This window comes from Biostraticola tofi (genome assembly GCF_004343195.1).
GTDB classification, from domain to species: Bacteria; Pseudomonadota; Gammaproteobacteria; order Enterobacterales; family Enterobacteriaceae; genus Biostraticola; species Biostraticola tofi.
This window is the reverse complement of record NZ_SMCR01000004.1, coordinates 1-57671: the sequence shown is the minus strand read 5'-3', so window position 1 is coordinate 57671 and position 57671 is coordinate 1. Positions and strand designations below refer to the sequence as shown.

Here is a 57671-nt window from a genome sequence, read left to right as displayed (position 1 = left end):
GTTGACTAATCGTAGCAGCTAACGATAACGTCCTGGGCACCGGCGGCGGAACCCTGCCGATGACCGGTTTGAATTGAGGGATGCCCCCCAGCATTTCCCAATCCGCACGGCCATCACTCCAGACCAGGGTCTGCTGATTGATGCGACCATTTTTGATACAGTCGACGAAGGCATCCTCAGGCAAAGGTCCTCGCTTTTCACTATGTTCTACAAACCACCATGAACGCGTATTGCCCATTGCCTGACCGCTCCCTGGATAAGATGAGATAGGATATAGACGCGTCAAAAGGATAAGTTATCGGCTTGACGGCGTTAACTGCTTGATAGGCGACTTATTTTCGGAGATCTAATATAGCGCAATTCGTTGCGAACGCCTTGCGGGTTACATCGCAAAAAACGCGATCATGTTCACATATCAGCCTGATAAACTCACAACAGCTCCGAACGGGCCGCCGCGGCTACATGCCTGAGAATTTCATTCTCAGTTACCCGCAGGCTTTCAAACTGGGTAATGCCGTCGAGGCCGCACACCAGCCCTATCAACCGCCAGGCAATGTCTTCAGCGCTGTCGCCGGCGTTAAACTCGCCATTACTGCGTCCGGCTTCAATCACCCTGACCGTTGCCTGATGCCATTCCGACATGCATAGCGCAAAGGCAGACCTTATACATTCATCTCTTTCGGCCAACAATACCGCTTCATTCCACAACCGAGTTTCCCTTTTACCCTGTTCATCCTGAGGATACCCCAACACCCTCATCAGTTGATCTTCAGCCGCCAGGGCATGGTGCCGGGCGGCAAACTGCCCTAAGGACGCTTTGACCAGCGTTACAAACGCCTCGGCGCGCAACTGGCCGACCGATGCAAAATGGTGATGTACCTGCCCGGTGGCAATGCCGGCCTCGGAGGCGACACGGCGGACGGTGGTGGCGGCAATACCTTCATGCATTTCAACCCGCATGGCGGCCTGCACGATGGCGGCATGACGATCTTCCCGATTAAGGTAAGCCATGGTTTCCCTGAAAGTGCTATTTAACTGAAGATAGTCAAGTATGCGATAAGTTGGACTGATGTTCAAGTTGACGGTACAATGCGGTTATTGAACGTGTGTTCAACTTTATGTCGCGGCTTTTCAGGTTTGAGAATTATGTCGAAAAAATGGTTTATTCTGAGTGTCATTATCCTGATGTACCTGCCGGTATCGATTGATGCCACGGTATTGCACGTTGCCGCCCCCCAATTGGGGGTCGCCTTGGGCGCCACCGGCAGCGAATTATTATGGATAATCGATATTTATTCGCTGGTGATGGCCGGCATGCTGCTGCCCATGGGGGCGCTGGGAGATAAAATAGGCTTCAAGCGCCTGGCGATGCTCGGTGCGACGCTATTTGGGCTGGCCTCGCTGGCCGCCGCGCTGGCGCCTTCGGTGGCGGCGTTGATTACCGCCCGGGCAGCCTTGGCAATTGGCGCGGCGATGATCCTGCCGGCGACATTAAAGGCGCTGCGCCAGACCTTCAGCGATGAGCGTGAGCGATCTTTTGCCCTGGGAATCTGGGTGGCCGTCGGCACCGGCGGCGCCGCTATGGGACCGCTGATTGGTGGTCTGCTGCTGAAGCATTTCTATTGGGGATCGGTGTTCCTTATCAATATTCCTATCATCCTGACCGTGCTGCTGGTCACCGCTATGCTGATTCCGCGCCAGGATTACCATCGGGAACAGACCTGGACACTAAGCCAGGCCCTGGTGTTGATCTCAGGTATATTACTGCTGGTCTACGCGGCCAAAAGCGGACTGAGGGGCAGCGCCGACTGGCGCATAACCCTGCTGGCGCTACTGAGTGGCGTCGGATTGCTGTTCTGGTTTGTACGCCATCAACTGGGATCGGCCAAGCCCATGATCGATCTGCGCTTGCTGACCAGTCGGGTAATAGCGGTCGGCGCACTGATGGCCATGACCGCCATGGTCGCACTGATAGGCTTTGAATTGCTGCTAACCCAGGAATTACAATTCGTGGTAGGGAAAACGCCTCTTGAGTCGGGTATGTTCCTGTTGCCGTTAATGATAGCCAGCGGCGTTTGCGGTCCGTTTGCCGGCTGGCTGCTGTCGCGCTGGGGACTGAAGCCGGTAGCCGCCGCCGGTATGGCGCTTTGCTCGCTCAGCCTGATGGGCCTGGCATTGACCGACTTTACCACCCAATCTTATCTGGCCTGGGGCTGGATGATACTCATGGGCTTTAGCGTTCAGGCATCATTGCTGTCATCTACCACTGCCATCCTATCCAGTGCGCCGCCGGAAAAAGCCGGCGCGGCAGGATCGATTGAAGGGATGGCCTATGAACTGGGGGCCGGGTTGGGCGTGACGATATTCGGCTTGATGCTCAGCGGCAGCTATGCCGCCGCCATCGTACTGCCGTCGTCCCTGCCGGCCGCCCTGGCTGAACGGGCAGGGGCATCCATTGGTGAAGCAGTCCAGGTGGCAGGCATGCTGGGTCAGGATCAGGCAGAAGTCCTGATGGCGGCAGCCAGACAGGCGTTTACGGCGGCGCATAGCCTGGTGCTGGCCAGCGCCAGCGTGATGTTGCTGGTACTGGCGGCCGTGGTCTGGTACATCATCCCCAAACGGACTGTCCCGCTGATGGTGCACTGACAGTCCCGGGCAACCCATGGACAGCCGCGCTGACGGCGCCGATAAAAGACCGGGTTATCGGCCTGTCGGTAATAGAAAGGGTTCCACAGGGGTATCCGCCTGTCAGTAACAGAAAAGGTTCCACAGGGGTATCCGCCTGCCGGTTAAGCCAGTGGGGCCGGCCGGCACCCTGTTAACGAGGAAATCAGTTGTGAACTATGTCTGTGATTGCGATCGCTGCTTTTTATCAGGTTTAGGCTATTCTGAAATCACTTAGTATCCAGAGGGTTTTGGTAAAGCGGCTGTCAGAGGTCCGGCAAGATGCCGTTTGCCACGCCGTTGATGGTCGCCCTTTAGCTTTTGCAGGTCACTTTCCCGGATAGTCTTTTCGCGGTCAGGATAGAAGTATCCGATGATAAACAGGCAGGAAGGAGATCCTATGTCTGACATCAAAAGCACATCGCTCAGGCCTCGTCTGTATCTGATCCCTAACCCACGCCTGTGTGCGCCGCCCCATTTGTCTCCCGGCGAACGGGTGCTGCTGTTTGACGGGCAATGTGTCCTGTGCCGCCGAATTGTGCAATGGCTTATCCGTGCCGATAAAGACAAACGCATCCATCTTGCTACCGTGCAATCCCCCGCTGGACAGGATTTGCTGCGCTGGGCGGGATTACCCACCGATAACTTCAGTACCATCGCCTATATCGCCGAGGGCGACGTTTCCATCCGTTCCGAAGCCTTTTTCAATGCGCTGACCCAACTGGTCTGGCCCTGGCGGCTATTGCTGATGCTGCGGTGTTTGCCGCTGGCGCTGCGCGATAAAGTGTATAATGGTATAGCCCGTAATCGCTATCGCTGGTTTGGCACCCTGCCTGACGGCACTATGCCGCCGGATGATTGCCATGGCCGCCGCTACCTGGATAAAGGTCTCGTCGCCCTGCCCAGCCAGGCGCCCGACTGCGGCCAAAAATAAAAATAACCCCACATCGGTAGCCCGGCGGGGTTATTTTAACAACGCTGAGCGGGCAAACCTCAGCTCATCTGACGATCGTCTATATACTGGCGTTTATCCGGCGGTGGCGGAAAATACTGATAGAGCCAGGTTTCAGACAACGCCTTCTGGCCGGTACGCAGATACATCCGCATCTCGATCGGGTCTACCGCATCACTGTCCGGCATCCAGTCAAACAAAATCCGATAGCCCTTCATCGGTTCGACATACAGAATTTCAATATTGCTGATTTTACCGGCTGATACGTTAATCACCGGCTCGATGCCTTTGCTGGCAGACTCAATCAGCTCTTCGCCGACATAATCAATGGCAAAGCGACGGGCCCAGGTTTTAGGGAAGAACTCACCCGGAGCCCAACCCTCAGGAAAGCCGCCCATGCCGGTGCGGGTCGCCCTGACGCGCGCCAACGGACTGCTGACCGGCGGCTCGCCGCTCCAGTAAAGACGATAGCTGAAGCTGTATTCGCCTCCGGCCTTGATAGGCTCAGCCGGCTGCCAGAAGCAGACGATATTATCCAGCGTCTCGCCGGTGGTGGGGATTTCCAGCAGATTAATATGGCCCTTGCCCCATTTGCCGATCGGTTCGACCCACAGCCCGGGACGCTTGTTATACCAGCCAATGACATCCTGGTAGTCATCAAAGTTGTGGTTAAGCTGCAGCAGGCCGAAACCCCGCGGGTTCTCATCCACATAAGCATTAAACTGCAGCTTTTGCGGGTTGTTCAGCGGTCGACAGACCCACTCGCCATTGCCGCGCCACATCGCTAACCGGTCGGAATCATGAATCTGCGGATGAATAGTGTCGCACATGCGACGTTCATTAGTGCCACAGCTGAACATGCTGGTCATCGGCGACACGCCTAACTGCTTGATGTCGGCACGGGCATGGATGTGTTTCTCGATATCCATGACGACGCGCTCAGGCTCGCAATGGATGACAAAACGGTACGCACCGGTGGCGCTGGGGCCGTCCAGCAGCGCATAAACGGTAAAGGTGGTATCCGATGCCTTGGGGGTATCAAACCAGAACGCCACGAAGTCAGGAAATTCTTCCAGCTTGTCGGTAAAGGTATCAATCGCCAGTCCGCGGGCTGAAAGGCCATACTGGTAGGTATCATCCACTGCCCGAAAATAACTGGCGCCCAGGAACGACACCACGTCTCGACGGGTCAGTTCCGGTGCTTTATTGACCTTGAAGCCGGCAAAACCCAGGTTATCCCGGCCTTCGAGCTGGGTGGTATCCACGCCGGCGTTATGATAGTTGAACAGCTCAGGGCGGAAATGCACTTCACGCGCCTGCCCGACCTTGGCATCTACCGAATACATCCGAACCTGACGTTTGAATCCCATGCCGACATGGAACAGATGGACGTCAAGCTGGCGGCCTTCAATATCGTTCCACAGTGAATGTTGGGCATCATATTGAATATCGTTGTAGGCCTGGGGGGTCAGTTCTGCCAGGGTTTTTGGCAGATCGGCAGGCGGACCGCCAAAAGGTTTGCGAGAAAGGTCTGCCGCCATGGTTTTGAGAATGGAAAAATTGAAAGGAACAGCGTTACCATCAGCAATCTCATCAGCGGCCAGGGCCGAACGGGTAAACATTGTTGCCATGGTGGGCGCGCCCAAATAGGCAGCCAACGCCATTGAAGCTTTCAGAAATGTTCTTCGTTCCATGCGGTAAAGGGTTCCTGTACTGGGCAAAAAATTGTCCGCGTGGACCCGTTTGTATGAGCGCCAGACTCTGGACTCCGGGTGTCATATCCACCGGGTTTCGAGGTTTTCGACAACGGTTGAAAAAGAAAATTCACCCTGCCGGGTCGTTTCAGCTTATTGAGTTTACCGTAAAAACCCGCCGCTGCAATGTTGCTGACCAGGAATATAAGTTACCTTACAAACCGTATCCCAGCCGCAAAGCGGTTGACTGTTCAGCTCGCCGGTATATACCCGCTTATGCCGATAAGCGGCAAAGCCCGTTGGTAATCAAATGGCAGTAGAGTGATATCGGCCCCATGCTCTAACAACAACATGACCAAGCGAATCGACCGGCAGTCAATCGCGTTTGCCAGCATCGTTTTGCCGGCCCGTTTCTGCCTGAATTGATAGTTTGGATCGATAAGTTTACGCTCAAGTAAAGTCGTTAATACAAAGAGATCATAGCCAGGGGAGCGAGTCAGCGCATAGGGAATTTCACTGCCGTACAGGTGCAGTCGGGGGTCGTCCAATATCGGATTATCAGGCAGGAAGTCATCCGCTGTGAAATCATATTTATCCAGCAAGTGCAGGACAGTCTTAGTGTTGTGGGCATGAATTGCCACAATGATCAATCTTAAGGCATCTGCTTTATCTCGAATATGTTCATCCACCAGCATCGGATGGGGAAACCGCGCGATCTCTTCTAAAGCCGGCAAGCGAAAACGGTATTTCTGATAACGGTCAGTCGACACCATACGTGGTATATGGAATTCAGACTGAAATAAGAAATTAAGTATCCTATCCAGTTCAATACTGTTGGCGAGGGCGGCATAGGCGAAGTTTTTGAAGGCAGTATCGGCTGAACGACGTAAAAAAAGAACGGTTGAAAGCGATAGCGCTTGCTTCATATCGGCCGGGGTATAAATGGCGACCTCCTGTTCGTCCACTTCACACATTGCACGGTCCCGTTCCAATGCACAGATCGGAAAACAATACACCATTTCCTGATGTTCATGGTATCTCGAAAGGGGTAAGGCGCTGTCCAAATGATCGGTAAGGGTCATATAGCCGTAACGAGCGCCAGGATGGTGTTCATCAATCAGATAGGCGATAGCGCCAAAATCGGTACCATTATGTGTAGTGTTAGCGATTAAACGGTTGTTTCCTGGAGGTTTGCTGAATTCCATAGCGAAGGAAACAAAGTCTCGATGGTTGAAATCGTTTGCGTCTTCCTTGAGCCGGTCGCTGATAAAAGGAATTTTCAGCCGTTTCAACATGCTATGAGAGTAGAGGTTGAGCCGGCCCTGGCTATCAAGCGCATTGTTTGTCTGGTGACGATATCTGATGTGGGTATGAAGGATTGCCCGGCACAGATTCTCTTCCTGTTCGCTGAGAGGGCCGACTTCGTCCCGCAATTCAACGATATTTTCTCGTGATGTGCCTTTAAGATATTCCAATGTATTAACCGATGGCCGACAAAAATGGCAAGAATTATGGGCCATAAATTCCGGGAAAGTGCTGAACATCTCCAGGTATACCTTGCGCGCTATCACTTTCTGGAAAAATCGTTTAATGATATTCGCCGCTTTGTCGTTAACCTGATTTACCGTCATTGCCGGCCGATTGCTGACCGCCGTCAGCCTGGCGGTTGCCAAGGGTTCATCATCGCCGCCGATAACAAAATTGACCGGCAACTGCTGAGTACGCAGTCGTGTGGCCGAAGAGGTTGAAAGATCCATTTCCAGCTCCGATAATCGCCGATAGTGGCGCCACAAGCATAAAGCCTTTCCTTACAAGGAGGGACCCCGCAATTTGGCAGAGTGATATTTATCACGCCGCTGGCCGCAAAAAGGGCCCGATCACCTGCAAAGTAACCGGGCCCTGCTCAATCGGCTCGCATTGACCGCCGAAGCAACGCTATGCCGTTGGATTGTCAGGCACAGGCGCCGGCGCATTTTCCAGGATCATTTTCTGCGGCGCTGACAATGCGATACCGGCGGCGCGCAAATGTTTGAGTATCTCGAACAGCAGATCGCTTTTGGCATTACCCACCACCCGCGGACTGCTAACAAAACCGGTGACGCTCAGCACGATACCGGTCGATGAAAGCTGGCTAAAGGTGACTGATGGCGCCGGCGAATCGAGGATGGCTTCATTCTCCCGATAAACATCCAGCAACAGGGTTCTTACCTGCTCGGGATCGATATCCAGCGGGAATGTCAGCGCGATGGTGGCAACCCCCTGAGCATTGCCCATCGTCGCGTTGCGCACGTTCTGAGAGATAAGCTGGGAATTGGGGACGATTACCGTGGACCGGTCGCCCAACTGGATTTCAGTGGCCCGGACATTGATCCGACGTATATCACCTTCAATGCCGCTGATACTGATAAGATCGCCCACTTTTACCGGCCGTTCGGTCAGCAGGATCAGGCCTGAGATAAAGTTTTTGACTATTTCCTGCAGACCGAAACCGATACCTACCGACAAGGCGCTGACGATCCATGCCAGGTTATTCCAGCGAATACCAAGCGTCGTCAGGGCCAGCAGGATAATTAGCACATAACCCACGTTGCTGAACAGGGTTACCAGCGAGGATCGCAGCCCCGGCTCCATCATGGTTTTAGGCAGAAAGTCTTTATCCAGCCAGCGGCGGGCAGAGCGAAGCACATAAATGCCTACCCCGGCCAGGATCAAGGCATTCAACACGTGGGCCGGCACAATATTGAGCTTCTCCAGCCCCTTGCCGCCATAAATTTCGATCGCGTTCTGCAACAGCACCAGCGGGGTTGTGGTGCCAAAGGTACCGTTAAGCAGCGCCACCACGGCAAACAGCAGCAGCATGGTCTTGCCGATAGCCGACAGCAGCGCCGCTGCCTGGGCCAGATGCCGATCGTCTAAATTCAGCGAACGTTTGATACGCTGACCGGTAAAATTGCTGGGTGAAAATACGCTTTCACACGCATCCACCACCAGATGGATAAGGAAATAAATACAGGATAAAACGATGGCAACCCACACCAGTTCATAGGTGAGGAATCGGGCCAGCGCGATATAGCCTATCAACAGTGAAATCAATATCGCAAAAGCGGTAATGCTGATGGCCAGATGAATCAGGGCATCGACCGGCGAGCGGATCGGCAGAGCCTCGCCTTCTGCAGCCAGTTTATTACGTATCCGGTTGCTGCGTATCGGGATCATCGCGGCGGTAATCGCCACCAGCAAGGAGGCCAGTCCGTTACCCATAATGGTGGTCGGTACACTGGTCCCTACCGCGTTATTGGTCTGCTCTATGATGCCGAAGATAAAGATAAGCCCCGCCAGCAGAGGCGGAAAAGACTTCATGCCACGGGCAACCGGATCGGCAATGGTCGCCAGTCGCCATGAGGGCCGCTGATTGGACAGAAAAGCCCGGCCAAGGCCGGATATCAGCGCACTGAACACAGCCAGCTTGACCATGTTATCCACGAACGCCAGCACTGAGTCAATCAGTTCGGTGTGGCGGGTAAAAGTATAAGCCACCAGATTAGCCGCGATGCCGATGGTCAGGATACTGGCCAGCGCAGTGGCGGATGCCAGGAAGCTTCGTCTCAGACGTCCTTCCGGCAGCAGGTTGATGCCTACCCAGGCCAGGCCGCGCTCCAGCAGGTGGCGGCCATAAGTGCCGACGGCGATCGCCAGCAACAGGCAGATAATAGACCCGTAACGCCAGTCCGGTTGCCAGGCGCCTTCCCAGGCTTGAGAAATCTGCTGGCCAAAGGTCTCGAAGCGACGTGCATCTTCAGCCTGTTTATCCACCAGCGGCGACCAGAACCGGCCACCGAGTATACTGCCCGAATTCAGCGCCAACTGGGTGCGCAGGGCATTACGCCGCAGGGCCACAATCTGCGCCGAGAGATTGGCGGCATTGTCTTTGATGGCCTGAGCCTGCTTTATCTGATCATCCAGCTTCCCCTTCTGGACATTCAGCGTTGCCCGCTGACGGGTTACCTGGCTGGTTTCCGCCATGGCATTTTGATCCGGCGCCGGCGCCGGACCTAAAACCTCAAGCTGCGACTGCAACTGGGCGCGATCAGGAATCAACGCGGTGACCAGAGCATCGGCGTCAGCCGCAAGTTCCAGGGCAGCATCATTCAGGCCGCTGAGTTTATTATCGTTATTTGAACCGGAAACCTGCTGCTTGATGCTATCAAGCTGCTTTTGCAGTTTGGTCAGCTCGGCAGTGGCGTTCACTTTCACCGGGGCGGCGGCAGCGCCGTCCTGGGATTGCTGCTGCTTGCCGGGCGCATCCGCCGCCTGGCCGGCAATCGGAGACAGCGCCAGCAGGCAAAGCAGCAAATAGGAACAGAAAGAGTGCAGGGGCTTACGCATAATGTAAATTATCTCGAACACAATAATGCAATGGCTACAACGTCGGATAGCATAAACAGGCCGTAATAAATGCGTGTGTCATTATCCACTCTCACCGTCAGCAACGGAAGCATCACAATGATGCCAGAGTGACAAGATTTATATTAGACATATTATCTGAAAGCGTCAGTTCAGGTAGTTTGAAGCAGCTTATGGCGCCTGTGTCGTCGTTTTTCATATGTAGCACCGCAGGCTTTATCGCGCTCATCCGGCTGGTTTTTTAGCTATACGGGCTTTATCCGGACCCTCCGGCTGCATGACGTCAGCACTGTACTACAATCATCTCAGCTGATTTTTTTCATTTGATAAGGACAATATCATGAGTAATTTCATTTTCTCTTCACCCGGAAAATATGTTCAGGGCAGCGGTGTACTGGATGAGTTAGGAGAATACGCTAAAGCGCTGGGCGGAAAAGCATTCCTCATTGCTGACGATATTGTCTGGGGCATTACCGGCGACCGAGTTAAAGCCTCGCTTGAAAAAGCCGGCGTGGCATTCTATTACGAGCGATTTAACGGTGAAGCCTCCGGTAATGAAATCACTCGCCTGGCCAGCCAGGCACGTGATGCCGGCACTGAGCTGGTGGTCGGGCTCGGCGGCGGTAAAACCATGGACACGGCCAAAGCGGTTGCCGATGAACTCAAACAGCGGGTCGCCATTGTGCCGACCATCGCCTCAACCGATGCTCCCTGCAGCGCCCTATCGGTCATATATAGCGACGATGGCGTATTCGAGTCTTACCGCTTCTATGACCGTAACCCAGATCTGGTGCTGGTCGATACCCACATCTGCGCCCAGGCGCCGGTACGCCTGTTTGCCTCCGGTATTGCCGACGGCCTGGCGACTTATGTCGAAGCGCAGGCGGTGAAACGTAATCTTTCTCTTTCAATGGTCGGCGGCAAACCGACCATTGCCGGTATGGCCATCGCGCAAGCCTGCGAAGAGACGTTGCTGACCTATGGCCTAAGTGCTTACCAGGCGGTGGAAAACCACGTCGTTTCGCCGGCGGTTGAATCTGTGGTCGAGGCAAATACCCTGCTGTCGGGATTAGGGTTCGAGAACGGCGGTCTTGCCGGCGCTCACGCCATCCATAACGGCTTTACCGCCATCCAGGGTGATATTCACCATCTTACCCATGGTGAAAAAGTCGCTTATGGTACGCTGACCCACATGGTGCTTGAGCAGCGCCCTGATGAAGAGATTGCCCGCTATATTCGCTTCTACCGTCAAATCAAGATGCCAACCACGCTGAAAGAGCTGCATCTGGACAATGAATCTTTCGAGAATCTGGTCAAAGTCGGCGCCCTGGCCTGCAGTGAAGGTGATACCCTGCGTAATCTCAATCCAACGCTCACCGCCGAAGAAGTGGCGCAGGCGATTGTCGCGGTGGATGCCTTCAGCAAGACCGTCACTGACTGATGAAAACGCATGATCGCCAAAGAAACTGAGCTGAAGAAAGTAAAACGTCTGGCCCTGCTGCTGCTGCTTGGCGCAGCAGGGACTTTCATCGTTACCCTGTTCCTGGAGCCGGGATTCTGGGTCAATGGCCTCAAGGCAATTTCAGAAGCGGCGATGGTCGGCGCCCTGGCCGACTGGTTCGCCGTGGTGGCGTTGTTCAAGCGGGTCCCCATCCCGTTTATCGCCCGGCATACCGCTATTATCCCGCGCAACAAAAACAAAATAGCCGATAATCTGGCGCTGTTTGTACGGGAAAAATTCCTGGATACGTCATCGATTACCGGCCTTATCCGCAGGCATGATCCTGCCAAAATGATCGGGGTATGGCTGACAGAGCCGCATAATACTGATCGGATGGGCAGCTATATCCTGCAGATGATGCGCGGCTTTTTGGGAGTAACCGATGACCAGCGTATTCAGGCATTTATCAAGAAAGCGCTGCATGCGGCCATCGACCAGTTGGATCTCTCAGTCTCGGTGGGCAATATACTGGACAGCCTGACCAAGAACGGCCGCCATCAGGATTTGCTGGATGCGGCAGTCAGTCAGTTGATAGCGGTGCTGAATAAACCGACCACTCGACTGATTATCTCGTCACAGATAATCAAATGGCTGAAGCGAGAGCACCCTATCAAGGAAAAAATGCTGCCCACCGAGTGGCTGGGTGAGCACAGCGCCGAACTGGTCGCTAACGCAGTCAATTCAATACTGGATGATATTAGTCAGGACCGTGGGCATGAATTGCGCCAGCGTTTCGACCAGATCACCCAGAAGCTAATCGACAGTCTTAAACACTCGCCGGACATGGCGCGACGAGCGCAAGAGATAAAAGAGTATCTGAAGAATGATGATGTACTGAACCGCTATATTCGTGAATTATGGGACGATTTGCGCGCCTGGATCCTGGCTGACATGGACAGCGAACAGTCGGTGCTTCATGCCAATATCGCCGCCTCAGGCGCCTGGCTTGGGCAGACCCTGTCCCGTGATGCCGGCTTGCGCGCCTCACTTAACCAGCATATGGAAGCGGCCGCCGCCAAAATGGCGCCGGATTTTTCCGCCTTTCTGACCCAGCATATCAGCGATACGGTGAAAAGCTGGGACGAGCGCGATATGTCCCGTCAAATCGAGCTTAATATCGGTAAAGATCTGCAGTTCATCCGTATCAATGGCACCCTGGTAGGCGGCTGCATAGGCGTTGTGCTTTACCTGCTTTCTCAGTTGCCGCTGCTGATTGCCTTGGCAGGACGCTAGCGCCAAGGCGCCTTTCGAGCCCCGGTAACAAACCGAGCGGCTACACTTAGTGTTACCCCGCCACGCCATGAGGAACCGTTACTGATGCCTGAGATGAATCCCGCCGCCGTAAAACGCCCGATCGGCAGCCATGGCGTTATCGGGGATTTGCGCACCTGCGCACTGATTGCCGATGACGGCACCCTGGATTATTTATGCTGGCCAAACCTGGACAGCCCTTCGGTTTTCACCGCCCTGCTGGACAGTGATCAGGCAGGGCTGTTCAGTCTGGCGCCTGAATGGACAGACTGCCGCCGCCAGCAGCTGTACCTGCCGGACAGCAATATCCTGCAAACCCGCTGGCTCTCCCAGCATGGGGTGGCGGAAGTCACCGATTTTATGCCGCTGTGCGAGGCCGGTGATACCCAGCCGCGCATCATCAGACGGGTGCAGGTCATCCACGGCGAAGTGCGGTTTCATTTACGCTGTGCGCCGGTGCATGACTATAGCCGCGCCGCCACCGTCGCTTCGTTGGATCAGGATTCAGTAACGTTTGCCGCCCAGGGACAGCCAGCACTGCGACTGGTTGCCAGTGTTCCCCTTGAGGCCCAGGGTAATGCCGCGACGTGCAGTTTTGTGCTGAGCCATGGGCAGCAGGCCGAATTTATGTTTGGCGGCGCCGAGGATGAACTCTTGACCCTCGAAAACGTCAAGCTCTGCCAGCAAGAAACGTTGCAGTTCTGGCAGCGTTGGAGCGCCCAGAGCCACTATCGCGGCAGATGGCGGGAAATGGTTAATCGTTCGGCGCTGGCGCTGAAGCTGCTTACCTCCCTCAAGCACGGATCGATTGCTGCGGCAGCCACCTTTGGCCTGCCGGAACATGTGGGCGGCGAGCGCAACTGGGATTACCGGGCCACCTGGATACGCGACGCCTCCTTCAGCGTCTATGCCCTGATGCGACTGGGCTACAACGACGAAGCCAAGGCGTTCAATCAATGGGTCGGCCGCTGTATGGAAAACAGTCAGTTTGCCCCCGAACACCTGCAGGTCATGTATCGCCTGGACAGCGGTACCGATCTTGAAGAACATACACTGGATCATCTGTCAGGCTATGGCGGATCGCGGCCGGTGAGGATCGGTAATCACGCCTACTCCCAGCTGCAGCTTGATATCTATGGCGAGCTGATGGATGCAGTCTACCTGGCGAATAAATATGGTGAGGCCATTTCCCATAAGGGCTGGCAGCATATTATCCGGATGATTGATCATGTCTGTGACCACTGGAACCAGGCTGACGCCGGCATCTGGGAAATGCGTGGCGAGCCTCAGCATTTCCTTCATTCCCGCCTGATGTGCTGGGTCGCCATCGATCGCGCGCTGCGCCTTGGCATGAAGCGATCGCTGTCGATGCCTTATGATCGCTGGGATAAGGTCAGAGGTGAAATCCGCCAAGATATCTGGGCGCATTTCTGGAACGAAGATCTGGGTCATTTTACCTCGACCCGTGATGGCAAGTCTCTGGATGCGTCTATGCTGCTGATGCCGTTATTCCGTTTTGTCAGCGCCAAGGATCCCGAGTGGCTGGCCACGCTTGATGCGATAAAGACCCATCTGGTCGAGGACGGCATGGTCTATCGTTATCATACCGCCGATACGCCAGCAGATGCACTGGATGGGCAGGAAGGCGCTTTTGCCGCCTGCTCATTCTGGTACGTGGAATGCCTGGCCCGGGCTGACAGGATAGACGAAGCCCAGGTCGAGTTTGAAAAGCTGCTTCGCTATGCCAATCCCCTGGGCTTGTATGCTGAAGAACTCGATAAGCGGGGGTATGCGCTGGGCAATACCCCTCAGGCGCTGACCCATCTGGCGCTTATCAGTGCCGCCTACTATCTGGATCGCAAGTTAACCGGCGATCGATCTTTGTGGCAACCCTGAATGGCCGGCGGGCCGGCAACCCGTAACGGCTGAGTATCCGCTGATAGGTTACACTGCCGGATAAGCGGCATTATCCGTTCCAGGCCCAAGGCCATGGCTCTTGCCAAGTCCAGCCAGTTTCAAATTCCGCCATGGCTGATTCCTGATGCCGTTCGTCCTTCCCACTGGGCGGGAGGGTCAGGTCATTCAGAATAAGCGCCACCACTGCGGCATCATTGTTAAGCGCTAACGGTTCAAGCGGGTTATCTGCCCAATCCGGCGATCTATCTGCGGCAGAAGGATTACCGGCGCATAGACAACCTTGCTCTTTTTCAGCGTAATCAGCCGGGCCTTGGCAATCTCCCCTCAGTTCGGATGACTCATTCACATAATGAACATCGGTTACCTCTTCAGTTACGATTACGCTTGATTGATTATTCAAATCCTTAACCTGCTCGTTGTCATTGTGAGTTGACGCCGATTCACTGGAATCAGCATAGGGTCTATCTTCTGGCCAGAGCGGGGGCTCATCTTTTTCGTAAGATAAAGGCCAAAGCACCTCTTCATACTCTTCAGTCTCACCCATGGTCTGCATTTCAGCGCTGACCGGCATTGAATGTCCCCAGGCGCTGACTGGCATTGAATGCCCCCAGGCGGGGGCCGCGGCGACAAACATGGGGTAAACGAGGGAACGGACCAGGCTGAAGGGTCTGATTACAGAAAATAGGCTGGGGAATATTTTCAATGATAACAACATGGTGACTACCATTTCCTTGGCTGGTATTAAACGCATGCCGCATTTTAGGTAATTAGTAGTAGAAGTCACTGTGAAGTAAGTTACTGTTTAGCATCAGTTATGAAATCAACCTGAAGGGCCGGCTTTTTCAGACAATGCGGTATGCCAGTGCCATCTATCGCAGTGGTTCAACAGCTTAATGATTGAAACAGCGAAGAATTATTACTTACTACTCAATTGACTGTCACTGAAATCATGCTGGCGTTGGGGTTCATGACTACATCCCACTTCAATCGGCAATTTTTGCGGATCTGTGGGATGTCACCGACGGCCTTTCGTAAGCAGGCTCATGGTAATTCAGCGATGAGTTCAGAAATGCGCTGATCTTACCAGACAGTTCTTGGTGGATGGTCGCCGCGCCCTGAATCACGATCGAAGTCGTTAATCCTGCAGAACTTTTCAACGTTTACCCGCATTGCAGGCATGGGTCGGGCCATCACCGGTGCCCAATACGCATCCGAAATGATGCCCACTCTTATTTTCCATTTATATTATAAATCTACCGATCTATATTTAAGCCTCTGCGCTGCAGGAGATCCTGTGGTCGACTCTCACCAGAAGGAAATAATCATGCGGATATTAGTGGTTGGCGCCGGCGCTACCGGAGGCTACTTTGGCGGTCGCCTGGCGCAGGCCGGACGGGATGTCACTTTTCTGGTACGTCCCGGCCGGGCAAAGACCCTTGAACAGCAGGGACTGCAGATTTTGAGCCCGCAGGGTAATCTGACGCTGCATCCGCAATGGGTCACCGCCGATAAGCTCAACCAAACCTACGATCTTATCCTGCTGACGGTGAAAGCTTTTTACCTGGAACAGGCGATGAGCGATATCGCTCCCGCGGTTGGCAGCGATACCGTCGTCATGCCGATACTTAACGGCTTCAGGCATCTGGAAACGCTAACGGCGCGATTCGGCGCAGCGGCAGTGATAGGCGGGCTGTGTAAAATAGCGTCGACGTTGGACGAGCAAGGCCGCGTAGTCCATCTCAATGATTTGCATCTTATCGCTTACGGAGAACTGGCTGGCGGCCGCTCAGACCGAATTATCCAGATTGAGCAAACATTCCAGGGCGCCGGGTTCACGACCCATGCTTCAGACGACATTATCAGCGAAATGTGGGAAAAATGGATTTTGCTGGCAAGCCTGGGGACGATTACCTGCCTGATGCGCGGCACTATCGGCCAGACCGCCCGTGCCGATGGCGGCGAAGCCTTTGCGCTGGCGGTGATTGAGGAAATTACATCGATATTGGAGGCCCAGGGCTATCGCCGTAATCAGCCATTCCTGAACCAGACCCGCGGCATGTTGACCGACAAAAATTCCACCATGACTTCCTCCATGTATCGCGACATGATAGGCGGCAATCCGGTGGAAGCGGACCAGATACTGGGCGATTTGGCGCGTCTTGCTGACAAGGCCGGACTCAGCACCCCTTTACTGGCGGCTGCCCGCACGCATATGTCGGTCTATCAGCAGAGCAGGGCAGCTGATGACGCTTGACGACCCTGGCCATACCCGATAAGCAGGCCAGCCTGCCGCCATCAGTATCGATAGTATTGATGGCGGCCCGGCCAAGCCCGGCGCAATGATTCAGCGCCGGTTACTGACAGGCGTAGTGATTCAGCGCCGATCACTGACCGGCGATTTTCATCGAGGGCAGCAACACCGAACCACACTGAATATTGCTGCGGGTCTCTACGTCGCTGCCGATGCTCACAATATTGCGCAGCATATCTTTCAGGTTACCGGCAATAGTGATTTCACTGACTGGATACTGTATCTGTCCGTTTTCAACCCAAAAACCGGCCGCACCGCGCGAGTAGTCGCCGGTAATGGCGCTGACGCCCTGGCCCATCAGCTCGGTCACGACCAGTCCCCGATCCATTTTCTTTACCATGGCATCGAAGTCGAGCGCCTGGCCATTAATCCGCCAGTTATGAATGCCGCCGGCATGCCCGGTGGTCTGCAGCCCCAGCTTGCGGGCCGAATAGCTGCTCAGCAGCCAAGTCTGCAATATTCCGTCCTTGACGATATCCCGATCCTGAGTGCGTACCCCTTCGCTGTCGAAGGGCGATGAAGCCAACCCTTTGAGCAGATGGGGGCGCTCTTCGATATTCACCCAGTCGGGCAGGATAGCTTTGCCCAGATAATCAAGCAGGAAGGTCGACTTGCGATAGACATTACCGCCGCTAATCGCCCCGACCAGATGGCCGAACAGCCCAGTCGCCACTTCGGCGGCGAACATGACCGGCGCTTCCATCGTGGATAATTTACGTGGATTGAGATGAGCCAGGGTACGGCGAGCGCACTCCTCGCCCACCCATTCAGCGGAACGCATATCCTCGAACGCCCGGCCGATGGTGTAGGCGTAGTTGCGTTCCATATCGCCGCCGCTTTCGGCAATGACGCTGGTAGAGATTGAGTGGCGGCTGCTGCTGTAGCTCTGCAGCATACCGGCGCTATTACCGTACACCTTGGTGCTGAAGTGGCTATTGAAATTGCCGCCTTCGGTATTGGTAATCCGCTTGTCCGCCTTCAGGGCGGTCTGTTCAGCCAGGGCCGCCAGGGCGATACCGCGCTCAGCATCCAGTTCAGCCGGGTGGAACAGGTCCAGATCAGGGGCGTCAAACGCCAGCAAAGATTTATCCGCCGGACCGGCAAACGGATCTATAGAAGTGTAGCGAGCAATATCCAATGCGGCATTGACGGTGCGGGCAATGGCATCAGGGCTGAGATCGGTAGAAGAGGCGCTGCCCTTGCGTTGCTGATAATAGACGGTGATGCCTAACGCGCCATCGCTGTTGAATTCAACGTTCTCCACTTCGCCGTAACGAGTACTTATACCGATGCCGGTGCTCTTGTTAACGCCGACTTCCGCCGCATCCGAACCGGCGCTGGCCAGTTCCAGAGCCTGGGCGACTGCGTTTTCCAAAATTTTGCGCTGTTCTGCAACCTGGGTAACTAATTTCATTGATCCGCCATCATTCATAGAGTTTTCCGCCAGATGGTGATTCCGCCGGCGACCGGCGGGAATCGGGTTTTGCTGTCAGCCAGCCTGAAACCGCTGTCGCGTCATTAACATAAGTCTATCAGCCCTCGGGGCATTTGGCACTTTATGCGGGTCACTGGCTGAACGGCTATGGCGCAATTGGAGCCATAAGTTGATAATAGCCGGAGCGCGGTGGAATAATGCCGTTGATCATCCCTTGCAACCTGTTAGGATTAGCCTCTTTTTGAGGAACCATACCATGACCAAACATCCTGAAGACTGGCGCGATGAAAAGCCGGCAGACCTGCCCGATGACCAAGATGATGAAATCATCTGGGTCAGTAAAAGCGAAATCAAGCGCGATGCCGAAGCCCTGAAGGATCTTGGCAGCGAGCTGGTTAGCCTGGGAAAAAATGCGCTGGAAAAAATACCACTGGACGATGACTTGCGGGGCGCAATCGAATTGGCCCAGCGTATTAAGCGCGAAGGCCAGCGCCGTCAGATCCAGCTTATCGGTAAAATGCTGCGCGCCCGCGATCCGGCACCGATCCAGGAAGCACTGGATAAACTGAAAAATCGCCATAACCAGCAAATCACGCTGTTTCACAAACTGGAAAAACTGCGTGACAAGCTGATAGAGCAAGGGGACGAAGGTATTGCCGACGTGCTGGCGCTCTACCCTCACGCCGACCGCCAGCAACTGCGTTCGCTGGTACGGAATGCCCAGAAAGAAGCCGCTGCCAACAAGCCGCCTAAAACCGCACGGGATATCTTCAAATATCTGCGTGAACTGGCCGAAACCGAATAGCGACCGCTATAGCTGTCCGCAACCCGGACCAGGCTGCCTGAGTAACAATGCCGTTACCGGCATCCCGGACCTGGGGGTGGCAAGGCTTATGACCGGATTGGACGGTGCCGATAATGTGGCCGCAGGCCGGCGGGCCTATTAGTGAAGATTGAACCTGAGCTTGCCGTCTAGCTCTTCCTCAGCCTCTTCGAACAACAGAATCAATGCGCCAAAGCGGCGTTTCTTCGACGCATTCAGATGCAGAAACTCGATCTCTACCGGCAACGGCAACTGCTGGGTGACGGTGAGCCACAGGTCGTCAAGATTGGTTTCCTCGGTAAGTTCCAGGGAAAACTGGCGACCAAAGTCGCGGTAAAAAGCTCCAAGATTGGGTATCTGGTTAAAATCAAAGGATACTTTCCCCATCAAGCATTCTCCGCACGGTAGATTTTATCCGGCTTAACGCCGGCTGTCCTTTCAGCATGCCACAGCCCCATGACACAAGCATGGCAAAAAGGGTGATCAAAGGCCGCCTAAGTGTAACGTTTTAACCTCAAGGTAATCCTCCATGCCGAGGACGGAACCTTCACGGCCGAGCCCCGATTCCTTCACGCCGCCAAATGGCGCCAGTTCTGTGGAGACGGCACACTCATTGACCCCCACCATGCCGCTTTCCAGCGCCGCTGCAACGCGGAACACCCGTTGCAGGTTCTGGGTATAAAAATAGGCAGCCAGGCCAAATGGTGTATTGTTCGCCCGCTGAATAACGTCCTCTTCAGTATGAAAGCGGAAGCAGGCGGCTAATGGGCCAAAGGTCTCTTCGCTGGCCAGTTTCATGCTGTCGTCGGCATCGGCGATAACCGTTGGGGTAAAAAAATTGCCCCCCAGCGAATGCCGTTTGCCACCAGTAACGGCCCGGCCCCCTTTGGCCAGGGCATCGTTAACATGCTCTTCTACTTTGGCGACGCCATCGGCATTGATCAGCGGCCCGACCACGACCCCCTCTTCCGCGCCATTGCCCACTTTCAGTTGGCTGACTTCATCGGCCAGTTGGCGGACAAACTTTTCATAAACCGCGTCCTGGATAAAGAAACGGTTGACGCTAACGCATACCTGGCCTGCATTACGGAACTTGTTAGCGATAGCACCCTTGACCGCTGCGTCGATATCGGCGTCGTCAAACACAATATAGGGCGCGTTGCCGCCGAGTTCCATTGACAGCTTTTTCATGGTGTCCGCTGCATTGCGCATCAGCGTCTTGCCGACCTCTGTCGAACCGGTAAAGGTCACCTTGCGCACTTTACTGCTCGCCATAATGGCATCGCTTATCGCGTGGGTGTCGCCGGCGACGCCATTGATAACCCCCTTAGGCACGCCGGCCTGGCGGGCCAGTTCCAACAGCGCAAAGGCGGAAAGCGGCGTATTGTTGGCGGGTTTGATAAGCGCAGTACACCCCGCCGCCAGCGCTGGCCCCAGCTTGCGGGTCAGCATCGCCATCGGGAAATTCCACGGCGTGATCGCCGCAATTACGCCGACCGGTTCACGGGTCGCCAGGATACGCGAGCCGGCCTTGGCAGGAGGGATAATTTCACCATTCACCCTTTTGGCCTGCTCAGCGAACCACTGTATAAAACTGGCGGCATAGAGTACCTCGCCCTCGGCTTCTTTTACTGGCTTGCCCTGTTCGGCGGTCATCAGCTCAGCCAGGTAGTGCTTGTTATCGATAATAAGCTGGTACCAGCGATAGAGGAGGTCTGAGCGAAATTTGGCGGTCTGGGCACGCCAGGCGGGTAAAGCCGTATAGGCGGCATCGATAGCTGCATTGGTCTGGGCAATGCCTGCCTTGAGAACCTGGGCGATAACCTCACCGGTAGCGGGGTTCTGTACGTCGAAGGTTGCGCCATCGCGATGCCATTCACCATTGATAAACGCGCCGGTTTTAAAAAGGTCGTGCTGGTTTAATTGAGTCATATGTTTCCTCCTGATGGCGTAAGTATAGTCGCCCGATAGCGGAGCGTTTACCCCTGTGCCTATTCAGCGGTGCAACCGGGTAATTTTCAGCCCATCGATGCAGGCTGAGGAAATAGCTTAGTTAATCAGCGCATTGCGATAACGAGATAAGGTGTCCGTCAGCCGCCACACCGGTTCGGTCACCGATCTCGGGGCTTGATACTGTGCCAGCTTTTGTTGGTAGACGTCGAGTTCCTCGAGTAACTGATTAAAGAAGCGACGCCTGCGGACCTCATTATGCGAGACCAGTACCTGATCAGCAGTCGCTCGGATCTGGCGATGCCAGGTTGAGAGATCGGCATTCGCCGGAATATCCGCGCTGCGCAACCGCTGATGAGCGACAATCAGCAGCAGCGCCAGGCGGAATTTCGCCACATCATTCGGAAACAGGCTTAACAGATGAAACAGCTGCTGATAGAGCGCCGGCAAATGATTAACCCTGCGCCGAGCCTGGTTGGTGGACAGTGCCGCAACCGCTTCATAGACCAAATGGTTGAGTAGCACCCGGCCGACACGCGCCTTGGAACTGTCTCTGATAAGCAGGATCACCAGCATGGCAAAGATACAGCCAATCAATTGGCCTAAAGCGCTGTCGATAAATGTGCTGACTGAAAAAGACATCGGGTTCTCCAGCACCAGGATATTGATAGTGCCGGCCAGGGTGCCGAGGCTCCCCAATCGCCGTTTCTGGACTTCGATGCCGATGACAAACGCCAACGCCCCAAGAGCGATACACAGCAACAGCATGCTCTGCTGGGTCGAGGGCAGAATAAACATATAATAAAGAGCGCCAATTGGCAGCGCCATTGCCATTCCATATACGAAATCCTTGGCCACCATCAGCGGATTAGGCAGACGCATCGCCAGCGAGGTGACCACTGCCAGCATTACCATGCATGCGCTGCCAGCGCTCCAGCCGGTCCAAAGCCAGAACAGACAGCCTAGCGCGGTAGAAATGCCGGTACGCCAGCCATTAATCATCGCATGGTGCCGCTCGGCGGAGGGGGCAGATACTACCGACTGGCTGTCGAGTACCTGCTCTTCAACGCCGCTGATGCGGCTGTTGCTTTTTATCCCCTTAAGCAGCAGTAGATAGCGGGTGGCGGTCCCGACCCAGGTATAGACCGTCGGTGCCGTGGTGCGCGTTGGCGTTGAGGTAATGACCTGACGCAGCAGTTTCATCCGTTTATGAACATCGGCAACGCTGGTCACCGGCTCATCAAGCAGCAGCCGCAGATGGGCTTTGATATATGCCGGATGGTTGAGCAGAATCAGGTAGGTTTCACAGGCCTGGGTTATCAACGTCAGCGACAGGGTATTCAGCGCAATAAGCCGCCGGTTGCAGTTCTGCCAGTGCGCCGACTCCATCATCAGGTTGCTGCGCATCCCTGACAGAGCGGTAGTCAGCTTGACCAGATCGCTCCACGCGTTGTCCAGTTGCTCTTTGGGCGCATTGTTCAGGCAAAGCTGCATCAGCCGATATTGATCCAGCAGCAGTTTATCCACCGTGCGATCGATATCCTGCTTGATGGATCGGGGCGAGAACAGGATGTCAGCCATGATGGCGCACATGATGCCGATAACGATTTCGCTGCAGCGTTCAACGGCAAACTGCGGTGTGACTTGAGGATGCCCCTGGATACTGATGATAATGATAAGCGCCGTATAGCCCGCCAGTCCCATGGCATAGGAGTTCTGCACCTTTACCAGCGATGAAATCCACATGCAGACGCCGGCCCAGATACAGCTCAGCATCAGCATCACCACCGGGGCGCGAATGCTCAGCGTAACGATGGCCAGTGCGCCTATACAGCCGATAAAAGTGCCGATAATGCGCAACATGCCGCGATAACGTATAGCACCGGCAAACGGCTCGCCACCGGCGGCGAAAGCCGGTCCGGCAGCGACAATGGCGGCGGTCAGCACCGACCAGCGCGGGGTTTCCAGGTCAAAGTGAAAACCGACGAACAGCGCCAGCACAATGGCGAAACTGAGCTTGAAAGCAAAGCGGCAGCGGATAAACAGCGATTGTTGCATTATTTCATCATCCGCTTAGCCAAACTCACGCAGTCGATGCAGCAATTGGGTCAGGGGCGACATTTGCGAGCGGTCGCGATTTCCGGCCCCGGTCACCACAATGGTGGCCGTAGTGCCCGCCGGATAGAGGCTGCCCTGCTGGCTGTCCAGGCGAATCTTCACCGGTACCCTTTGTGCCAGGCGTACCCACTCCAGGTTGGAGTCCACCGTCGCCATCCCTTTACTGTCCACCGCGCTGCTGCTGTTGTTCACCCCGGCAGAGACACTGTCAACCGTGCCAAAGAAAGTGCGGTTACTGCCGAGCGGCGTAATTTCAACCCGGTAACCGGGACGCACCCCTTCAAGCTTGGTTTCTTCCATATAAGCCAGCAGGTAAAACGAATTATGCTTGACCAGCGCTACCGACACCGAGCCACGAGTGATGAACTCACCGGCATGAACATTCAGGTTGGTTATCCAGCCCTGTGCCGGCGCCCGCACCAAGGTCCGATCCAGATCCAGTTTAGCCAGATCGCGTACCGCCATGGCTTTGGCCAGTTGATGGGAGACCGTCGCCAGGCCGCTGCTCGATTGATCGATTTCTTCCTGGGACATGGCATTGGTCCCAAGATGCATACGGCGTCCCGCTTCACGCTTTTTCTCCGCCACCAGTGCCTGGTAATAGCTGACATCAGCCTGGGCTTCGGCCAGTGCCTGCTGATAACGAGGCTGGTCGATAACAAACAGCACATCACCCTGCTGTACCAGTTGGTTGTCTCTGACTTTCACCTCGGTCAGCAAACCGCTGACATCGGGAGAAATGGCCACCACATCGGCGGTAAATTTCGCGTCACGGGTCCAGGGAGACTCGGTGTAAAAGGCCCAGGTGCGGAAGATGGCAATAGCCGCGACCAGGACCAGTAACAGAGTTATCGCGATTCTGATTATTTTTGTTGGAACAGTTTTCACAGCGACCTCAAACCAAAAGACAGGATGTCAGGTAGAACAAGCAGCCATACAGGGCAGTATTAAACAGGGCCGGATGCCAGACAAAATCATAAATCCCGGTCGGCTGCAGCATTCTGCGCACCAGGAAGAACAGCGGCAGCGACACCAGTAATTGAAAAAATATCGGCGGAAAAGACAAGCCGAATATCACCAGAACCGGGAACAGACTCATTACTTCTTTCCTTTACATTAAGAGAAACGGCTCACTGCACACCCGCTGCCCCACGGCTCTGGCCGCCGACAGCGATAAGCATGCAGGGTAATACGTGCGCTGAACCTGTAGGCTGCCGAAGAGAGCATCTGGCGAAAAGGCGGATAAGGGCTTGAATGACAAGGGCAGGTCACCGTGTTACTGTTTAGTCAGGACTGATAAAGTTAGACTTTATTTTCAACAGCGACGGCCGTTACTGCGAACCGATAAGGCCATTTTAGCCTTTATATTCGTACACTTTCAACATAATGTGATCTAAATCACTTTTTAACCAGAGTGAATAATGGAAAGATTAAAACGCATGCTGATGTTCGCCAAGGTGGTCGAAGGCGGATCGTTCACCGCCGCCGCCCGGCAATTGCAAATGAGCGTTTCATCAATCAGCCAGACGGTTTCCCGTCTGGAGAATGAGCTGCAGGTGAAGCTGCTCAACCGCAGTACCCGCAGTATCGGCCTGACGGAAGCGGGTAAAATATACTATCAGGGCTGCCGACGGATGCTGCAGGAGTTCAATGAAGTCCATGAACAGCTGTACGCCTTTAACAATACGCCTATCGGCACTCTGCGCATCGGCAGTTCGTCCACCATGGCCCATAACGTGCTGGCGTCAATGACTGCCGATATGCTGCGGGAATATCCCGGCCTGTCGGTTAACCTGGTGACCGGTATCCCCGCCCCGGATCTCATCGCCGATGGGCTCGATTTGGTTATCAGAGTGGGTAATCTGCAGGATTCAGGTCTGTTTTCACGCCGTCTGGGTTCAATGCCGATGGTGGTGTGCGCCGCCAAAAGCTATCTGCAGCAGCAGGGAACGCCTGAAAAACCGGGCGATATCGTCAACTTTTCATGGCTGGAATATGATGTCAGGCCGGACAGTGAATTCGACCTGGTTGCGCCGGAAGGGATAACGTTGCATCTTGCGCCGCAGGGCCGGTTTGCCACCAATGACTCCCAGACGCTGATTCGCTGGTTAATCGCCGGTGCGGGCATCGCCCATGTACCGATTATGTGGGTGCTGGACGAGATAAAACAGGGCAATGTCGAGATCCTGTTCAATCGCTACCATTCGGAGCCGCGGCCGGTGCATGCGGTTTATACCCAGAAAGATAAGATGCCGCTTAAGGTTCAGGTCTGTATCAACTATCTGACTGAATACTTTAAGCGGGTATCGGCGGTTTATCAGGCATTCCGCCAGGAAACAATTAGCTGAAGAACAGAATGGCCGGCCTGACGATAGCTGGCGAAGAACTTTACCTGTTGCAGCCAGAAAACGTGGCTGCAACAGGGTGGGTCGGTTGCTAGCAGGCCTGCCGGCTCCGAACAGTCACCGGCAGCAGTTAAGCACCCTGCCGACAATGCGGCTGATTGACAGTATCAGGCGGTGCCGCCGACGGTGATTTTATCGAGCTTCAACGTAGGCTGGCCTACACCAACCGGCAGGCTCTGGCCTTCTTTGCCGCACACACCCACGCCTTTATCCAGCGCCAGATCGTTGCCGACCATGGAAATCTGCTGCATCGCTTCGATGCCCGAGCCTATCAATGTCGCCCCTTTCACCGGCCGGGTGATCTTACCCTTTTCTATCAGATAGGCCTCGGAGGTAGAGAACACGAACTTGCCGGAAGTTATATCCACCTGCCCGCCGCCAAAATTAGGCGCATACAGGCCAAACTCGACGCTTTCAATAATATCCGCCGGGGTAGAGTCGCCAGCCAGCATATAGGTGTTGGTCATCCGCGGCATCGGCAGATGCGCATAGGACTCCCGTCGGCCATTACCGGTAGGGGCAACCCCCATCAGCCGTGCATTCAGTTTATCCTGCATATAACCTTTCAGAATGCCGTTTTCAATCAGCAGATTATATTGTCCCGGCACCCCTTCATCATCAACGGCCAATGAACCGCGCAGTCCCGGCAGCGTACCATCATCCACGACAGTACAGAGTGGGGAGGCCACTAATTTGCCCATCTGGCCACTGAATACCGAACTGCCGCGGCGGTTGAAATCACCTTCCAGACCGTGTCCGACCGCTTCATGCAACAGCACGCCCGGCCAGCCGGCACCCAGCACCACCGGCATCGCGCCTGCGGGGGCCGCCACGGCCGACAGGTTGACCAGCGCCATTCTCACCGCCTCCCGCGCCCAGGCATCAGCCCGGACATCACCCTCGGCGGTCTGCAGGAAAAAGTCATAGCCTACCCGGCCGCCGCCGCCGCTGGAACCGCGTTCACGCTTGCCATCCTGCTCAACCTGAACACTGATGGACAGACGCACCAACGGACGAACGTCGGCCGCCAGGGTGCCGTCAGTCGCCGCGACCAGTACTTGCTCATATACGCCCGACAGGCTGGCAGTCACTTCCTGCACCCGGCTGTCGGTAGCCCGCGCCACGTTATCGACCCGATGCAAAAGGGCGATTTTCTCTTCGCGCGGCAGACTGGTCAAGGGATCCAGCACCGGGTATAGGGGTGCGTAATTGACCCGTCCCAAAGCGTGTACCTGACCGTTACCCTGCTCGCTGACGATGCTGCGGGCCGCCTGGGCGCTGAGCTCCAGCGCATTCAGCGTCAACTGGTCCGCATAGGCAAAGCCGGTTTTTTCACCGCTGACCGCCCGGACCCCGACCCCCTGATCGATATTATAAGAACCGTCCTTGATAATGCCGTCTTCAATGACCCAGGACTCATGGAAGGTCGACTGAAAATAAAGATCGGCATAGTCCAGACGGCGAGTGCTCATCTGTTCCAGCAGTGAAAACAGGTCGTCATACTTGAGATTATTTGCCGTAAGTAACTGCTCACTTACAAAAGTCAGACTCATAGGTTTCCACTCTAGTAATGATAAATTGACCAGCCCGGCGCTGGCATAAACCATGATTAATATTATTTATAGACTGAGGCAATTAACCGCCCACGTCAAATAGGCGGATTATTTATCGCCGTCGCCAGGCTGCCTGGGCTGGCGTAATTCTTCCTCAATGACCGGCTGATCCAGCGGGCCAGTGATGCGATAACGAATCAGCGAAATCTTGCTCCACAGCGGCGCCAGCACTTTGCTGGCGGCAAACACCGCCGCCCCGACCACCGGATTGATGGCAAACGCCGTGGCTACCCCGACGGTCGCCGAAACTTCAGGGGTAATGACCGCTTTCATGTCGATCTGCTGGCGAGTAAAGTCCACATCACCCGACATGGCAATATCCGCCTCCAGACCGTCCACCAGCAGATCGCTGGTATGCAGGGTGCCGCCTTTAAGCCAGGCGCTGCCTTTAATGGAATCAAAATAGAACCCCTGACCAAATGCATCCCGGAAATCAAACTGCAGTTTACGCAGCAGTGCATCGAAGCTTATCAGGCGCAGCAGCCTGCCAGCCTGCCCGCTGCTGATATTATCGATTTTCCCTTTGCCGAGCGAGCTGTGCAGTACGCCGTTAAGGCTGGACAACTGCGGTGACCAGGGAACATCCTGCCAGTGCAGGTCCAGGTCGATATCAAAAGGGGAATCTCGCAGTGGCGAATCAATGCCCAGGTAATCAGTGGCCACGCTGATGCTCTTTCCGCTCAATTTACCTTTCAGCGAGGTACGGCTTTGCGCGCCGTTCAGGGTCCAGCTCCCTTCGACCACCAGCCGGGCTTTACCGGTATCGACCAGGCCGTCGGTCAACGTCAGGGTATTACGCTGCGGCGTAAGGTCGGCATCGACCCGGCCGAAGTTCTGGCCTTTTACCCAGCACGCCTTGCAGCGCCACTGAACCGCAGGCCAACCGCTGAAATCCTTCAGCCGTTCCGCGTCAGGTAACGGGTCCGTCTGGCCGCCGCCGGCGGAAGCCTTATCTTCAGGCCACTCAGGATTATAATAAAGATAATCCAGGGCCGCTCGCCAGATACCGTTATCTAACATGCTCAGCGTACCGGCAATTTCCTGTCCTTTGGCATCCACCCTGGTGCCGCCGGCGATATTACGGCGGGTCAGGGTAAGATCATGCCAGCGCTGACCGCCCAGAGTGAGAGCCGGGGTCGACAGCGCCAGGGCGTCGGGAAAACGAAAACGGCTGGCGGCGGATTTTCCAGCCGATTGTGACAGCGGCATCATCAGCGCCAGCCATTTCTCGCCGTTCAGCGCCGGCAGGGATAAGCTCAGGCTGCGATCTTCAGGCAGAGAGGGGATCCGGGTGCTGTTACTGTTCCAGGCGCCCCGCGCCAGCGTCAACTGCCGGGCCAGCAGGAATTCGCTGTTGAATGCGTTACTCTGTCCGGCATGGCCACTTAGTCGGAAGGCGTTCAGGTCACCCCGAACGTTAACCGTTACCGGAAAAGCCTGACCTTGAGCTTTGTCCAGGGGTTCGGGTAAGTGACTGCTCACATTTTTTAAATCGCTTTTCACTTCAACCTGATAGGTGGTATTCCCGGCCAAGGGCAGCGCAATGGCAATGTCACTCTGCCATGATGCCCGTCCGCCTAGAGCGCTCGCCAGGGATGGCGGAATAGTTGACAGGCGATTTAGCGCCCAGTCGCCGCGCAGTCCGACATCAATATCAAAACCCTTGTCATGTTCGGTGGAGGTAAAATCAATAGCCACCGGTTGCCCGAACCAGTTGCCTTTCAGGGTATCGCTTTCCAGATTGCCGTTGCTGTAGCGGAACTGACCGCTCAAGTCCTTGAAGCCGGTGCCTAATGCGGTGACGAACAGCGAATTGCCAGCCAGGTTTACCTTACCGGACGCTACCGGCTGCTGACCGGTCAGCGGGATATCCAGATGAAGGGTGCCATTGACATTACCGCCGACTTTCAGCTGATCCAGGGTTTTGCCCAGGGAGTTCTTCAGCGGTGTCTGATAAAAATAATCGCGAATAGCGCTTCCCTGGCCGCTAATATCCGCATCGACCAGCAACTTCTGTCTGGAATAGTCAGGAATGGTGGCGACGATGTTTTTTCCTGTCGCCTCACCCAATCGGGTCTGGGGGGCATCCATGAATAAACCGTCGTTGAGGAAGTCCAGATCGATAGCCAGATTGGTCAGTGCTGGCCAGCCGGGTTCAAATTCATACGTTGCCTGTCGCAACGGCACCCAGACTTCAAACTGGCCGTCATTGTGTTTGAAGGGGAATTGGCTGGGGTTGCCGGCAAACACCAGGGTAGCGTTATCGACGGTTCCCCCTTGCAGCGCACCGGTGAGATAATCCACCAGATGGGTACCCATTAATGGCTCAGGGAAATAGCGCCATGCCTGGGCGGCATCAGTTAACCGCATGCCGGAAAGAATATCTAGCCAGGGTTGGCCCGCTGCCGGCTTGTGGAAGCGAAAATCGCCGGTGGCCCACAAAGCGCGAGCCTGAATATCGAGATCTTTCCCCGCCAGCATCAATCCACTGGCGTCATTGGTCCACTCCAGGTTGACCCTGGCGCTGCTGACGTCAAGCGGGGCGCGAAACATTTCCTTATAAGGCAGGGTGCTGTCAGTCAGCGCCAGCGAGATCTGGCCTGCCGCCGCCGTGCCGGCGGCCATTCCCGAGACTTTATCGGCGCCGGGCAGCAGTTGCCACTGTTGCCACGCCACATCCCGCCAACGGGCGGCAAAGCGGGTCTTACCTGAATCATTAAGCGGTATATCCATCGCCAGCATGGCGAGATGCCCTTTGGGCGCCAAGTCGTTCCACCGGTCGCGCAGATGAGGCGTCAGGGAAGAAAACAGCGGCAGGAAGGCGGAAAATCGCTCGAGTTCCAGATTACTGGCACGCAGGCGGATCTCGCCGGCTTTATCCGGGGCAAATAAATGGTTTTTTTCCGGCTGCCAGAATAGGGAGAGCTTCCCATCGGCCCACGAATCACCATCAGTGGCAATATTTAGCCGCGGTACCGCCATATGCCAGCCTTCATTCTGGCGGGTAAGATGCAGCGCCAGTTTATCGACGTCCACACGGTGATCTTGCCCCTGCTCCTGCCATAACGCACGGCCCTGATTCAGGAAAACGTCGGCCTCGTCAACGTCGCCATCCTTGATCGAAAGCCAGGCGGCCAGACTGAAATCCGCCTGGGTCAGGCCGGTGTTGCTCTGCAGCCACTGACTGAACCACGGTTTGAGATCGATGCCGTCAGCCTGAAGATATACCCGGCCCTTGTCCAGCAGCCCTTTCTCGTCATGCAAGTCCATGCGTACATCAATCGCGCCTTGCTGCACATTAACGCTGGACAGGCTGACCTGGCCCTCGGCCCGATGGCGGTCGCGGCCATTAAGCCAGGTAAGCTGGGGTATCGAAAGAGTGGAACGCTCACCGGAAGGCGTCAGGAATGACAGCTGGCTGTCACGCAGAATAAAGTGATCAAACTGATGCAGGAAAAGATCCGACATCCGGTCGGCCTTGATGGGGCTACCCTGATTATCACGCCCAAGCAACGTGCTGTTAAGATTGAGATTCAAACGGTAGAAGGTCACATCCCTGAACTGCAGACGCCAGTGCAGCAACGATTGCCAGACATCCAGCGCTACCGTCACGCGCTGAATGGTGAATTGTTCATTGGGCGCTGCAGCATCGATACCGCCGATATCAAGCGTTGGTCCGAACGATTGCCAGCTGCCGTGCATCTCCCGGATATGGATATCCATAGCGTAATGACGGTTCAGGGTTTCAATAATCTTTGGACGAAAGGTGTCCAGATGAGGTAATGCCAGGCGGAGCCCACTTACCACCAGTGCAACCACAACAATCAGGGTAGCAAAGAGGGCCATTATAATGCCCGGTAATCGCCTCACATGCCTCTCCTTGCTTCCGATCGCTCGCCGCTGGTGATGAGCAGGCTGTCATTATCGTTTTTGTGCTTTTTTTTCATCAATCGCGGCAGGCCTACATCATGACTACATCAAATTGTTCCTGACTGTACAAGGGCTCGATTTGTACTTTAACCTGTTTGCCGACAAAAATTTCCACCTCCGCCAGCGCATGGGACTCATCGCTTTTAAGCGCTTCCCCCACCACCGCCGAGGCATAAACCAGAAATCGGTCCGAATCATAAGCGTGATGAACGCGAACGATCTCGCGCATGATTTCATAGCAGACCGTTTCAACGCTTTTGACGGTGCCTCGGCCATGACAGGTTGGACACTCGCTGCAGAGCACATGTTCAATACTTTCACGCGTCCGCTTGCGGGTCATTTCGACCAGACCCAGTTGGGAAAATCCGTTGATACCGGTTTTAACGCGATCCTTGCTCATCGCCTGCTCAAGAGAGTGCAGTACCCGGCGTCGGTGTTCTTCATTATTCATATCGATAAAATCGATGATGATGATACCGCCCAGATTGCGCAACCGAAGCTGGCGTGCAATAGCCTGTGTTGCTTCGATATTGGTATTGAAAATGGTTTCGTCCAGATTACGGTGCCCGACAAACGCCCCGGTATTGATGTCGATGGTGGTCATTGCCTCAGTCTGATCGATAATCAGGTAACCACCGGATTTAAGCTCGACTTTTCGCTCCAGGGAGCGCTGAATTTCGTTCTCCACGTCATAGAGGTCGAAAATCGGCTGCTTGCCGCTGTAGTGCTCAAGCTTATCGGTCATTTCGGGAATATATTCAGCGGTAAATTCCACCAGCAAATCATAGGTCAAGCGGGAGTCTACCCGGATACGATCCAGCGCAGCACCGGCAAAGTCACGCAATATACGCTGCGCCAATGCGAGTTCCCCGTATAGCATGTACTTACTCTGGTTACGGCGCTTACGCTCCATTACCTTGGTCCACAGACGACGCAGGAAGGCAGCGTCCTGGGACAGTTCGTCCTCACCAATGCTTTCGGCGGCGGTGCGGATAATAAATCCGCCCTGCTCATCGCAATAGGCGGATACGGTCTTTTTAAGTCGGTCTCGCTCAGCCTCGCTGTCGATGCGCTGGGATACACCGACATGGGCAGCGCCAGGCATGAACACCAGGTAGCGTGAGGGCAGCGTGATATCGGTTGTCAGACGCGCACCTTTGGTGCCGAGCGGATCTTTTACCACCTGGACCATGATGTCCTGCCCCTGCCTCACCAGCTCGGCAATGTCCCGGACATGGAAGTTCTTTTGCTCCTCGCCCGCCACGCATTCGGTATGCGGCATGATATCGGAGGCATGCAAAAAAGCCGCTTTGTCCAAACCGATATCGACAAACGCCGCCTGCATGCCTGGCAACACCCGACTTACCCGGCCTTTATAAATATTACCGACAATACCGCGCCGCGCTTCGCGCTCGATATGGATTTCTTGCAGGATGCCGCCATCGATATAGGCGACCCGCGTCTCTGAAGGCGTGATATTGACCAGCAATTCAGCAGCCATGTTGTCCTCGTTCACCCCGTAATGCATTGAATTGATCAAGCAATTCTTTGGTTTCTACCAGCGGCAGGCCCACGACCGCATGATAGCTGCCGTTAATGCTCCTGACAAAGGCCCCGCCCAGTCCCTGAATGCCATAGGCACCCGCCTTGTCCATCGGCTCGCCGGTAGCGATATACCGGCAAATCTCCAGGGTGGACAATCGTCTGAATGTCACCTCGGTGGTGACAGTATGGCAAAGTTGATAAGAATTATCTGCAAAGGCGACCGCGGTCATCACCTCATGGCGCTGCCCGGAGAGTTGGCTCAGCATCAGGGCAGCGTGCTCGGCATCCCGGGGCTTTTCCAGGATTTCACCGCTCTGCACTACAATGGTATCCGCGCCCAGCACTGGATAGGGTAACGGCGCGACTGCCACGCCGGCCTGCGCTTTCATCAATGCCAGGCGCTTGACATACTCAGGCGCGCCCTCAGCCGGATTACGTCGTTCTTCCACCTCAGTGCTGAGCACCTCGAATGTGACGGGCAGCATTGCCAGCAATTCTTTGCGCCTTGGCGAGCCTGACGCCAGGTAAATCGGAGTCATCGGCACCTCACTGTACGGAAAACCGGCGGCGAATCTTGCGCATCAGCAAAAACAGCCAAGGCCACAATACGCCATCCACTACGCTACTCCAGAAGATTTCAGGGCGGAATGAGATATTAATCACCATGAATTCAGCCCAAAATACGACAACGTGAGTGGCTAAAGACAGCACTACCACAATCAGCGCCTGTTGCCAAAGGGCCATGTTACGGAACAACTGGAATTTGAAGGCCACCAGGTATGCCAGGATACTCAGCGACAGCGCCCTGACGCCTAGAATCGACCCGAGGATCAGATCCAGAATCAGGCCCAGCACAAAGCCGGTTCCCACATTGACCCGGTGTGGCAGCGCCATAACCCAGTAAATCAGGATAAGACTGACCCATGAAGGCCGAAAAAGAAACAGCTGGGGCGGCCATGGCATGATCTGCAGCACGACGGCGATAAGAAAAGACAGCCATACCACCCAGCTGCCGTGCCGATGATAACGGTTCATCGCGGCGCTCCCGAAGCAGGCGCAGCGCTGCCATTCGTCACGCTGTTGCCGCCACGGCTGGTCACCGCCGGCCTGGTCGGCGCAAGCGTAGTGCCGGTAGCCGGCGGCGGAACTGGCGCAGGAGGCCCCATCGCATCCGGCGGCGGCAACACTTGCGGCATCATCTGCATCAGTCTTTCATTGGCAACCCGGTGTACTTCACCCGGTGCCAGCGGCACTTCACCCCGCGGATCCGCTCCCCACAGCAGCAGCAGATAACGCAGCCGCTGCAGCCCGGCGGTCGGACGCGCCTGAATCACGGTATAGGCGCGCTGGGTATCAAGTTTAACCGATGAGACCACCGCGACCGGATACCCTTCCGGGAATCGGCCGCCTAGCCCTGACGTGACCAGTACATCGCCTACCCTGATATCGGTATTGCCGGGCAGATGCTCCATCTGGAGATCTTCAGTACAGCCGTTACCGGACACGATGACACGGATGTCATTGCGCAGGACCTGAATCGGCAAGGCGTGGGATGCATCGCAAATCAGCAATACCCGGCTGGTCAGCTTACTGGTAGCGATAACCTGGCCAACCACCCCCTTATCGCTGATGACCGGCTGGCCCACATAAACGCCGCTGTCGATGCCTTTATCAATGACCACTTGATCACTATAGGGATCAGTGCTGGCGGAGATGACCTGAGTGACCATTTTCTGCTCATCCTGACGCAAAGGTGATCCCAACAGCTCGCGCAGGCGCGCGTTTTCCTGTTTGAACTGACCTAATAATAACTGCTCACTGTTCTTCAGCAGCAGTTCTTGCCTAAGGGCGCGGTTTTCCAACGCTAACTGGTCTCGTGATGCCAAGGTTTCGGAGACATTATCAAGCATCTGGCGAGGGCCGTTGGCCAGAAAATAAAAAGGGCTGACCGCCGTATCCAGTACGGTGCGTATTTTGACGAACGTGTCAAGACGGCTGTCGGCTACAATGACGGCCACAGCAACCACAACGGCCAGGAATAATCGCAATTGCAGAGAAGGTCCTCTGCTGAAAATCGGCTTCATAAACTGTGCATTTTCCTCAATAAAAAAGGGGGGCACCAGCCTGGATGAGTAAATTACGCGTACACCCGGGCGGTTCCCCCCTTTTCGAGGCAGGTTATTCTTCGCTGAACAAATCACCGCCGTGCATGTCGATCATTTCCAGTGCTTTGCCGCCGCCGCGCGCCACGCAGGTCAGCGGATCTTCCGCTACCACCACGGGGATGCCGGTCTCTTCCATCAGCAGCCGATCAAGATTTCTCAGCAATGCGCCGCCGCCGGTCAGTACCATCCCGCGCTCTGAGATATCAGATGCCAGTTCCGGAGGACATTGTTCCAGCGCAACCATCACGGCGCTGACAATGCCGGTCAGCGGTTCCTGCAACGCTTCAAGAATTTCATTTGAATTCAGAGTGAATCCACGAGGTACGCCCTCGGCCAGATTGCGCCCGCGCACTTCGATTTCGCGCACTTCATCGTCGGGGTAAGCAGAGCCAATGCCGTGCTTGATACGCTCGGCGGTCGCTTCGCCGATAAGCGATCCGTAATTGCGGCGCACATAGTTAATGATAGCTTCATCAAAGCGGTCACCGCCAATACGGACTGAAGATGAGTACACTACGCCGTTAAGCGAAATGACCGCCACTTCAGTGGTACCGCCACCGATATCCACCACCATTGAGCCGGTGGCTTCAGAAACCGGTAAGCCGGCGCCGATAGCCGCTGCCATCGGTTCCTCGATCAGAAACACTTCCCTCGCACCCGCACCCTGTGCGGATTCGCGAATAGCGCGGCGCTCAACCTGAGTGGCGCCTACCGGCACACACACCAGTACCCGTGGGCTCGGGCGCATGAAGCTGTTGCTGTGGACTTGTTTGATGAAGTGCTGCAGCATTTTTTCGGTGACGAAGAAGTCGGCGATAACGCCGTCTTTCATCGGCCGGATAGCGGCGATATTGCCGGGAGTTCGTCCGAGCATCTGTTTGGCTTCATGGCCGACAGCCGCTACGCTTTTGGGCGAGCCGGCGCGATCCTGGCGGATGGCAACGACGGAGGGTTCATTCAGGACAATGCCCTGTCCTTTCACATAAATCAGGGTATTGGCGGTACCCAGGTCGATGGACAAGTCGTTGGAAAACATGCCACGAAATTTTTTAAACATAACTAAAGGATAATCCTGCAAGCTGGGGCGAGAATAAAATCCGCCTACTTTACCAACCACGAGAAGCAGCGACAAGGCGAAAAAACGCGCTACTCCAATGAAAAAAACGTCCTCGTTTACCTTAGTGCAGACTGAAAACACCCCGGACGAGGATAGGGTTCAGGCTGAGTGATCGTAACGCCTGCTCACTGCGTTAAAACAATTGCTGAACAGGGTATAAAATCTGTATATTCACTCGACTACAGGTAATGTAAGTACCTACTAACCCTAACGGTCAATGGCAATTATTGTACGTTAAATCTCAGCGAACTTTTATACTAATCGCGTAACATCGAGCGAATATTTTTTCAGCCAGCGGTCGAACGGCTGGATTGGTGCAAAAAAATCGCCTTCGCCACCCGCCACTGCGTTATCAAGCAGCGTTTGCCATTCCAGATTTGTCTTAACCCCGGTTGCGAATATGCGTGTACTGCTGCCAATACAGGCCTCAAGCAGGCTTTGCATAAACAGCTGGTTTTCCGAGCGACGTTCGATTCCTCTCACCAGACCAGGGTGCAGCTTAATGACGGAAACGGGCGTCACCGCAATATAGGCAGTGCTGACCAAGGTTCTGCCGGCGTCAACTACTGCAATATCGCATCCCAGCGCCGACAATAAACGTAATGCCGGACGCAACCGGCCCAAATGTTGACAAAGATCTGCCTCAACAAGTTCAAACATAATTTGTTTTCGTTGCATTTTTTCGCACTGCATCAGCAAATTACGCAACCACAGCTGGAACTGCCGTTGTAATAGTGAGTGTACACTGATAGCCACCGCCATCTTGCCCGGCAATTGTCCCAGCTGTGAAACAATACGAGTGAGTAACTGCTGCTCATAACGCGCTGCCAGACCGAGTTGCTGCATCACCGGTAAGAATTCGGCGGCGGTTAATTGATGCGCTCCGTCAATGATACGGTTAACCACCACATGGTGGTCTACCGAGCCGTCCTGTTTAAAGCTTTCGCGAATGAAGTGTTGCGGGCCGCCGGTGTTCAGCGTGTGTTCCAGAAGCGTACGCCATTTGACATGGCCGCGAACCGCTTCGGGCACCCGGCTGTCATACATCGCCCAGGTGTTGCCGCCCTGCAGGGCGGCGCTGCGTGTCGCCTGTTCGGCAGTCTCCATGACCTCGACCACCGTCTGGCCCGGCCGGTAGAGGCAAATGCCTATATGCAATACATCATGACGAGCCCGCGAGGGCAGTGCATTAAGGCCATTGATAAGCTGTCCGGCCATCGTTCTGGCATCCTTCAAGGAACGATTAGGCAGCAGCACGGCAACATCATCGTGAAAATAGCGGGCCAGCAATGCGCCTGGATAACGCATCGCCAGCGAGGAGATGAGATTGATGAGCCATTTTTCCGTATCAGCCGCCAATGCATCTTTGCCTTCTCTGTCGGGCGGGCGAATCATCATCACTGCCCCCTGATTACCGGTTTCCTGATTTTCTTCCAACTGGAGCGACAGCTGATTATCGAAAAACAACCGGTTGCTCAGTCCTGTCTTGGCATCACGGGCAGCGAATGCTCTTATCAAAATATCCACGCGGCTGCGCTGCTCACGGGCGTCAGCCAGATCTTTAAGCAGGCGGTCAATGGCGTTGGCGGTCAGTGAAGGCCATTCTTCCGCCGCTTTCCCTACCGGATCCCTCTCACCGTAAATGATCCGTCTGGCCCGATACTCCAGGTTCTCCTGGGGCTGAATTTGCCGTTTCAGCCAACGCAGGGATACGACAAGCGCCGTCACCATGAGCAGAATGACGAGACTGATCGGTAGGGTCGTTATTGTCGAACGATTTTCAGCGCTGAAAAGGTCCTGATACATCACCGTTAGCTTGATATCCGGATGATGGAGCAGCATGAGGTGGCGATGGCGGTATTCCTGGGCCCGGTCATCCGCGCCGCCTTCATCGGCGAGGGAAAACCGGTAAAGCGTGCTGCCGCCGCTGGACAGGTCTATCCCAGTCATCCCGGCACTCCGCGTTATCATCGGCAGCCAGTGCTCGACCGAATGGGGTGGTTCCGTTAATAGAACCTGATCCATTAGGGTCGACAGACTGGCCATCTGGTTATCGATACGCTGCTTTTCGAGATAAAAAAAACTCAGCGCACTGCCCGCCAGCATCAGCAACATGGCCAGCGAGCACATCATGGCGACCATCGCAGAAAGTTTTATGGTTAATCGCATCCCTGTGCCCTATTGATATATCAAAGAGTTATCCATTACCGGGCAGTGCTCCAGTAAAAAACGGCATGGCATTTCAGAAAAGCGGGGCCGCCGGCGGCCGATTCTGCTGCCGACATCGACAGATTAAAAATGGCATATTTTTAATGATCTTTCCGCCATTACCGCTGAAGCGGCGTGTATTACCCCATTGATACACTATTGAACGCAGCCTTTGGCAATACATATTCCGTTTTTAGGTCATACTTGACTAAGCTACACAATAATCCCCAGCCGGAGCCTGTCTATGAGACGTTACCCAAAATTACGGGAAGCCGATGTGACCGCTGAAAAGGTGTTTTTCAGCCAGCGGCGCACCATTTTAAAAGCACTGGGCATCAGCGCCGCTACGCTGACGCTGCCGCTATCTGCGCGAGCTGACCTGGCGTCATGGTTCAAGGGCGAGTCTCCAGCCGACGCGCCGGCCGGTAAGCCCCTAGACTTCAGCAAACCGTCTCAGTGGCGCCCCGATTTACCGCTAACGCCATTTGACAAAGTGACCGGTTATAACAATTTCTATGAATTCGGTCTGGATAAAGCTGACCCGGCGGCCAATGCCGGCGGACTTAAAACACAAGGCTGGCAAGTGCGTATCGACGGCGAGGTCGCCAAGCCAGTGACTCTCGATATTGATGATATTCTCAAACGCTTCCCGCTTGAGGAACGCATTTACCGGCTGCGCTGTGTTGAGGCCTGGTCGATGGTCGTGCCATGGATTGGCTTTGAGCTGGGCAAGCTGCTGGCACTGGCGGAGCCCAACAGCCAGGCACGCTATGTGGCATTTCAAACGCTGGATGATCCGGCCCAAATGCCCGGGCAGAAAGATCGCTTTATCGGCGGCGGGCTGCAGTATCCCTATATTGAAGGATTGAGAATTGATGAAGCCATGAATCCGTTGGCATTCATGACGGTCGGTGTATACGGCAAAACGCTACCACCGCAAAACGGCGCTCCTATTCGGCTGATAACCCCGTGGAAATATGGCTTCAAAGGCATCAAGTCCATTGTGCACATCACATTGACGCGCGAACAGCCTCCCACCACCTGGAATCTGTCCGCGCCTGATGAATACGGCTTTTATGCCAACGTGAATCCTCATGTGGATCATCCGCGCTGGTCCCAGGCCAGCGAAAGAGTAATAGGCTCCGGCGGCATTCTAGATGTCAAACGCCAGCCAACGCTGCTCTTTAATGGTTATGCCGAACAGGTGGCTGGTCTCTATCGCGGTCTCGATCTGCGGGAGAACTATTGAATGCGTTTAACCCAGGCTCAGGTCAGTTGGCTCAAAGCGGCGATTCATCTGGCGGCTTTCCTGCCGTTACTCTGGCTCATCTATCAGGTTACCCATGGCGGCTTCAGTGCCGATCCGGCCAAGGATATCCAGCACTTTAGCGGCAGGATGGCGCTGAAATTACTGCTTGCCGGCCTGCTGGTAACCCCCCTGGCCCGTTATGGACGCCAGCCTCTGCTCATCCGCTGTCGTCGCCTCATCGGCCTTTGGTGTTTTGCCTGGGCCTGCCTGCATCTGGCAAGCTTTGCGCTCTTAGAGTTGGGGATCAGCAACCTGGCGCTATTGGGCAGAGAACTTGTCAGCCGCCCCTACCTGACGCTTGGTATGTTAAGTTGGCTTATCTTGCTGGCGTTAGCACTGACCTCGACGCTGTGGGCGCAGCGAAAATTGAAACAGCGCTGGCAAACGCTGCATAATTTCATTTATGTGGCCGCGATTCTGGCGCCGGTCCATTACCTTTGGTCAGTCAAGGTGATTACCCCTCAGCCATTAATCTACGCCGTACTGGCGCTGGCGTTGCTGCTGTTGCGTTATAAAAAATTTCGCGAGTGGTGGCGATAATCTACTAAATTTTTATTTCTTTCTTCCCGTCTTATGAGATATGTTGCTCGCCTCAAGGGATATCGTGGCGGCTCAACTTCAGAGATAACCTCAGTATTTTGCTGCGAAAAGCTGCGATATCATTATAATGCTTCACCTCACGAGCGCCAGTTGACGGTTTTAACGTCAAAAAGGTGACAAATCGTTTGAGGAAGGTTATTTTTTACGAGGTATCGTTAATTGATGGGAGATAGCGGCATAATGTCTGATAAGTTTAACATTTTGCTCCTCAATGGTCCTAATCTGAACCTGCTGGGCAGCCGTGAGCCGGATAAATACGGTCGTACCTGCCTTGCCGACATCATTTCACACCTGCAGGCGCTGGCGGATGAACTCGGCGTAAAGCTCAGTCATCTGCAGTCCAATGCTGAATATGAGCTGATAGACAGGATTCACCAGGCCCAGGGCAATATCGACTTTATCATTATTAATCCCGCGGCCTTTACCCATACCAGCGTTGCCCTGCGCGATGCGCTGCTGGCGGTAAATATCCCGTTTATTGAAATCCATCTGTCAAATGTTCACGCCCGGGAGCCTTTCCGGCACCATTCTTATCTTTCAGATATAGCGGTGGGTGTCATTTGCGGCCTCGGCGCCGATGGATATACCTTTGCTTTACAGACTGCGGTCAAACGCTTGTCTACATCCAATTAATTAGAGTATGGAACCCCACTCATGGATATTCGTAAGATCAAGAAACTGATTGAACTGGTTGAAGAGTCTGGCATTTCAGAGCTGGAAATCTCCGAAGGCGAAGAATCAGTTCGTATCAGTCGTGCGGCACCTGCGGCACCGGCCTATCCCATGATGCAGCAGGCATATATTCCTGCCGTGCAGCAACAGCAGGCTCCGGTAGCCGCTGCTCCTGCGGCGGCAGAAGCAACAGCCGCCGTACCCGCGACCATGAGCGGTCATCTGGTGCGCTCGCCGATGGTGGGCACGTTCTACCGTACACCGAGCCCGGATGCCAAACCTTTCGTTGAAGTCGGACAAAAGGTCAATGTCGGCGATACCCTTTGTATTGTTGAAGCCATGAAAATGATGAATCAGATTGAATCCGATAAAGCCGGCGTGGTGAAAGCCATTCTGCTTGATAACGGTCAACCGGTTGAATTTGACGAGCCGCTGGTCGTCATCGAATAACGAGGCGCCCTATGTTAGATAAAATTGTCATTGCTAACCGTGGCGAAATTGCGCTGCGTATTTTACGCGCCTGCAAAGAACTCGGCATTAAAACCGTAGCGGTTCACTCAACCGCCGATCGCGATCTTAAACACGTGCTGCTGGCGGATGAAACCATCTGCATCGGGCCACCGCCATCGGTCAAAAGCTACCTGAATATCCCGGCAATCGTTTCTGCCGCCGAAATCACCGGTGCCGTGGCCATTCATCCCGGTTATGGCTTCTTGTCGGAAAATGCTGACTTTGCCGAGCAGGTAGAACGTTCAGGTTTTATCTTCATTGGCCCGCGCGCTGAAACTATCCGCCTGATGGGTGATAAAGTGTCGGCCATCAGCGCCATGAAAAAAGCCGGTGTTCCCTGTGTACCCGGCTCCGATGGCCCGGTAGGCGACGACGGCGAGAAGAACCGCGCTATCGCCAAGCGTATTGGCTACCCGGTTATCATCAAAGCCTCAGGCGGCGGCGGCGGTCGTGGAATGCGCGTGGTTCGCAGCGATAAAGAACTCGAATCCTCTATCAACATGACCCGCGCCGAAGCCAAGGCGGCATTTAACAACGATATGGTTTACATGGAAAAGTACCTGGAAAATCCTCGCCACATCGAGATCCAGGTATTAGCCGATGGCCAGGGCAACGCCATTTATCTGGCGGAGCGCGATTGCTCCATGCAGCGTCGCCATCAGAAAGTAGTCGAAGAAGCGCCCGCACCGGGCATCACCGACGCGATGCGCCGCTATATCGGCGATCGCTGCGCCAAAGCCTGTACCGATATCGGCTATCGCGGCGCCGGTACCTTTGAGTTCCTCTATGAAAACGGTGAGTTCTACTTTATTGAAATGAACACCCGTATTCAGGTGGAACACCCGGTCACTGAAATGATCACCGGTGTGGATTTGATCAAAGAGCAGCTGCGCATTGCCGCAGGTCAGCCTTTGTCGATCAAACAGGAGGAAGTCAGGATCGCCGGCCATGCGGTTGAATGCCGTATCAATGCCGAAGATCCCAACTCGTTCCTGCCAAGCCCCGGTAAAATCACCCGCTTCCATGCACCGGGTGGATTTGGCGTGCGCTGGGAGTCCCATATCTATGCTGGCTATACCGTGCCGCCCTATTATGACTCCATGATCGGCAAGCTTATCTGCTATGGCGAAAATCGTGATGTGGCGATAGCCCGCATGAAAAATGCCCTGGCCGAGCTGATTATCGATGGCATAAAAACCAATATCGATCTGCAGTTGAAGATCATGAACGATGAAAACTTCCAGCATGGTGGCACCAATATCCACTATCTGGAGAAAAAACTCGGCCTGCAGGAGAAGTAATCCCCGTCCGCAGGTTCGCTGAGAAAGGCCGGTTCCGACCGGCCTTTTTTTTTACATCGGCTATTTGCACTAGGCAAACCGGCCAATTGACGTAAAATCCTCATTTTTCCTGACCGCGATAATCAACCGGCATAACACATCATGGACAAACGTTTTCTTCAGGCGCATCGGGAAGCCCGCTACGCCTTCGGTCTGGCGCTGGCCTATATGGTCGCCTGGGGACTGGCGGCCTACCTGCCTGATGGACAGCCGGGTATTACTGGCCTGCCCCATTGGTTTGAGATGGCCTGCCTGGCAGTGCCGCTGGCTTTTATCATCCTTTGCTGGCTGATGGTCCGCCTGTTGTTCCGCGACATCCCGCTGGAGGATGATAATGCAAACTGAAGTTGTTATTCCGCTGGTTGCCTATCTGCTGCTGGTGTTTTTGCTGTCCATCTACGCCTGGCGACGCCGGAAGACCGGTGCTTTCCTGAATGAATACTTTCTCGGCAACCGATCAATGGGCGGCTTTGTGCTGGCAATGACCCTGACGGCGACCTATATCAGCGCCAGTTCGTTTATCGGCGGACCGGGCGCCGCCTATAAATATGGCCTCGGCTGGGTATTACTCTCCATGATCCAACTGCCCGCAGTATGGCTTTCACTAGGCGTGCTGGGTAAGAAATTCGCCATCCTGGCCAGGCGCTATAATGCGGTTACGCTCAACGATATGCTGTTAGCCCGTTACCAAAGCCCTCTGCTGGTGTGGATTGCCAGCATCAGCCTGCTGGTGGCGTTTATCGGCGCCATGACAGTACAGTTTATCGGCGGGGCGCGCCTGCTTGAAACCGCAGCCGGCATTCCTTATGACACCGGGTTGCTGGTTTTTGGCGTCAGCATCGCACTTTACACCGCTTTCGGGGGATTTCGCGCCAGTGTACTCAATGACGCCTTTCAGGGCATGGTGATGCTATTGGGGACCTTTATTCTACTGTTCAGCGTAATTCACGCCGCCGGCGGCCTGTCGGCGGCAGTGAGCACTCTGCATGACATCCAGCCGGAACTGACCTCGCCCCAGGGGGTTGATGACGTGCTTACTCCGTCATTCATGACCTCATTCTGGATACTGGTCTGCTTTGGCGTCATCGGACTGCCCCATACTGCGGTCCGCTGCATTTCTTACCGTGACAGCAAGGCGGTACACCGGGGCATCATATTGGGAACTATCGTTATCGCCATACTGATGTTCGGCATGCATCTTGCCGGCGCACTAGGCCGGGCCATTCTTCCCGGCCTGACGGTGCCGGACCAGGTGATTCCCAAACTGATGATTAGCGTATTGCCCCCCCTGGTGGCCGGCATATTTCTCGCCGCGCCGCTGGCGGCGATTATGTCGACCATTAACGCGCAATTGCTGCAGTCATCCGCCACTATCATCAAGGATCTGTTCCTCAGCCTGCGCCCTCACCAGGTGACCAATGAGCGCCTGCTCACCAGGATGTCCAGCATGGTGACGCTGGTGCTGGGATTACTGTTGATCCTGGCCGCCTGGCGTCCGCCCGAGATGATTATCTGGCTCAACCTGCTGGCCTTCGGCGGCCTGGAAGCCGTATTCCTCTGGCCGTTGATTTTAGGGCTCTACTGGGAACGGGCCAACGCCTGTGGGGCACTCAGCTCAATGATTTCAGGTGGCATCAGTTATGCCATACTGGCAGGCCTTGATCTGCATCTTGCCGGCTTCCACCCGATAGTACCTGCCCTGCTGCTCAGCCTGCTGGCGTTTATGGTCGGCAATCGTTTTGGTCGCCCTGCCCAGCCTGCCTTGGCCGGCGCCGCCCACTAAAATTTACAGTGAGATTGATGTATGCCATGGATTCAAATCAAGATTAATACCACCGGTGCCGATGCGGAGAGCTTGAGCGACGCGCTGAGCGACAGCGGCGCGGTGTCGGTTACCTTTCAGGATACCCACGATAATCCGGTATTCGAACCACTGCCCGGCGAGACCCGCCTGTGGGGCGATACCGATGTGATAGGCCTCTACGACGCTGAAACCGATATGACTGAGGTGGTGGCCCAACTGTCTTTGCACCCTCTGCTGGGAAACGGTTTTGTTCATAAGATTGAACAAATTGAAGATAAAGACTGGGAACGTGAATGGATGGATAATTTTCATCCCATGCGCTTTGGCGACCGCTTATGGATTTGTCCGAGCTGGCGACCGGTACCGGATCCTGATGCCGTCAACGTGATGCTCGATCCCGGCCTGGCATTCGGCACCGGCACCCATCCGACCACTGCCCTTTGCCTGCAATGGCTGGATAGCCTTGACCTGCAAGGTAAAACGATTATCGATTTTGGCTGCGGCTCAGGCATTCTGGCCATCGCCGCCCTTAAGCTAGGCGCCGAACGCGCCATCGGTATTGATATTGATCCCCAGGCCATACAGGCCAGCCGCGATAACGCCGAACGTAATAACGTATCAGACCGACTGGAACTCTTCCTGCCTGCCGACCAACCATCCTCACTGCAGGCCGATGTGGTGGTGGCCAACATCCTCGCCGGCCCCTTGCGTGAACTGGCTCCGCTTATCGGCGTACTGCCCGTCAGCGGCGGCTATCTAGGGCTGTCCGGCATACTGGCAAGCCAGGCGGATAGCGTAGCGGCTGCTTATGCAGACACTTTTTTGCTTGACCCGGTGGCGGAGAAAGAAGAGTGGTGCCGGATTACCGGCAAGCGTCGATAAAGTGTACAACCATTGTCGGTTTATCAAGCATCATGAGATACGATAAACTGCTGTCGGGCGAAAAATATCTGACCGCACAAAAGGTGCTTTTTTGTTTAACTATCTGTAATTAAACACAAAATGCTCTTATCGATATTTGAAAGGCTTAATTCATTGATCGGTAGTGGTCCGTTGTTCAAAGTTTGGCCTTTCATCTGATGAAAAAAATGCGTAATATACGCGCCCTTACGGACCAGGTATAAGTCACATTTTTGTCTATGCGTATTGGACACCTCCAGCTCAACAATGGCCTGATTGCCGCTCCGATGGCCGGGGTTACCGACCGCCCGTTCAGAGCGTTATGTCACGCAATGGGTGCTGGAATGGCTGTTTCGGAGATGCTTTCCTCGAATCCTGAGGTATGGCGCACGGATAAGTCACGTCTGCGCATGGTACATAGTGATGAGCCCGGTATCCGGGCGGTACAGATTGCTGGCTGTGACCCTGCGGATATGGCTGCCGCCGCCGTTATTAACGTAGCGAACGGCGCGCAGTTGATTGATATCAACATGGGTTGCCCTGCCAAGAAGGTTAATCGGAAACTGGCTGGCTCCGCATTGCTGCAATACCCGGAATTGATTAAGCAAATCCTGGTGAATGTGGTCAATGCGGTAGAGGTTCCCGTCACCCTGAAAATCCGCACCGGCTGGGCGCCGGAACACCGAAACTGTGTAGAAATTGCCCAACTGGCCGAAGATTGTGGTATACAAGCCATCACAATACATGGACGTACCCGCGCCTGCCTGTTCAACGGTGACGCAGAGTACGGCAGTATTCGGGCAGTTAAGCAGTCTGTTTCCATTCCGGTCATCGCGAATGGAGATATAACAGACCCGCATAAAGCCAGAGCAGTACTCGACTACACCGGCGCTGATGCACTGATGATAGGACGTGCTGCTCAGGGAAGACCCTGGATCTTCCGGGAAATCCAGCATTATCTGGATACGGGGGAGCTGCTTCCACCGCTGCCGTTAGGCGAGGTGAAGCGTTTGTTGATAGAGCACTTACGGGAACTGCACGACTTCTATGGTCCAGGCAAAGGATTCCGCATTGCTCGTAAGCACGTCTCCTGGTATTTACAGGAGCATGCCCCCGACAACCAGTTTAGGCGCACATTCAACGCCATAGAGGATGCCAGTGAACAGCTGGAGGCGTTGGAGGCATACTTTGAAAATCTTGCGTAATAGAAAAAAGAGCTGACAGAACTATGTTCGAACAACGCGTAAATTCTGACGTACTGACCGTATCTACCGTAAACTCTCAGGACCAGGTAACCCAAAAACCCCTGCGTGACTCGGTTAAACAAGCACTGAAGAATTATTTTGCTCAATTAAATGGTCAAGACGTTAATGATTTGTATGAGCTGGTACTGGCTGAAGTAGAACAGCCACTGTTGGACATGGTCATGCAATACACCCGCGGCAATCAGACCCGCGCTGCCCTGATGATGGGCATTAACCGCGGCACCCTGCGTAAAAAACTGAAAAAGTACGGCATGAACTGATACTTTTCAGTCAACTAATTGAAAAAAGGCGCTTTCTGTAAAGATAAGCGCCTTTTTTGTTATCGCCATACTGCGAGTATGCGGTAATGATTTGCTAATGCCGCACGCAAACCGCTTTGTTATAGCCTCTTCTCGCTACAGGACGCTGCCTGCGGGACGGTTGACGGCATGCCGGGACAACGTATAGCGCCGATACTGAAAGGTCGCGACCACCACTAACAGTGGCAACAGCAGCTCTAGAAACTCCTCTTGTGACGTCTGCAGCGCCACCAGCCACTCAGGAGCATGCCAGCCAGTCCATTCCTTGATTATGCCCAGGGAGCGGTCTATGCCATTGGTGAGCGCGATAAGGCCGATAAAGGTAGCGATAGTCACCGCATAAGCGCGACACGCTTTTACTGCGCGAATCGTCGGCATGGCGTAGTGAATTAGCAGATACAGGCAGGCGACCACAATCGGCATCAGCACCAGCAAGCCGGTCAGTTTATCAATGCCGGGCAGGCCGCCTGTCCAGAAACGCAGCTTCAGCATACTCATATCCGCTATCGCCTTGTGCAGATCGGCCTCTCTGGCCGTCATAGCCAGTAAAGCCATAATTACGGCGGCCTTGGTGCGCAAGGTAATCATCACCGCTGGCTGCAACAACAGATATAAAATGGTGACCGCGTAGGCGATAAGAGTAAGGTTCTCGACCAGTTGACCTTCCTCTACCAGATGGACCAGAGGGTCGGTCGGCATAAAGCACCAGAGTATAAATGAACATACCGCGACGGCAAGCGCCAGCCATAATGCAAAGCGGGGAGAGTCTACAGGGGACATTAAGGATTTCCGAGTCATAAGCATAAGTGAATTATCCCCTGCGGGCGGCGAATGGTTTTGACTAAGGATGCGAAACAAGCAGCAGCAAGTCCTGATTCGGTAAAACAGTGAACAATTGGTCTCGTAGAGCGTCCCTCAAGGCAAATTTTTCATACCATAGCAAGAGCAGTCAATACACCTCGCCTGAAAAAATGTTCTTAACTTCTGTCCCTCGCCAGCCATGGCTCAGCGATATAATTTTAATTTCATGTCCCTCATCATCTTGGCTGTCCAGCATATTTTCCACGCGCAGCAAGGTATTGGGTTTGACAAGGATATGGTCGGGAAGGAAGGCGCTGCCGGCATTTTTTTTAGGGGTGCCGCTTTCTATGATCAGTATGACCATATCACTATCGACCGCGGTCTGCTTTCTGACCCAGCTATTTTTCCAATCCAGGCAATTCACCGGCAACGCTGAAGCGGACATAAAACCTTTATCCATGACAATATCGCCAACGCCTATCTTCGCACCATAGACACCCGCTGCGGTAGTCATCACCCGATAGGCACGGCCAGGAAAGTCCTGCATTTTTTCATAAATATCCAGCATCGCGCTGGCAGCATCAGTTGCATCCGCAGGCATCGATATTTGATTTATATCTCTTAAAAAATTATTGACCCTATCACTACCGGCTGCATTGAATTCATCAATATCCGGTGAATCAATCTGATTGGCCGCCAGCTCGCAGAGCAACTCGTAACACTCGTTTTTATAAGCGTGTGACTCCTTCAACTGTTCAACGCTTCGATTCAATAATTGTCTCAACTGATGGCTGTTATACTTCAAGCGTTCAGTTGAATAGTTGTCACCGGCGCAGTGTAGTTTGTTTGCTCCAACCGGGTTAGCTCGATGAGATGATGGGGTTTCTGGTTCCACCGTCTGTTTAGTGGGCGGATTTAACCTCTTTTCGCCCGATGGTCGGGCGGTCGCTGGCAAGCGCCTGGCAGAGTCAGCAGCTACGCTCGGTGATGGTGAAGATAAAGGTGATGATAAAGGTGATGGTAAAGGTGTAGTGAGGGTGCCGCTAATATTCCGTACTGCCGCCAGGTCGGCAGGACAATGATATGGCGCAGGGGCGGCAACTCTCGGCGGTGAGGAAATAGGAGTACCTTGACGGGTTTGATTGGAGTCTATGCAGCACGAATTTATTCCCAAGTGAAAGCTCCTAACTTTAGCGCACTGACTTCACGTCCTGTGCTGGCCAGAATGACATTTAGCATCAGCAGCCCGTGTCAGCCATGGATAATCCTTTGCAGGCCGTAACCCTTTAATTAGGTCATCGATTAAAATACCGCTACAACTTCAAACTCTTCATATATCAGCCACATATCTTGGCTAAAACCGCTATTGCGTTCAAAGAATTCTCGATGTGCCTGTTGCCAATAATTCAGGCTTTTATCCCCTTCTCCTTCTTTAGCGGCCATATCGGCCGTGACATCCCGATAACGAATCAGTCGCAGGCTGAGCGTTCTGATGGCGCAGCCTGGTTTACCGCGGCCATCCAGGACAATATGGTAGTCTCCGACCATAGGTGATAATTCAGCACGGTATGAGTCGTAGCTGCCGCAAGAAGCGGTTTTTTCCCCTGCCATGACCAGGGCCAATAATTGATCTGCCATCTCAGGACTATCGCCGAAGGCCCATTGAGAGGCATGCTGATATATATCGTTCAGATCCGTCATGCTGTAATTCCCCACACGTTGAGATAAATTCTTTTATTACACGCATAAAAAAACCCCGACATAATCGGGGTTTATAAATTTATTTTCAACTGGCTTACCGGGTTATCATAAAAGGGAAACCTGTTATGCGTTAACAGCAACCGGCACGCGCGGTGAGTCAGTTTTACAGAGCAACCACGTTACCAGCAGAAGGACCTTTCAGGCCTTTCTCAATGGTGAATTCAACACGCTGACCTTCGTCGAGGGTTTTGAAATCATTGCTTTGGATAGCAGAAAAATGTACGAATACGTCTTTGCTGCCGTCAGCAGGAGTGATAAAACCAAAGCCTTTGCCTGCATCAAACCATTTTACTAAACCAGTTACTTTATTAGACATTAGATAATTCCTTCAAAAAAATATATTGCCACATTGGGCGTGAGGTCTGTTTGCCAGGGATTACTTATGGGCACTATATGAAGGAAATTTGTCGAGGAAGTGATGGTTGACTATCGCTTTTATCTTGAACAACTTTACTAAAATGGCTTACATAAATAGGTCTGTACTACAAACCGTTGATGCTATTTACTCATGAATACCACCACAGCGCAAGCAGTATTCTTCTTTTATCACTTATATTATTTATTCACCCGAATACCGCGGGTGCTTCGGCGGGGGTCTAGCGACATTGATGGGCTGAAGACAGCGCCTATCGGCCATCGAGAAGGCGTTTTCAGCGGCAGCGGTAACCGCTATGGCAGTCCAGAAGGCATTCCAGCGGCGGCGGTAACCGCTATGGCAGTCCAGAAGGCATTCCAGCGGCGGCGGTAACCGCTATGGCAGTCGAGCATATAATTTCATATAGCGGGATTCAATGCACTAAAATGGTGCTTAGCCGGCATTATCGCACTCAATTAATGCGCTCGGATTCATCCTAGACACCTTTATCGGCCCTCGCATATAAAAGTCTGTTTGTATTTCAATCATCTGCCTTTTTGGCATTACGTTTGCTTACAGGTAACTGGCGTTATGCCGCAGGACCGGATAGGTGCGCATCAAAGGTGCATCATAACCACTAGCGATAAATTTCTGCCTCACAGGATGCTTTATGAAAAAAATGATGATTTCCACGTTGGTTGCCGCGGCCACCTTATTTGCCGTAGCGAATCAGGCACACGCAGGCGCAACGCTTGATGGAATTAAGAAAAAAGGCTTCGTTCAGTGTGGTATCAGTGATGGGTTACCTGGTTTTTCTTATGCCGATGCCAGCGGCAAGTTTACCGGCCTTGACGTGGATGTCTGCCGGGCCGTTGCCGCTGCCGTATTCGGTGACGCGACGAAAGTAAAATATACCCCCCTGACGGCAAAAGAGCGTTTTACCGCACTGCAGTCGGGCGAGGTTGATATTCTTTCACGTAACACCACCTGGACCTCCTCCCGCGATTCCTCTATGGGGATGGTATTTGCCGGCGTTAACTATTATGACGGCATTGGCTTCCTGACCCACAATAAAGCCGGCCTAAAAAGCGCCAAAGACCTCGACGGCGCAACCGTCTGCCTACAAGCTGGCACCGACACTGAATTGAACGTGGCCGATTACTTCCGCGCCAACAAAATGCAGTACACCCCGGTGACGTTCGATCGGGCCGACGAAAGTGCCAAAGCACTGGAATCGGGCCGCTGCGACACTCTCGCCACCGACCAGTCCGGGCTGTACGCTCTGCGAATCCAGTTAGGCGCGCCGCAAGACTTCGTGGTACTGCCGGAAGTGATTTCCAAAGAACCGCTGGGCCCGGTAGTCCGACGCGGCGACGATGACTGGTTCACTATCGTTAAATGGTCCCTGTACGCCATGCTTAACGCCGAAGAAATGGGCGTAACCTCCAAGAATGTCGATGAACTTGCCGCTAAGCCGCATACGCCTGATATGGCAAACCTGCTCGGTAAAGAGGGACATTACGGTGAAGAGCTGAAATTGCCGAATGACTGGGCAGTTAAAATCATCAAACAGGTCGGCAATTACAGCGAATCGTTTGAACGCAATGTTGGTCAGGGCAGCGAGCTTAAAATCAAACGCGGTTTAAATGCCCTTTGGAAAGACGGCGGCATTCAATACGCACCGCCGGTTCGTTAATAGCAGCCACAGTACAGGAGCACCGGCCATGGGCCGGTGCTTTTCCGTTGATTCTTGATGCTGAGGCTTATGATTATGCAACACCGCCAAACCGTGAAAGGTAATTTCTCCCTGACTAACCCTGCGGTTCGCGCCTGGATTTACCAGATACTGGCTGTTGTGGTGCTGTTGGTCTTTATCGGCCATCTGCTGCACAACACCGTCACCAACGTCAGCCATCGCGGGATAACCTCCGGCTTTGGCTTTCTGAATAATGCCGCTAATTTTGGTATCGTCCAGCACCTGATTGATTTTGAGCAGGGTGACACCTACGCACGTGTTTTTCTGGTCGGCCTGTTCAACACCCTGCTGGTTTCAGCACTTTGCATCGTTTTTGCGTCGATTCTAGGTTTCATCATTGGCCTGGCCAGACTGTCTGAGAACTGGCTATTACGTAAACTCTCGATGATATATATCGAGACGTTCCGTAATATTCCGCCGCTGCTGCAAATCTTTTTTTGGTATTTTGCCGTGCTGCGCAATCTTCCCGGCCCAAGAAATTCAATTAATGCGTCCGAGCTGATATTTTTAAGCAATCGGGGGCTATATATGCCTTACCCGGTGGCAGGTGAAGGCGCGCTGGCCGCACTCATCGCGTTCGGCGTTGCCATCGTTGCCGCGGTCGGCCTTTACCGGTTCAATAAAAAACACCAGATGAAAACCGGAGAGCCGCGCCGCAGCTGGCCGTGGATTATCCTGCTGCTGGTGGCCCTGCCGCTGTTGGTCCAGTGGGTAGCGGGACCGGCGGTTCATTGGGATGTTCCGGCATTACGCGGCTTTAACTTTCGTGGCGGCGTGGTACTGATTCCCGAATTGGCGGCTCTGGCCCTGGCCTTGTCAGTGTATACCTCGGCTTTTATTGCCGAGGTGATTCGTTCAGGCATCCAATCGGTTCCCCATGGACAGCATGAAGCCGCGCGTTCCCTTGGCCTGCCTAACCCCGTCACTTTGAAGCAGGTCATTCTGCCTCAGGCGATGCGGGTCATTATTCCGCCCCTCACCAGCCAATATCTCAATATCGTCAAAAACTCATCACTGGCCGCGGCGATTGGCTATCCGGACATGGTGTCGCTGTTCGCCGGATCGGTGCTGAATCAGACGGGACAGGCCATCGAGACCATCGCAATCACCATGGGTGTCTACCTGGTTATCAGCCTGTGTATTTCGTTCCTGATGAATATTTATAACCAGCGTAAAGCGCTGGTTGAGCGCTAAGAGATTAACCATGACAATGACATTCAACCCGCAGGAACCCGCAGCGACTTCGTCGAAAAACCGGCTGGCCCTTGCCCTGCTGTGGATACGCCGCAATCTGTTTTCCAGTATTTCCAATAGCCTGCTGACCCTTTTTTGTTTGTGGCTGCTATGGACTATCCTCCCCCCGCTGGTGAACTGGGCTTTCCTGAAAGCAAGCTGGCTGGGCGCCACCAGAGCCGATTGTACGCGAGAAGGGGCATGCTGGGTGTTTATCCATGCCCGTTTTGGCCAATTTATGTATGGGCTGTTCCCGATGGAAGAGCGCTGGCGCATCAATCTGACGCTGGTGGTCGGCTTGCTTTCCATCATTCCGATGTTCTGGAATGCCATGCCGCGTCGCGGCCGCTATATCGCCTGTTGGGTAGTGGTGTTCCCGGTGTTTACCTGGCTGATGCTGTATGGCGGTTTCTTCGGCCTGGCGCGGGTTGAAACCCGTCAATGGGGCGGTCTGACGCTGACGCTAATCATTGCCGCCGTCGGGATTGCCGGCGCCTTGCCGTTAGGCATTTTACTTGCGCTGGCGCGCCGTTCTTCAATGCCGGTGGTCAAATGGCTGGCGATTGTTTTTATCGAGTTCTGGCGCGGCGTACCGCTGATTACCGTGCTATTCATGTCTTCCGTCATGCTGCCGTTGTTCATGGCGGAAGGAAATAATATCGATAAGCTGGTTCGCGCCTTGGTCGGGGTGGTGATGTTTCAGTCAGCCTATGTGGCTGAAGTGGTCCGCGGCGGGCTGCAGGCATTACCGAAAGGCCAGACCGAGGCGGCTGAGTCGCTGGCGTTGGGCTATTGGAAAACTCAGGGACTGGTTATCCTTCCCCAAGCGCTGAAAATGGTGATACCAGGCCTGGTCAATACCATTATCGCCCTGTTCAAAGACACCAGTCTGGTGGTCATTATCGGTTTGTTTGATTTGTTCAGTAGCGTTCAGCAGGCAACAGTCGATCCGGTCTGGTTGGGCATGTCGACCGAAGGATATGTTTTCGCCGCGCTGGTTTACTGGATTTTCTGTTTTAGTATGTCCCGCTACAGCCAGCATCTGGAAAAGCGTTTTAATACCGGACATTCAACGCATTGAGGTTAATGATGAGCCAGAATAACAACACCGTTAAAACGGAAAAACTGATGATTTCGCTGGAAAACGTCAATAAGTGGTATGGACAGTTCCATGTGCTGAAAAATATCAATCTTGAAGTGAAGGCTGGCGAGCGTATCGTGCTTTGCGGTCCATCAGGCTCCGGAAAATCAACTACTATTCGCTGCATCAACCATTTGGAGGAGCATCAGCAAGGAAAAATTGTGGTCGACGGTACGCTGTTGAATGATGATCTGCGCAATATCGAACGCGTACGCACCGAAGTAGGCATGGTTTTTCAGCATTTTAACCTGTTTCCCCATCTTACCGTTTTGCAAAACTGCACTTTGGCGCCGACCTGGGTGCGCAAAATGCCCAAAAAAGAGGCTGAAGAGCTGGCAATGCATTACCTGAAACGTGTGCGTATCGTTGAGCATGCCCATAAATTTCCTGGGCAGTTATCCGGTGGTCAGCAGCAGCGGGTTGCCATTGCCCGTTCGCTGTGCATGAAACCCAAGATAATGCTGTTTGACGAACCCACCTCGGCGCTCGACCCTGAAATGGTAAAGGAAGTTCTGGATACCATGATAAGCCTGGCAGACGATGGCATGACCATGCTGTGCGTTACCCATGAAATGGGCTTCGCCCGTACCGTGGCTGACCGAGTGATCTTTATGGATCGCGGAGAGATCGTCGAGCAGGCGGCGCCGGATCTCTTTTTCTCCCAGCCGAAATCAGAACGCACCCGCGCTTTTCTCTCTCAGGTCATTCATTGATATCGCAACGGGGGCGATAATATGGCCCCCGCACAGCGCCTGATAAGACTGCCGGTGCTGCAGCAAGACCACCCCATTCAACGCTTAAACAACGGCAGCGCCCGAAAGGGTTCCACATGCCCGACCACACGGCAAATAAAAGGCTGCTGGCCACGCAATCGCCGTTCCAGACTGTCTACCGCATCATGCGCTTCTATGATCGACATGAACGGCGGTACCCGGCAATGATAATTGATAATATAGCCCTGCTTGGTTTCCCTGACTCTGACATTGTGAATATCCTGCAGCACATTATCCTCGCCCACCGAACGCTTTAACTGCTGTGAAATCACGTTCAGCTTATCCGGCGAGACATCCTGACTGGCCAGCCAGTGATGCATGCGGGGCTCGATATGGGTCTCAATTTCGATATTGCCGCCAAGCTCTTCTCTGATGGCATTCTCTACCAGATTAGCCACGTCATGTGCCTGAATGACTGAAAGCACCGCCGGCACTTCCAGATCGAGGCTGACGGAAGTACAGCTGGCGAGCCTCTGCAGCGTCAAATGATGCACCGCGACATCGTGCCTCGAGGCAATCAGGTTGATGCTGGTGGCTATATCTTCATCGTTCTTCTGACGAGGCCAGGCAATGACGGTCACTTGTGCATGATTGTCATACTGGCGCAAGGCGGCATTGATATTGAGCTTCAGCGTGCTGATCTGTTCCAGGGACATCGATCGGCAGACGGCAATGGTGACTTCAATAAAAAATGTCGCCCCCGCATAGCGCAGCCGGGTGTTTTCAACCGCCAGTACATCCGGAATATTCCTGACAAGCTCTGCTATTTCAGCTCGTTTGCCTTCAGGAGCGGCATCCGTCAGCGTGTCGTAAGAGTTCTTGCCCAGTTTCAATGCAGCAATGAAAATACCTACTGCAACCATCAAAGCGGCAATGGCATCTGCCTGCGTGAAGCCCAGCATCACAAACACCATGCCAAGCAGCACCACACCTGATGCCAGCATATCTGAAATAAAATGCAGCGCATCTGCCTCCAGCGCCGGGCTATTAGTGGCTTTAGCCACCCTTCTTAAAGCCCTGGCGCGAAAGAAATCCACGCCTATTGAAATCATGAGCACCAGTATGACCATCGGCGCGGCGATAATTTCATGGGGTTCTCCCCACAGACGTTTGATGGCCTCGAATCCAATCCATGCCGCCGCTGCGACCAGCAGTAATACTTCAAACAAGGCCGCCATATTCTCGATTTTGCCGTGGCCGAAATGATGATCTTCATCCGAAGGCTTATCGCTTACGCGTACCGCCATCCAGGTAATCGCCGTAGCCAGGAAATCGGTAAGGGAGTGGATCCCTTCAGAAATCAATCCAATGCTGCCGGTGAAGAAACCGACAATAAACTTGCCCGCAGCCAGAAGGCCGCTTGCCACCATTGAATTCCTGGCAACCTGTTGTTTTTCATTTTGCATAACGATATACCACGAAGAGCGAAACAAAGAAGGGTAAAATGAAAATAGAGCTAACCCTGCCCAGCATTAAACGAGACTGTCATCGCTATTTTCCATTTATGACTACATGCTAATAGCACCAACGGTAATTAATTGAATATCACATCAAGCAAAATACAATCAATTACCATTAGCACTAGTTTTTTGTATATCTATTTGATGAATTAAAATCGTCTTGCCAGAGATATTACCATCTCTTATCCTCAACAATGGCTAACTCGCAGCAGGAAAACATCACCCGCGTTTATCACATCCGTTAAATATAGCCCCGGCATTAATCATCCCATTTCGTACTCATATAGGCGGCAAAAAACCCGAGAGAGCAAAGCAGGCCGAGAAAAACCACAAAATAAGTCATATCGTGCATGTCAAATATCCTTAATTTATTTTATCAATATGTTCGCCTTATATTGGCAATGGTGCGTATATCAATCTTGTTCATTATGAGTTACCGCCTCCTTTGACGATATTGTTTAACCATGTTTATGCTGAATGCCATTTGCATGCAGCTGAAAATAAATAATTATCGCTTCTATTCGCCATAATATATACATGAGCAGCCTCTTGTATCATTATCTGGATTAGCGAAGTATCTACGCGCTGATTAGCCGGTATAACAGTCAAGTTCTACTGGATATGTCCGCTGTTCATGCGAATACACCTATGTAGCCGTTACGATGGATTACGAAGATAAATGGCTGGTTCTATCCCGGATCTGCGTTGTTCATGCAGCTATCACATCGGGATATAACCAAAGAGGGAGCGAGGAAAGCCTATCTCCACGTCAGGTTTTTAGCACTGTACATCTGGTCTGACTGGATAATCAGAAGTCACTTTGGGCTGAACCTCAGTCCGATAAAGCCAGTCCTAACCTCGGGCATCTCTCGATGTCGTCAGAGAGGCGACCTGTATTTGCACAGGAGCCTCGCCAAACGAGATACTGCTGAATTTCAGGATAGTATAACGATTCTGTTGCTAATTGTTCTTTTAAAGCGGAGCTGTTTACAGATTATTTAGGAAATAGGCTACTGGTAAGGCGTACCGTTTCCATTAGCTGGCAAACAGTTAATAGCAGCCAAAGAAAAAGCCCTCTGCTTTCGCAGAGGGCTTCGTCAATTGGATGCCTGGCAGTTCCCTACTCTCGCATGGGGAGACCCCACACTACCATCGGCGCTACGGCGTTTCACTGCTGAGTTCGGCATGGGGTCAGGTGGGACCACCGCGCTAGTGCCGCCAGGCAAATTCTTTATCTGCCGAACTCTTACCGTTTAACTGGTGCTGATACCCAGAGTCGAACTGGGGACCTCACCCTTACCAAGGGTGCGCTCTACCAACTGAGCCATATCAGCGCTCTAATTTGTTACCAGCGTGATACATCACGCTTTCTAAATGGATGCCTGGCAGTTCCCTACTCTCGCATGGGGAGACCCCACACTACCATCGGCGCTACGGCGTTTCACTGCTGAGTTCGGCATGGGGTCAGGTGGGACCACCGCGCTAGTGCCGCCAGGCAAATTCTGTTACCACCAGAACACAGTTATCCTGCGCTCTCATGGCATGCTATCCGGAACTTCGCTGAATAATTATCCACATCACCCCGCAGGGCTTTGTCTCTCTCAGACACCTTAGGTGTTGTAAGGTTAAGTCTCACGGGTCATTAGTATCGGTTAGCTCAACGCCTCGCAGCGCTTACACACCCGACCT

The 57671-nt window shown here is 53.9% G+C and carries 48 protein-coding genes, 1 tRNA gene, 2 rRNA genes, 1 pseudogene and 1 riboswitch (1 of these 53 running past the window's edge); of the genes and pseudogenes, 23 read left to right on the top strand and 29 right to left on the bottom strand.

What is annotated here, in order from left to right:
- Together EDC52_RS10080 and EDC52_RS10075 are read right to left on the bottom strand one after the other, a co-directional pair.
- Window positions 1-238, bottom strand: partial view of a DUF4339 domain-containing protein gene (locus EDC52_RS10080; protein WP_131865208.1) — the 5' portion only. 695 nt of this gene lie to the left of the window's left edge; the window shows 238 of its 933 coding nt (coding positions 1-238); it begins with the start codon at window positions 236-238; its stop codon lies beyond the left edge, outside the window.
- Between the two features lie 191 nt (window positions 239-429).
- Complete coding sequence (locus EDC52_RS10075; protein WP_131865207.1) at window positions 430-1011, bottom strand: TetR family transcriptional regulator; 582 nt, start codon at window positions 1009-1011, stop codon at window positions 430-432.
- Between the two features lie 135 nt (window positions 1012-1146).
- Between EDC52_RS10075 and EDC52_RS10070 the strand changes: the two genes are divergently transcribed.
- Together EDC52_RS10070 and EDC52_RS10065 are read left to right on the top strand one after the other, a co-directional pair.
- Window positions 1147-2646, top strand: a complete 1500-nt coding sequence (locus tag EDC52_RS10070; RefSeq protein WP_131865206.1) for a SmvA family efflux MFS transporter — start codon at window positions 1147-1149, stop codon at window positions 2644-2646.
- A gap of 418 nt (window positions 2647-3064) precedes the next feature.
- Complete coding sequence (locus EDC52_RS10065) at window positions 3065-3598, top strand: thiol-disulfide oxidoreductase DCC family protein (protein ID WP_131865205.1); 534 nt, start codon at window positions 3065-3067, stop codon at window positions 3596-3598.
- Between the two features lie 59 nt (window positions 3599-3657).
- Here the strand turns inward: EDC52_RS10065 and EDC52_RS10060 are convergent, their stop codons facing one another.
- The 3 genes from EDC52_RS10060 to EDC52_RS10050 form a co-directional block, all read right to left on the bottom strand.
- Window positions 3658-5310, bottom strand: a complete 1653-nt coding sequence (locus EDC52_RS10060) for a glucan biosynthesis protein D (protein ID WP_131865204.1) — start codon at window positions 5308-5310, stop codon at window positions 3658-3660.
- 251 nt (window positions 5311-5561) lie between these two features.
- Window positions 5562-7067, bottom strand: a complete 1506-nt coding sequence (locus EDC52_RS10055) for a T3SS effector OspC family protein (protein ID WP_131865203.1) — start codon at window positions 7065-7067, stop codon at window positions 5562-5564.
- 178 nt (window positions 7068-7245) lie between these two features.
- A complete protein-coding gene (locus EDC52_RS10050; protein WP_131865202.1) occupies window positions 7246-9696 on the bottom strand; it encodes a DUF3772 domain-containing protein in 2451 nt (816 codons plus the stop codon).
- A gap of 358 nt (window positions 9697-10054) precedes the next feature.
- Here EDC52_RS10050 and EDC52_RS10045 point away from each other — a divergent pair, with 358 nt between their 5' ends.
- From EDC52_RS10045 to EDC52_RS10035, 3 genes are all read left to right on the top strand, one after another.
- On the top strand, window positions 10055-11155 hold the full coding sequence (locus tag EDC52_RS10045; RefSeq protein ID WP_131865201.1) for a glycerol dehydrogenase: 1101 nt from the start codon (window positions 10055-10057) through the stop codon (window positions 11153-11155).
- 12 nt (window positions 11156-11167) lie between these two features.
- Complete coding sequence (locus EDC52_RS10040; RefSeq protein WP_131865493.1) at window positions 11168-12448, top strand: DUF445 domain-containing protein; 1281 nt, start codon at window positions 11168-11170, stop codon at window positions 12446-12448.
- Between the two features lie 84 nt (window positions 12449-12532).
- Entirely contained in the window at window positions 12533-14362 is a 1830-nt protein-coding gene (locus EDC52_RS10035) for a glycoside hydrolase family 15 protein (protein ID WP_230468008.1), read from the top strand.
- Window positions 14363-14432: 70 nt separating this feature from the next.
- Here EDC52_RS10035 and EDC52_RS10030 read toward each other — a convergent pair whose 3' ends face one another.
- Window positions 14433-14981: a hypothetical protein gene (locus EDC52_RS10030; RefSeq protein WP_131865200.1), complete on the bottom strand. Its 549-nt coding sequence runs from the start codon at window positions 14979-14981 to the stop codon at window positions 14433-14435.
- A 324-nt stretch (window positions 14982-15305) separates the two neighbouring features.
- On the opposite strand from EDC52_RS10030, the pseudogene EDC52_RS20420 reads away from it, so the two are divergent.
- Window positions 15306-15461 (top strand): annotated as a pseudogene (locus EDC52_RS20420) (helix-turn-helix domain-containing protein); the annotation flags it as partial.
- A 246-nt stretch (window positions 15462-15707) separates the two neighbouring features.
- Window positions 15708-16637, top strand: a complete 930-nt coding sequence (gene panE / locus EDC52_RS10020; RefSeq protein WP_131865198.1) for a 2-dehydropantoate 2-reductase — start codon at window positions 15708-15710, stop codon at window positions 16635-16637.
- A 130-nt stretch (window positions 16638-16767) separates the two neighbouring features.
- On the opposite strand, the gene pmbA is transcribed toward panE, so the two are convergent.
- Window positions 16768-18108 (bottom strand): metalloprotease PmbA, encoded by a 1341-nt coding sequence (pmbA, locus tag EDC52_RS10015; protein WP_131865197.1) that lies wholly within the window; start codon window positions 18106-18108, stop codon window positions 16768-16770.
- 277 nt (window positions 18109-18385) lie between these two features.
- On the opposite strand from pmbA, the gene yjgA reads away from it, so the two are divergent.
- The gene (yjgA, locus tag EDC52_RS10010; protein WP_131865196.1) at window positions 18386-18934 is read left to right on the top strand and encodes a ribosome biogenesis factor YjgA; all 549 of its coding nucleotides are present in this window, start codon (window positions 18386-18388) and stop codon (window positions 18932-18934) included.
- A 138-nt stretch (window positions 18935-19072) separates the two neighbouring features.
- Here the strand turns inward: yjgA and EDC52_RS10005 are convergent, their stop codons facing one another.
- The 5 genes from EDC52_RS10005 to aaeX all read right to left on the bottom strand — a co-directional run bounded on the left by EDC52_RS10005 (window position 19073) and on the right by aaeX (window position 24119).
- Entirely contained in the window at window positions 19073-19339 is a 267-nt protein-coding gene (locus EDC52_RS10005) for a barstar family protein (RefSeq protein WP_131865195.1), read from the bottom strand.
- Between the two features lie 96 nt (window positions 19340-19435).
- Complete coding sequence (locus EDC52_RS10000) at window positions 19436-20884, bottom strand: NAD-dependent succinate-semialdehyde dehydrogenase (RefSeq protein ID WP_131865194.1); 1449 nt, start codon at window positions 20882-20884, stop codon at window positions 19436-19438.
- A gap of 117 nt (window positions 20885-21001) precedes the next feature.
- Window positions 21002-22960, bottom strand: a complete 1959-nt coding sequence (gene aaeB, locus EDC52_RS09995; protein ID WP_131865193.1) for a p-hydroxybenzoic acid efflux pump subunit AaeB — start codon at window positions 22958-22960, stop codon at window positions 21002-21004.
- Window positions 22961-22975: 15 nt separating this feature from the next.
- The gene (gene aaeA, locus EDC52_RS09990) at window positions 22976-23908 is read right to left on the bottom strand and encodes a p-hydroxybenzoic acid efflux pump subunit AaeA (protein WP_131865192.1); all 933 of its coding nucleotides are present in this window, start codon (window positions 23906-23908) and stop codon (window positions 22976-22978) included.
- A 7-nt stretch (window positions 23909-23915) separates the two neighbouring features.
- Window positions 23916-24119, bottom strand: a complete 204-nt coding sequence (aaeX, locus tag EDC52_RS09985) for a p-hydroxybenzoic acid efflux pump operon protein AaeX (RefSeq protein ID WP_131865191.1) — start codon at window positions 24117-24119, stop codon at window positions 23916-23918.
- Window positions 24120-24441: 322 nt separating this feature from the next.
- On the opposite strand from aaeX, the gene aaeR reads away from it, so the two are divergent.
- A complete protein-coding gene (gene aaeR / locus EDC52_RS09980) occupies window positions 24442-25368 on the top strand; it encodes an HTH-type transcriptional activator AaeR (RefSeq protein ID WP_131865190.1) in 927 nt (308 codons plus the stop codon).
- Between the two features lie 164 nt (window positions 25369-25532).
- On the opposite strand, the gene tldD is transcribed toward aaeR, so the two are convergent.
- The 8 genes from tldD to csrD all read right to left on the bottom strand — a co-directional run bounded on the left by tldD (window position 25533) and on the right by csrD (window position 37964).
- Window positions 25533-26978: a metalloprotease TldD gene (gene tldD / locus EDC52_RS09975; protein ID WP_131865189.1), complete on the bottom strand. Its 1446-nt coding sequence runs from the start codon at window positions 26976-26978 to the stop codon at window positions 25533-25535.
- A 108-nt stretch (window positions 26979-27086) separates the two neighbouring features.
- Window positions 27087-30908 (bottom strand): AsmA2 domain-containing protein YhdP, encoded by a 3822-nt coding sequence (gene yhdP, locus EDC52_RS09970; protein WP_131865188.1) that lies wholly within the window; start codon window positions 30906-30908, stop codon window positions 27087-27089.
- Between the two features lie 91 nt (window positions 30909-30999).
- Window positions 31000-32469, bottom strand: coding sequence for a ribonuclease G (rng, locus tag EDC52_RS09965; protein ID WP_131865187.1), 1470 nt, complete (start codon window positions 32467-32469; stop codon window positions 31000-31002).
- A complete protein-coding gene (locus EDC52_RS09960; RefSeq protein WP_131865186.1) occupies window positions 32459-33052 on the bottom strand; it encodes a Maf family protein in 594 nt (197 codons plus the stop codon). Before EDC52_RS09960 ends, rng begins: the two co-directional genes overlap by 11 nt.
- 7 nt (window positions 33053-33059) lie before the next feature.
- Window positions 33060-33548, bottom strand: coding sequence for a rod shape-determining protein MreD (gene mreD, locus EDC52_RS09955; protein WP_131865185.1), 489 nt, complete (start codon window positions 33546-33548; stop codon window positions 33060-33062).
- Window positions 33545-34597 (bottom strand): rod shape-determining protein MreC, encoded by a 1053-nt coding sequence (gene mreC, locus EDC52_RS09950; RefSeq protein ID WP_131865184.1) that lies wholly within the window; start codon window positions 34595-34597, stop codon window positions 33545-33547. The genes mreD and mreC overlap by 4 nt, the downstream gene beginning before the upstream one ends.
- Before the next feature lie 94 nt (window positions 34598-34691).
- The gene (gene mreB, locus EDC52_RS09945; protein ID WP_011410020.1) at window positions 34692-35735 is read right to left on the bottom strand and encodes a rod shape-determining protein MreB; all 1044 of its coding nucleotides are present in this window, start codon (window positions 35733-35735) and stop codon (window positions 34692-34694) included.
- A gap of 312 nt (window positions 35736-36047) precedes the next feature.
- Entirely contained in the window at window positions 36048-37964 is a 1917-nt protein-coding gene (gene csrD, locus EDC52_RS09940; protein WP_131865183.1) for an RNase E specificity factor CsrD, read from the bottom strand.
- Window positions 37965-38247: 283 nt separating this feature from the next.
- Between csrD and msrP the strand changes: the two genes are divergently transcribed.
- The 10 genes from msrP (at window position 38248) to fis (ending at window position 46663) form a co-directional block, all read left to right on the top strand.
- A complete protein-coding gene (gene msrP, locus EDC52_RS09935) occupies window positions 38248-39252 on the top strand; it encodes a protein-methionine-sulfoxide reductase catalytic subunit MsrP (RefSeq protein ID WP_131865182.1) in 1005 nt (334 codons plus the stop codon).
- Window positions 39253-39852 carry a protein-methionine-sulfoxide reductase heme-binding subunit MsrQ gene (msrQ, locus tag EDC52_RS09930; protein WP_131865181.1) on the top strand — a complete coding sequence of 200 codons (600 nt, stop codon included), beginning with the start codon at window positions 39253-39255 and terminating at the stop codon, window positions 39850-39852.
- A gap of 240 nt (window positions 39853-40092) precedes the next feature.
- Window positions 40093-40545 carry a type II 3-dehydroquinate dehydratase gene (aroQ, locus tag EDC52_RS09925; RefSeq protein WP_131865180.1) on the top strand — a complete coding sequence of 151 codons (453 nt, stop codon included), beginning with the start codon at window positions 40093-40095 and terminating at the stop codon, window positions 40543-40545.
- A 21-nt stretch (window positions 40546-40566) separates the two neighbouring features.
- Window positions 40567-41034 (top strand): acetyl-CoA carboxylase biotin carboxyl carrier protein, encoded by a 468-nt coding sequence (accB, locus tag EDC52_RS09920; protein WP_131865179.1) that lies wholly within the window; start codon window positions 40567-40569, stop codon window positions 41032-41034.
- Between the two features lie 11 nt (window positions 41035-41045).
- On the top strand, window positions 41046-42395 hold the full coding sequence (gene accC, locus EDC52_RS09915; RefSeq protein ID WP_131865178.1) for an acetyl-CoA carboxylase biotin carboxylase subunit: 1350 nt from the start codon (window positions 41046-41048) through the stop codon (window positions 42393-42395).
- A 141-nt stretch (window positions 42396-42536) separates the two neighbouring features.
- The gene (locus tag EDC52_RS09910) at window positions 42537-42779 is read left to right on the top strand and encodes a YhdT family protein (protein WP_131865177.1); all 243 of its coding nucleotides are present in this window, start codon (window positions 42537-42539) and stop codon (window positions 42777-42779) included.
- Window positions 42769-44217, top strand: coding sequence for a sodium/pantothenate symporter (gene panF / locus EDC52_RS09905; protein ID WP_131865176.1), 1449 nt, complete (start codon window positions 42769-42771; stop codon window positions 44215-44217). Before EDC52_RS09910 ends, panF begins: the two co-directional genes overlap by 11 nt.
- 21 nt (window positions 44218-44238) lie before the next feature.
- Entirely contained in the window at window positions 44239-45120 is an 882-nt protein-coding gene (gene prmA / locus EDC52_RS09900; protein ID WP_131865175.1) for a 50S ribosomal protein L11 methyltransferase, read from the top strand.
- Window positions 45121-45377: 257 nt separating this feature from the next.
- A complete protein-coding gene (gene dusB / locus EDC52_RS09895; protein ID WP_131865491.1) occupies window positions 45378-46343 on the top strand; it encodes a tRNA dihydrouridine synthase DusB in 966 nt (321 codons plus the stop codon).
- Window positions 46344-46366: 23 nt separating this feature from the next.
- Window positions 46367-46663, top strand: coding sequence for a DNA-binding transcriptional regulator Fis (gene fis, locus EDC52_RS09890; RefSeq protein WP_000462905.1), 297 nt, complete (start codon window positions 46367-46369; stop codon window positions 46661-46663).
- A gap of 135 nt (window positions 46664-46798) precedes the next feature.
- Here fis and EDC52_RS09885 read toward each other — a convergent pair whose 3' ends face one another.
- From EDC52_RS09885 to cspE, 4 genes are all read right to left on the bottom strand, one after another.
- A complete protein-coding gene (locus tag EDC52_RS09885) occupies window positions 46799-47482 on the bottom strand; it encodes a hypothetical protein (protein ID WP_131865174.1) in 684 nt (227 codons plus the stop codon).
- A gap of 169 nt (window positions 47483-47651) precedes the next feature.
- Window positions 47652-48398, bottom strand: a complete 747-nt coding sequence (locus EDC52_RS09880; RefSeq protein ID WP_165911689.1) for a hypothetical protein — start codon at window positions 48396-48398, stop codon at window positions 47652-47654.
- A 407-nt stretch (window positions 48399-48805) separates the two neighbouring features.
- Window positions 48806-49204 carry an ASCH domain-containing protein gene (locus EDC52_RS09875; protein ID WP_131865172.1) on the bottom strand — a complete coding sequence of 133 codons (399 nt, stop codon included), beginning with the start codon at window positions 49202-49204 and terminating at the stop codon, window positions 48806-48808.
- Between the two features lie 163 nt (window positions 49205-49367).
- Complete coding sequence (gene cspE, locus EDC52_RS09870; RefSeq protein WP_131865171.1) at window positions 49368-49580, bottom strand: transcription antiterminator/RNA stability regulator CspE; 213 nt, start codon at window positions 49578-49580, stop codon at window positions 49368-49370.
- Between the two features lie 709 nt (window positions 49581-50289).
- On the opposite strand from cspE, the gene EDC52_RS09865 reads away from it, so the two are divergent.
- The 4 genes from EDC52_RS09865 to EDC52_RS09850 all read left to right on the top strand — a co-directional run bounded on the left by EDC52_RS09865 (window position 50290) and on the right by EDC52_RS09850 (window position 54462).
- A complete protein-coding gene (locus EDC52_RS09865) occupies window positions 50290-51315 on the top strand; it encodes an amino acid ABC transporter substrate-binding protein (RefSeq protein ID WP_131865170.1) in 1026 nt (341 codons plus the stop codon).
- 75 nt (window positions 51316-51390) lie between these two features.
- On the top strand, window positions 51391-52569 hold the full coding sequence (locus EDC52_RS09860; protein ID WP_131865169.1) for an amino acid ABC transporter permease: 1179 nt from the start codon (window positions 51391-51393) through the stop codon (window positions 52567-52569).
- Window positions 52570-52585: 16 nt separating this feature from the next.
- Entirely contained in the window at window positions 52586-53689 is a 1104-nt protein-coding gene (locus EDC52_RS09855; RefSeq protein ID WP_165911704.1) for an amino acid ABC transporter permease, read from the top strand.
- A gap of 8 nt (window positions 53690-53697) precedes the next feature.
- Complete coding sequence (locus EDC52_RS09850) at window positions 53698-54462, top strand: amino acid ABC transporter ATP-binding protein (RefSeq protein WP_131865490.1); 765 nt, start codon at window positions 53698-53700, stop codon at window positions 54460-54462.
- Between the two features lie 77 nt (window positions 54463-54539).
- On the opposite strand, the gene EDC52_RS09845 is transcribed toward EDC52_RS09850, so the two are convergent.
- From EDC52_RS09845 to rrf (EDC52_RS09830), 5 genes are all read right to left on the bottom strand, one after another.
- Window positions 54540-55928, bottom strand: coding sequence for a cation diffusion facilitator family transporter (locus EDC52_RS09845; protein ID WP_131865167.1), 1389 nt, complete (start codon window positions 55926-55928; stop codon window positions 54540-54542).
- A 313-nt stretch (window positions 55929-56241) separates the two neighbouring features.
- The gene (mgtS, locus tag EDC52_RS20415; protein WP_407924210.1) at window positions 56242-56325 is read right to left on the bottom strand and encodes a protein MgtS; all 84 of its coding nucleotides are present in this window, start codon (window positions 56323-56325) and stop codon (window positions 56242-56244) included.
- A 412-nt stretch (window positions 56326-56737) separates the two neighbouring features.
- A riboswitch (M-box (ykoK) riboswitch) is annotated at window positions 56738-56911 on the bottom strand.
- A gap of 178 nt (window positions 56912-57089) precedes the next feature.
- Window positions 57090-57205, bottom strand: a 5S ribosomal RNA gene (gene rrf, locus EDC52_RS09840).
- A 35-nt stretch (window positions 57206-57240) separates the two neighbouring features.
- Window positions 57241-57316 (bottom strand) — tRNA-Thr (locus tag EDC52_RS09835).
- A 46-nt stretch (window positions 57317-57362) separates the two neighbouring features.
- Window positions 57363-57478: ribosomal RNA gene (gene rrf, locus EDC52_RS09830) — 5S ribosomal RNA — on the bottom strand.
- Window positions 57479-57671: the final 193 nt, after the last annotated feature.

What these genes read in the sequence shown, in the direction of transcription:
- EDC52_RS10075 (WP_131865207.1), bottom strand. Translation starts at nt 1,011, where the DNA reads ATGGCTTACCTTAATCGGGAAGATCGTCATGCCGCCATCGTGCAGGCC.
- EDC52_RS10070 (WP_131865206.1), top strand. Translation starts at nt 1,147, where the DNA reads ATGTCGAAAAAATGGTTTATTCTGAGTGTCATTATCCTGATGTACCTG.
- EDC52_RS10065 (WP_131865205.1), top strand. Translation starts at nt 3,065, where the DNA reads ATGTCTGACATCAAAAGCACATCGCTCAGGCCTCGTCTGTATCTGATC.
- EDC52_RS10060 (WP_131865204.1), bottom strand. Translation starts at nt 5,310, where the DNA reads ATGGAACGAAGAACATTTCTGAAAGCTTCAATGGCGTTGGCTGCCTAT.
- EDC52_RS10055 (WP_131865203.1), bottom strand. Translation starts at nt 7,067, where the DNA reads ATGGATCTTTCAACCTCTTCGGCCACACGACTGCGTACTCAGCAGTTG.
- EDC52_RS10050 (WP_131865202.1), bottom strand. Translation starts at nt 9,696, where the DNA reads ATGCGTAAGCCCCTGCACTCTTTCTGTTCCTATTTGCTGCTTTGCCTG.
- EDC52_RS10045 (WP_131865201.1), top strand. Translation starts at nt 10,055, where the DNA reads ATGAGTAATTTCATTTTCTCTTCACCCGGAAAATATGTTCAGGGCAGC.
- EDC52_RS10035 (WP_230468008.1), top strand. Translation starts at nt 12,533, where the DNA reads ATGCCTGAGATGAATCCCGCCGCCGTAAAACGCCCGATCGGCAGCCAT.
- EDC52_RS10030 (WP_131865200.1), bottom strand. Translation starts at nt 14,981, where the DNA reads ATGCCAGTCAGCGCCTGGGGACATTCAATGCCGGTCAGCGCTGAAATG.
- panE (WP_131865198.1), top strand. Translation starts at nt 15,708, where the DNA reads ATGCGGATATTAGTGGTTGGCGCCGGCGCTACCGGAGGCTACTTTGGC.
- pmbA (WP_131865197.1), bottom strand. Translation starts at nt 18,108, where the DNA reads ATGAAATTAGTTACCCAGGTTGCAGAACAGCGCAAAATTTTGGAAAAC.
- yjgA (WP_131865196.1), top strand. Translation starts at nt 18,386, where the DNA reads ATGACCAAACATCCTGAAGACTGGCGCGATGAAAAGCCGGCAGACCTG.
- EDC52_RS10005 (WP_131865195.1), bottom strand. Translation starts at nt 19,339, where the DNA reads ATGGGGAAAGTATCCTTTGATTTTAACCAGATACCCAATCTTGGAGCT.
- EDC52_RS10000 (WP_131865194.1), bottom strand. Translation starts at nt 20,884, where the DNA reads ATGACTCAATTAAACCAGCACGACCTTTTTAAAACCGGCGCGTTTATC.
- aaeB (WP_131865193.1), bottom strand. Translation starts at nt 22,960, where the DNA reads ATGCAACAATCGCTGTTTATCCGCTGCCGCTTTGCTTTCAAGCTCAGT.
- aaeX (WP_131865191.1), bottom strand. Translation starts at nt 24,119, where the DNA reads ATGAGTCTGTTCCCGGTTCTGGTGATATTCGGCTTGTCTTTTCCGCCG.
- aaeR (WP_131865190.1), top strand. Translation starts at nt 24,442, where the DNA reads ATGGAAAGATTAAAACGCATGCTGATGTTCGCCAAGGTGGTCGAAGGC.
- tldD (WP_131865189.1), bottom strand. Translation starts at nt 26,978, where the DNA reads ATGAGTCTGACTTTTGTAAGTGAGCAGTTACTTACGGCAAATAATCTC.
- rng (WP_131865187.1), bottom strand. Translation starts at nt 32,469, where the DNA reads ATGGCTGCTGAATTGCTGGTCAATATCACGCCTTCAGAGACGCGGGTC.
- EDC52_RS09960 (WP_131865186.1), bottom strand. Translation starts at nt 33,052, where the DNA reads ATGACTCCGATTTACCTGGCGTCAGGCTCGCCAAGGCGCAAAGAATTG.
- mreD (WP_131865185.1), bottom strand. Translation starts at nt 33,548, where the DNA reads ATGAACCGTTATCATCGGCACGGCAGCTGGGTGGTATGGCTGTCTTTT.
- mreC (WP_131865184.1), bottom strand. Translation starts at nt 34,597, where the DNA reads ATGAAGCCGATTTTCAGCAGAGGACCTTCTCTGCAATTGCGATTATTC.
- mreB (WP_011410020.1), bottom strand. Translation starts at nt 35,735, where the DNA reads ATGTTTAAAAAATTTCGTGGCATGTTTTCCAACGACTTGTCCATCGAC.
- csrD (WP_131865183.1), bottom strand. Translation starts at nt 37,964, where the DNA reads ATGCGATTAACCATAAAACTTTCTGCGATGGTCGCCATGATGTGCTCG.
- msrP (WP_131865182.1), top strand. Translation starts at nt 38,248, where the DNA reads ATGAGACGTTACCCAAAATTACGGGAAGCCGATGTGACCGCTGAAAAG.
- msrQ (WP_131865181.1), top strand. Translation starts at nt 39,253, where the DNA reads ATGCGTTTAACCCAGGCTCAGGTCAGTTGGCTCAAAGCGGCGATTCAT.
- aroQ (WP_131865180.1), top strand. Translation starts at nt 40,093, where the DNA reads ATGTCTGATAAGTTTAACATTTTGCTCCTCAATGGTCCTAATCTGAAC.
- accB (WP_131865179.1), top strand. Translation starts at nt 40,567, where the DNA reads ATGGATATTCGTAAGATCAAGAAACTGATTGAACTGGTTGAAGAGTCT.
- accC (WP_131865178.1), top strand. Translation starts at nt 41,046, where the DNA reads ATGTTAGATAAAATTGTCATTGCTAACCGTGGCGAAATTGCGCTGCGT.
- EDC52_RS09910 (WP_131865177.1), top strand. Translation starts at nt 42,537, where the DNA reads ATGGACAAACGTTTTCTTCAGGCGCATCGGGAAGCCCGCTACGCCTTC.
- panF (WP_131865176.1), top strand. Translation starts at nt 42,769, where the DNA reads ATGCAAACTGAAGTTGTTATTCCGCTGGTTGCCTATCTGCTGCTGGTG.
- prmA (WP_131865175.1), top strand. Translation starts at nt 44,239, where the DNA reads ATGCCATGGATTCAAATCAAGATTAATACCACCGGTGCCGATGCGGAG.
- dusB (WP_131865491.1), top strand. Translation starts at nt 45,378, where the DNA reads ATGCGTATTGGACACCTCCAGCTCAACAATGGCCTGATTGCCGCTCCG.
- fis (WP_000462905.1), top strand. Translation starts at nt 46,367, where the DNA reads ATGTTCGAACAACGCGTAAATTCTGACGTACTGACCGTATCTACCGTA.
- EDC52_RS09885 (WP_131865174.1), bottom strand. Translation starts at nt 47,482, where the DNA reads ATGTCCCCTGTAGACTCTCCCCGCTTTGCATTATGGCTGGCGCTTGCC.
- EDC52_RS09875 (WP_131865172.1), bottom strand. Translation starts at nt 49,204, where the DNA reads ATGACGGATCTGAACGATATATATCAGCATGCCTCTCAATGGGCCTTC.
- cspE (WP_131865171.1), bottom strand. Translation starts at nt 49,580, where the DNA reads ATGTCTAATAAAGTAACTGGTTTAGTAAAATGGTTTGATGCAGGCAAA.
- EDC52_RS09865 (WP_131865170.1), top strand. Translation starts at nt 50,290, where the DNA reads ATGAAAAAAATGATGATTTCCACGTTGGTTGCCGCGGCCACCTTATTT.
- EDC52_RS09860 (WP_131865169.1), top strand. Translation starts at nt 51,391, where the DNA reads ATGCAACACCGCCAAACCGTGAAAGGTAATTTCTCCCTGACTAACCCT.
- EDC52_RS09855 (WP_165911704.1), top strand. Translation starts at nt 52,586, where the DNA reads ATGACATTCAACCCGCAGGAACCCGCAGCGACTTCGTCGAAAAACCGG.
- EDC52_RS09850 (WP_131865490.1), top strand. Translation starts at nt 53,698, where the DNA reads ATGAGCCAGAATAACAACACCGTTAAAACGGAAAAACTGATGATTTCG.
- EDC52_RS09845 (WP_131865167.1), bottom strand. Translation starts at nt 55,928, where the DNA reads ATGCAAAATGAAAAACAACAGGTTGCCAGGAATTCAATGGTGGCAAGC.
- mgtS (WP_407924210.1), bottom strand. Translation starts at nt 56,325, where the DNA reads ATGACTTATTTTGTGGTTTTTCTCGGCCTGCTTTGCTCTCTCGGGTTT.